The following is a 57,671-nucleotide window of genomic DNA, read 5'->3' as shown; positions in this document are numbered from 1 at the left end:
CGCGACATCACGATCGCGTGACCGTCGATCGCGAACAACCCACCGGCGATGGTGGCGAGCAGGGTCGAGTTGAAAAGCGCACGCGCGATGATCACGAGCAGGAACACCGCGAGGATGCCCACTATCGCCGTGCTGATGCGCCACCCGATCGTGTCCTGTGCGCCGAATACGCGCAGGCCGAGCGCGATCATCCACTTGCCGAGAGGCGGATGCGCCACATACGAACCGTTTGTGGTGAAGATGTCGACATTGCCGGCGGTGAAGGGCTTGTCGGCGTTGTCGGGCCAGGACGCCTCGTAGCCAAGGTTCAGGAGGGTCCAGGCATCCTTCACGTAAAAGGTCTCGTCGAACACCAGCGAGCGGGGATCGCCGAGTCGCACGAGGCGGAGTACCGCGGCGAGCAGCGTCACCGCAATCGGGCCGCCCCAGTACCAGATTCGCTGAGCACCGGGCAGAGCGAGCAGCCGACCCCACCACAGGTCGAGTCGAGTGCCGGGCAGCTCGTCGCCGTCGGGCGAGGCCGACTTCGCTCCCGGCGCGCCGACCATGGCGTCGAAGTTGGCCTCGGGTCTGCTCACAGGTGCAATGGTAACGAGGGTTCGCTGCAAGGATGGGCAGGTGATCATCCTCGCAGCGACTCCGATCGGCAACCTCGGTGACGCCTCGCGGAGGCTGGTGGAGGCGCTCGGAAATGCCGAAGTGATCGCCTCGGAGGACACGCGAGTCACCATCCACCTCATGCGGGCGCTCGGTATCGAGAACCGTCCCCGGCTGATCGCGCTGCACGAACACAACGAGGTCGAGAAAGCGTCGGAGATCGCAGAACTCGCCAGAGAGACGGATGTACTGGTGCTCACAGATGCCGGAATGCCGGCGATCAGCGACCCGGGATTCTCGATTGTGACTGCCGCGATCGCCGCCGGGGTCACGGTGACGGCGCTTCCGGGCCCGTCCGCGGTGATCACCGCCCTTGCGCTGTCGGGGCTGCCCACCGATCGTTTCACCTTCGAGGGCTTCCTGCCGCGCAAGGGACGGCTCGCCTCGCTGCGCCAACTCGCCCGCGAACCGCGCACCATGGTGTTCTTTGAATCACCGAACCGGCTCGCGGATGCCCTCGGCGATATCGCGACGGCATTCGGGCCCGATCGTCGGGTGGCCGTCTGCCGCGAACTCACCAAGCTCTATGAAGAGGTGCGCCGGGGCACCGCCGCCGAGCTCGTCGAGTGGGCAACGGCGGGCGTGAAGGGCGAGATCTGCATCGTCGTCGAGGGTGGGGCCCTGCAGGAGATCGACCTCGAGGCGGGAATCGTGCAAGTGCAGAGGCTCGTTTCGGCCGGGTCGAAGCTCAAGGACGCGGCATCCGAAGTGGCGGATGCGACCGGCCTCGGCAAGCGGGATCTCTACGAGGGCGCGCTCAGGGCGCGCTGAGCCTTGCCTTCTGGTCGCCGCTGAGAACGAGCTCGGCGGCACCGGCGGAGTCGGTGACCGTCCCGGGTCTGGAGGCTCCGGGTATCGGGACAACGCAATGGCCGAGGGAGAGCTCCCAGGCGAGGGCGACCCGTTGCGGGCTCACGTCGAGCTCGAGCGCGACCTCGGTGAAGACACTGCCCGCCGCGAAGACCTCGTCACCCCGGCCGATCCCGCCGAGTGGACTCCAGGGCAGGAACGCGATCTCGTGGTCGACGCAATAATCGAGCTCGCCCTGGCTCGACCGGTAGGCGGGGGAGAACTGGTTTTGTACTGACACCAGCCGACCGCCAAGCACATGGTCGGCCAACGCGATCTGCGCGACGGTGACGTTGGAGATGCCCGCCATGCGAATCACCCCCTCGTCGACTAGCTCCCGAATGGCCCCGATCGAGTCCTCGTAGGGAACTCCGGGGTCGGGGCGATGAAACTGGTAGAGCCCGATCGCGTCGACACCGAGCCGTGCTCGGGACTCCCGCGCGGCCTTCTTGAGATGGGCGGGAGTACCGTTGCGGTCCCAGGGGCCGCCGTCTCGGTAGAGCAGACCTCCCTTCGTGGCGACGAGCACCTCCTCGGGGCGACCCCGCAGTGCTTCGGCGACCAGGATCTCGTTGTGTCCGGGGCCGTCGGCATCCGTCGTGTAGGCGTCCGCGGTGTCGATGAGGGTGATGCCGACATCCAGGGCGGCATGGATGGTCGCGATCGCCCTCTCGCGATCCGGTCGGCCTGGCAGGGAGAGTGGCATTGCACCCAGCCCGATGGCGCTGACTTCTACATCGCCGATCCTGCGGTATTTCATGCGCTCAGCCTAGATCCCGCGCCTGAATCGGAGCGCACGCGCAGTTTTTTTGCGTTGTTTGTAAAATCCATGTGAACCCCCTTTGTGGGGGTAATCGAGCGGGGCTATTGTCACGATTGCGCCTTTTGCTTGCGCGGTCATTCTTCATTGGGGAAGGTTTCAGAACTTGGACAATCGCGCGCGCCGGAGGATGTTCTCTCGTAGGACACTCGGCATCGTGGCCACGGCCACCACCGTCATCGCACTCTCGCTCACCGGCGTGTCGACAGCCTCGGCTACTGATCGCGATTCCTTCGCCGGATCGGTGCCCAAGTGGGCCACCGCCGCGAACGACGCGGGAGTCACGGCCCCCGACCAGACCGTCGAGGGTGAGATCTACCTGCCGCTGCGCGACCAGGCGGGTGCCGAGGCTCTCGCCACGGCCGCCTCGACGCCCGGCGCCCGCGGGTACCGGAAGTTCCTGCAGCCGCAGGCCTGGATCCAGCATTTCTCGCCGACGAAAGCGGACTCGGATGCCGTTGTCGCCTCGCTCACCGCGCGGGGACTCACCATCAGCGCGGTGCCAGCGAGTCGCCAATACGTGGTCTTCCGTGGCACGGCCGCCCAGCTTGGCGCCCTGTTCGCCACGACCCTCCACGACTACAACTACTCAGGACGGGTGCTTTCGGCGCCGTCGAGTGCCCCCTCGGTGCCCGCGGCACTCACGGGCAAGGTCTCGGGGATGAGCCTCGACCAGGCCAGATTCCTCACCCACCCGGACTCGATCAAGCAGGGCGACCTGCCGGCCAGTGGCGCCGAAGCGCTCAGCCGCCAGGCTCCGACGCCCTCGGCGATCACCGCCAAGTGCTCCAACTACACCGGGGAGCACACGGTGACCGCTCCGGTCGCCTACGGCCAGACCACCTTCGACACATTCAACTGCGGCTATGTGCCGTCGCAGCTGCGCTCCGCCTACGGGGTGGATTCGCTCGCGAAGTCCGGCGTGAACGGTGCAGGCCAAACGGTCGCGATCATCGACGCGTACGCCTCGCCGTCCATCGTGAACGACGTGAACACCTATTCGGCCGCGCTCGGTGAACCCGGCCTGACCGCAGCGAACTACTCGCAGATCGTGCCGACTCCGGCCCAGTTCGTCGACCAGGCGGCCTGCGGCTACCCGAGTGGATGGCAGGGTGAGCAGACCCTCGACGTGGAAGCAGTGCACGGTATCGCAACCGGGGCGAAGATCCTCTACGTCGGTGGCACCAACTGCGGTGGCGGACTGGATGTTGCGATGTCGAAGATTCTCGACAACAAGCTCGCGAACATCGTGAGTAACAGCTACGGCAACCTCGGCGAGGCCGTCCCGAATGACGTGCTGAAGGGCGCCCAGAACCTGCACATCCAGGCGGCGGGCGAGGGCATCGGGCTCTACTTCTCCAGTGGAGACAGCGGGGACGAGGTCGCCAACCTCGGCTACGCGTCGCCGGACTTCCCGGCATCTTCCCCGTACGTGACGTCGGTGGGAGGCACGAGCCTTGGTATCACCCAAGCCGGCAAGATCGCCTACGAGACCGGATGGGGATCCGCGGGTGACAAGATCAACCCGGCCGGTACCGCCTACCTCTCGCCGCTTCCCGGAAACTTCTTCGGGGGAGCGGGTGGCGGCGCCAGCGCCGTGTTCGCGGCTCCGGCGTACCAGCAGGGCGTCGTTCCGACGTCGCTCTCGCATGGATTCCGGGTCTCTCCGGACATCGCGGCCCTCGCGGATCCGTACACCGGATTCTCGGTCGGTATTCGTCCGATCATCGACGATGTCACTCTCGCCGTCGGTGACTTCACGCGCGAAACCTATGGCGGCACCTCGCTCGCTTCGCCGTTGACCGCCGCGCAGATCGCGATCGTGCAGCAGGCCACCCGAACCTCGATCGGATTTGCGAACCCGACGCTCTACGGGCTCGACCGCATCCTGCCGTCCTCGTTCCGCGATGTGCAGCCGCAGAACCCCACCAAGGCTCTCGTCTACACGAGTGCCCGGAGTGGCAACAGCTACCTGATCAGCCTCGACCAGGACACGACATTGAAGACAACGCGCCAGTACGACGCCGTGACCGGCATCGGCGGTGTGAGCTTCGAGTTGCTCTCGCTGTTGGCGGCGGGGCGGCACTAGAACGCAATTCGCTCACCAAGCGGCCCCGCTTCGGCGGGGCCTCTTGGCGTGCGGGCAAGACGGACTTCGGCGGACTCTGCCCGGTGCGTAACGCGGACCCCGCACCATCCGCCGCCAATTAGGATTATCGAATGCCCGCCGGAGACCCTTTTTACATCGCGACACCCATCTTTTATGTGAATGATGTGCCCCACATCGGTCACGCCTACACCGAGGTCGCTGCCGACGTGCTTGCCCGCTGGCACCGCCAGGGTGGCGACGACACCTGGTTGCTCACCGGCACCGACGAACACGGCCAGAAGATCCTGCGCACGGCGGTGGCGAACGACACGACCCCGAAGGAATGGGCCGACCGGCTCGTTACGGATGCCTGGTTGCCGCTGCTCGCAACCATCAACATCGCCAACGACGATTTCATCCGCACCACCGACGAGCGCCACGAGCGTGCCGTCACGATCTTCCTGCAGAAGCTCTACGACGATGGCTTCATCTACTCGGGCGAGTACGAGGGGTATTACTGCGTTGGCTGTGAGGAGTACAAGCAGCTCGACGATCTGGTGGAGATGGCGGACGGCGACTTCGCCGGACAGCTGGTGTGCAAGATCCACGGGCGCCCGGTGGAGATCCTCAAGGAGAAGAACTACTTCTTCCGCATGAGCGAATTCCAACAGAAACTCCTCGACCTGTACGAGTCGCAGCCCGACTTCATCCAGCCGGAGAGCGTGCGAAACGAGATCATCTCTTTCGTGAAGCAGGGTCTCGACGATCTCTCTATTTCGCGGTCGAGCTTCGACTGGGGCATCCAGATCCCCTGGGACCACAGCCACGTGGTGTACGTCTGGTTCGATGCGCTGCTCAACTACATCTCCGCGATCGGCTACGGAACCGACACCGAGAATTTCGAACGGCGCTGGCCAGCCGTGCAGCTCGTGGGTAAGGACATCGCCCGTTTCCACGCCGTGATCTGGCCGGCGATGCTGATGGCCGCTGGTCTGCCGGTACCGCGTCGCGTGTTCGGCCACGGCTGGCTTCTCGTCGGCGGCGAGAAGATGTCGAAGTCCAAACTCACCGGCATTGCGCCCTCGGAGATCACCGACACCTTTGGAGTCGACGCCTTTCGGTATTACTTCATGCGCGCCATCAGCTTCGGGCAGGACGGCTCCTTCAGCTGGGAGGATCTTTCCGCGCGCTACCAGGCGGAGCTCGCCAACGGTTTTGGCAACCTCGCCTCGCGCGTAATCGCGATGGTCACGCGCTACCGTGGGGGAGTCATCCCGACCGGTATCGAGCTCACCGAGACGGACCAGGCCATCTTCGCCACCGGCCTGCGCGTCACAGCGGAAGCGGATGCCGCGATCGAGCGCCTCGCCATCCACGAGGCGCTCGCCTCGATCTGGACCCTCGTCGACGAGTTGAACGGCTACATCACCATCCAGGAGCCGTGGGGGTTGTCAAAGGATCCGGCCAACGCAGAGCGGCTCGACGCCGTGCTGTTCACGATCGTGCGTGGCCTCGGCACCCTCGCGGTGTTGCTCTCCCCGGTGATGCCGGATGCCGCGGCCAAGCTCTGGACGGCTCTCGGCGGCACCGGAGAGGTGGCCGACCAGAACGTTCGCGCCGCTTCGGACTGGACCGGCGGCCCCTCGGTCTCGCCGCTGGCCACCTCACTTTTCCCCCGCATCGAACAGCCGGACACTGCAGTCTCGGCCTAACCAGTAAGGACGCCATGCCCCAGGCAGTGAAATTCAACCGGTACGGTGGAAGCGAAGTGCTCGAGCTGGTGGAAGTGGATGCCAGGGCCCCCGAGCGGCGCGAAGTGCAAGTCTCCGTCGTGGCCGCCGCGATCAACCCGGGGGAGATCTCAATCCGGGAGGGCGCGATGCATGAGGCCTTTCCCGCCCACTTTCCGGAGGGGCAGGGCAGCGACTTCGCCGGGATCGTCACGGCGGTCGGTGAGGGTGTCGACTTCCCGCGGGTGGGTGACGAGGTCATCGGGTTCTCGGACGGGCGGAATGCGCAGGCGGAGTTCGTGACGATCGATGCCAGCCGAGTCATCCCGAAGCCGCACGCGGTCGAATGGAACGAGGCCGCCAGTCTCTTCGTCGCCGGTACCACTGCGCGCGCGTGCCTCATTGCGGTCGACGTGCGACCCGGCAATACCGTGGTTGTGGCCGGGGCGGCGGGCGGGGTCGGCATCATCGCAACCCAGCTCGCCGTACTCGCGGGGGCGGCCGTGGTGGCGACCGCGAGCGAGGAGAACCATGCCTTCCTTCGCAGTCTCGGAGCCATCCCGGTGGCTTACGGAAAGGGTTTGGCCGACCGCATTCGTCGGATCGTTCCGGATGGCGTTGACGCTTTCATCGATGCGCACGGTGACGGCAACGTGCAGGTGGCGGTCGATCTCGGGGTGCCGAAGGACCGCATCAACACGATCGCCGACTTTGCGGCGAAAAAAAAGTTCCGGGTGAAGGCGGACGGCATGTCGACGGTGGAGCCACGGGAGGTGCTGACCGAGCTAGCGCGGCTGGTCGCGAACGGCGAGCTGAAGATCCCGGTGTACGCGACCTACCCGCTCGACCGGGTGCGGGCCGCCTATGAGCGCCTCGGAGCCCGCCACGGGCTCGGGAAGATCGTGCTCGAAGTGCGGCCAGCCGACTCGGTGTGATCGGTCGGAAGTGACACGGCGGGTAGAATTCAGGCATGCCAGCGACGGAGGACTCTCAGGCCCCGATCCGGCAGCGTGACGCCTCGTCGGAACAGGGTAAAACGCGCGACCTGAGCTATCCGCCGCTTCCTTCGGCGCTCACGGTGGGTGTCTACGACAATCACACTCACCTCGAGATCGCCGACGGGGACCAGCTTCTCGACTACCGCGAGCACCTCGACCGTGCCTCGAGCGTTGGCGTGCGCGGTGTCGTCCAGGTGGGCGGGGACCTGGAGACCTCGCGCTGGTCGGCGGAGATGGCGGCTCGGGAACCGCGGATGCTCGCTGCCGTCGCCATCCACCCCAACGAGGCTCCGCGCTACGAGGCCGCGGGTGAGCTGGATGCCGCGCTGGCCGAGATCGACGAGTTGGCTGGCCGGCCGCGCGTGCGTGCCGTCGGCGAGACCGGACTCGATTTCTTCCGCACCGACGAGAGCGGCCGCGGCGCGCAGTATCGATCGTTCGAGGCGCATATTGCCATCGCCAAGAAGCACGATCTTGCGATGCAGATCCACGACCGGGACGCGCACGCCGAAGTGATCTCGACCCTGCGACGCACTGGTGCCCCGGACAAGACGGTATTCCACTGTTTCTCCGGGGATGCGGACATGGCCCGCCTCTGCGCCGACAACGGATGGTACCTGTCCTTCGCCGGCACCGTCACGTTCAAGAACGCCGGCAACCTGCGTGATGCGCTCGCCGCCATCCCGCGCAGCCAGATCCTGATCGAAACGGACGCTCCGTTCCTCACGCCCGTGCCCTACCGAGGTCGCCCGAACGCGCCGTACCTCATCCCCACGACGCTGCGATTCATGGCGGATCACCTCGGAACAGACGTCGCGTTGCTCGCCGCCCAGATCACCTCGAATACTGAGCTGGTCTACGGCACCTGGGATGCGGAACCGGTCACCCAGGATCTCGGGTCGCCGTATGACGAGGCCATCGACTCGTCCGAGCTCGCGTGAGCCTGCTGGGGCCGGCGGAGATCCGGGACCTCGCCGATCAGCTCGGCATCCAGCCAACCAAGAAGCTCGGCCAGAACTTCGTGATCGATGCCAATACGGTGCGGCGTATTGTCAAGGCAGCGGGAATCGTCGCCGGCCAGAGCGTGGTGGAGGTTGGACCGGGGCTTGGCTCCCTCACCCTCGGATTGCTCGAGACCGGAGCATCCGTCGTCGCCGTGGAGATCGACAGTCGCCTCGCGACGCAGCTGCCGGTCACCGTCGAACTGTTCCAGCCGGGCGCCCTGCTCACCGTGATCACGCAGGATGCGATGACTATCACCGAACTCCCCGGCTCCCCGACGAGCCTCGTAGCGAACCTGCCCTACAACATCTCGGTCCCGGTGCTGCTGCACTTCCTCGAGCACTTTGCGAGCCTGCAGGCTGGCCTCGTGATGGTGCAGGCCGAGGTGGGGCAGCGCATCGCCGCCGACCCCGGTTCGAAGATCTATGGAAGCCCGAGCATCAAGTCGGCCTGGTACGGAAAGTGGCGCACGGCCGGCCAGGTGAGCCGGCAGGTGTTCTGGCCGGTACCGAACGTCGACTCGATCCTCGTGCGCTTCGATCGCGGCGAACTCCCGGGCACCGAGGCCGAGCGCGTCGCGACCTTCGCGCTGGTGGATGCCGCTTTCCAGCAGCGACGCAAGATGCTGCGGCAGTCGCTCTCGGTGGTTCTCGGGGGCAGCACCGCGGCATCCGCTCGTCTCGAAGCGGCCGGCGTGGCTCCGACCGCCCGCGGCGAAGAGCTGACCGTAGCCGACTTCCTCGCGATCGCTCGAGCCGGGGCGTAAAGCAGCCTGCGAGGGTTCGGCTAGGTTGGTCTAATGACCTCCGCGGCCGCTCCGAAGGTGGTGCACGCACGGGCACCGGGCAAGATCAACGTGTTCCTCAAGGTCGGCGCCCTTCTCGATGATGGCTACCACGACCTGGCCACCGCGTTCCAGGCAGTCTCGCTCTATGAGGACATCAGGGCGACAGCCGCCGCCGATTTCTCCGTGACATTCTCCGGATCAATCGACACGTCGTCTCTCGCGACCGATGGCAGCAATCTCGCCATCAAGGCGGCGACCCTGCTCGCGCACCGCGCTGGCTACCGCAAGGGCGTGCATCTCGAGATCGAGAAGCACGTGCCGATCGCGGGCGGCATGGGAGGCGGATCGGCGGATGCCGCAGCCACCCTGCTCGCCTGTGACAGTCTCTGGGGCACCGATCTCAGTCGCGAGGACCTGCTCGAGCTTGCGACCCAGCTCGGCTCCGACGTGCCGTTCGCCTTCACCGGCGGCACGGCGATCGGCACCGGGCGCGGCGACCAGCTGAGTCCAGCGCTTGCCAAGGGGAGCTTCCAGTGGGTGCTCGCGCTCGCCGACTTCGGCATGAGCACGCCCCGTGTCTACAGCGAACTCGATCGCCACCGCGACCGGCACGCGCAGGACATCTTCCCTGCCACGACCCAGCCGCAGGTGGACGCCAATGTGTTGCAGGCGCTGCGGGCGGGGGATCCGCACATGCTGGCTGAGGTGTTGCACAACGACCTTCAGGCGCCTGCCCTGCACCTCGAGCCGCAACTCGGTTCGGTGATCGAGCTTGGCGAGGAGAACGGCGCTCTCGCCGGCATGATTTCCGGGTCCGGCCCGACGATCGCTTTCCTCGCGGTCGACCTGGATGCCGCGCTCGAACTGCAGATTGCGCTCAGCGCCGCCCGGCTGACGGTGGTGCGGGCGACCGGCCCCGTGCACGGGGCACGACTCGTCGGATCCTGAGCTCGGTCACGCCCGGGCCGGGTTGCCCGTGCGTTTGACATCAGCCGGGGCCCGAGACATGGGAATTTCTGATGTTGAGCACGCGTCCCGGCCAGAACCGAGTGTTGGACGTGCGGCCGCTGTGTCGCGGGCGTCTTGCGCGCGACATCCAGCGAGATCGGCGAGGGAAGCGGGATAGCGTGCGCCGACGGTGCGAACAACGCCGAAAGGCCCGCTGCGCGATGCGCAGCGGGCCTTTCGTTGAGCGGGAGAAACTACTTGGCGATCACCGTGATGGTGGCGATGCCGACGAGCAGCTGCGACTTGACGGCGTCCGTCTTGAAGGTCTTGTTCAGCAGACCGGCGGCGTCAGCGGAGATGTGTACCGTGGTGCCGGTGAGGATGGCATTGTTGCCGTCCATCTTGAGGGGCTTGAGGGTTCCGCCGTAGAGGTTGAACAGGTCGACCTGGGTCGCGGCGGAGGTGCCGTTGACCGAGACGTCGCCAAGCAGGACGGACTTACCCGGGTCGATGGTGAAGTTGGTCAGCTCGACCTTGGTCGCGCCAGCGGTCAGCGAGAAGCCGGATCCCTCGTGCTTGATCGTGCCCTGAACGTAGGGGCGGGTCTTTCCGGCCGGGTCGTAGTAGTCCACGTTTCCGCCGGTGATCGGGAAGTGCAGGCTGCCAGCGGTGAGCGTGGCGGTTCCGACCGTTCCGGGGGTGAGGCCGAGGGTGGTGAGAGCGGAAGCGAAGCCCGCGTCGAGAAGCACTGCGGTGTCAACTCCCGTGAGGCTGGGGATGGAGGCGAGCGGCTTCTGCATGGCGGGAGCTGAAGAGGCCTTGGCTGCGGGTGCGGTGCCACTGCTGGCGGGGCTCGAGCAGGCGGCGAGGCCGGCGACGAGGAGTCCGGCGGTGATGATGCCGACGGTTACTTTCTGAAACTTGCGCATGATGTGATCCTTAGGTTTTCGCCTGCCCTTGGTGACAAGCGGTTCTGGGTATTGGTTCGGCTCCCCCCGCCAAAGGGTTTGGAATTGGCCTGTGGTGTTACCGTTCCGTTATAGTTCCCAGCAAACGTCCAGCGAAAAACCCCGGAATCCCGGGGTATTCAGGCCACGGGGACCACGGGATCCGGCGCCTCGCTGCTTCCTCGGTGGATACCACGGCCGACCTGCCGAGTGCCGAAGGCATCGGTTACGTGCTCGAGGACCGCCGCAGCAGGGCGAGCGGATGCCGCAGTCGCGTGCGTCCGACGGGACCGGTGCGGTGCAGCGCCAGAGCAACGATCACGACGATCGCGATCGCGATGGCCACCTGGGAGACCCCGTCGTTCGGGATGAGCAGCCGCACGGTCAGGGCGAGGGGAACGGCGAACCACTCCCATCGTCCGCTCAGCGCGATGAACGGCACGAGTAGCAGGGCATACCAGGGGTATCGGGGCGAGACGATGAGCAGCGTGGTGCCGATCATGACGAGTTGCCCGAGCCACGGCGCATCCGGGTTCGTCTTCCACCACACGAGAACCGCGGTGATGAGCAGCAGCACTGCGGCGACTGCGAGCGATGCCGTCGTTGGCACGAACAGGGTGAGCAGGGTGAATCGACTGCCGTTGTTATAACCCTCTTCCGACAGGTATCCCGGCAGGTATCCAATAACGGCGATGCCGGTCGTGGCCAGGTAAGGGATGTAGAGCACACCGAAGGTGACGATCGAGGCTGCTATCACTTTCCACGGTTGCCGCCGCAGCAGGGCGGGCGCAGCGATCACCGGGATGAGTTTGACGGCGATCGCCGCACCGAGCGCGATTCCCCCTCGAAAGCGCAGGCCTCGGGAGACCAGCAGCGTCGCCACGAGTACAAGAAGCGTGCCGAGGATGTCGATATGCGAGTTGGTAATCGCCTCGGTGGCGACAATCGGGCTCCATCCCCACAGGGCCGCCCAACGCGGGTCGAGGTTGCGACGACGCAGCGCCACGATGAGCATGGCGGTGATAGCGAGGCTCATCAGCAGCCCGGTGAGCTGCAGCGGCCAGTATTCTGCCGTCGGCCCGGTGATGAATCGCACCCCCGCGAAGAACATCTCGGCGGCGGCCGGGTAGATAGTCGGCACCTTCGGGCGGTTGAGGGCCGAACACAGGGGCACACCGCTCGGCAGGGAGGAGGTCGGGTCCGCGCGCGGGTCGAGGCACCGGTGGGTGCCGTCGGCATTCTCGAGCGGGGTGGGGAATAACCAGTCAGGGCGCAGGGTGGCGAGCGCGTCATCCACCGGCACATACCGGTAGGGCGAGATACCGGCATTCTGCACAATGCCGTCCCAGGCGTATCGCGCGGAGTCGCTGCTCGTATTCGGCGGTCCGGCCATCGCCGCGCCGCCGATCAACGCCGAGCCGATGAGGATGATCGCGATCGCCGGCCGCGTCGGTACCGAGCGGACGGCCAGGATCGCCAGCGCGAAGAGCGCCCAGAGGGCAATGGTGCACGCGATAAGCGCGGTGGGGTTGGCCCGGTCGAAATAGCCGAGAACAGCCACGGAGTATGCCGTGAGACCCGCCATTGCCGCGGCGGCCACGCTGGCCAGCACGGTGGAGAGCAGAGGTGGCAGTGCGATCTTCATCGACCCCATACTGTCGGACGGAAGCCCCGGATCCGTGCGGCTCGGCCAGCGCCGTTCCAGAACCGTAAGGTTTGGTGGATGTGGCGGAACGCATCCGGATGCTGGAATAGAAGCATGCACCGCGTACTGCTCGACCTCCGACGGGTGCTCTCGACGCCCTCGAGGAACCCGCGCATGGCTGTCGTGCTCGGCCGACTGCTGGGGATCGCCTTCCTCGTCTGCTTTGGCACGGGCCTCTACAGTCACTTCCTGCAGAATCCTCTGCCGTGGATGGTCTTCCCCACCCGCCCGCAGTCGCTCTACCAGCTGAGCCAGGGCATCCATATCACCGCCGGAATTGCCTGCTTCCCCCTCATTCTCGGCAAGCTCTACGTCGTGTTCCCCGATCTCTTCCAAACGCCGCCGATCAAGAGCTTCGGGAACTTTCTCGAGCGAGCCTCCATCACGATCTTCATTTCGGCATCGCTGGTGCAGATCACGACGGGTTTGCTGAATACCTACCAGTGGTACGTGTTCCCGTTCTCCTTCCGGCAGGTGCACTTCGCCCTCTCCTTTGTGATCATCGGCTCGCTCGCCATCCACATCGCCACAAAACTCCCGCTGATCTCGCGCTACTGGACGCGCTCACGCAGCTTCGACGCCGAGGGCAACCTGCTGCTCGATGATGCCGACCAGCCACTCACGAAAGCGGATGTCGCTGCCGAGCTCGCCGAGACGACGCGGGAGCCTGTTGGCGCGATCTCCCGACGCGTCGATGGGCTCACCGGCCGGGTCTTCGACTGGATCGACAGCGCTCCTCCCCGCGTCGACGCCCCGACGCAGGCGCGGGTCTCTCGGCGTGGATTCGTTGCGACCATCGCGGTGGCCACCGCTGCGGTCGTCGCGCTCACGGCGGGCCAGTCCTTCCGGGTCCTCGACGCGATCAATGTCTTCGCTCCCCGCAAAAATTTCGTCGGCCCGAACGGACTGCCGGTTAATCGCACCGCTCGGGCAGCCCAGGTGACGGATGCCGATACCGGCGCCGACTGGGCACTGTCGGTGTCTCGCGGCGCGACCGTCAAAATTTACACCAGGGCCGACCTCGAGGCGATGACACAGCACCAGGTTGATTTGCCGATCGCCTGTGTCGAGGGCTGGAGCCAGATGGCATCCTGGCGCGGAGTGCGCCTTCGCGACCTGTTGGATGCGGTCGGCGCACATCCCGATGAGGACCTGCGGCTCACCAGCCTGGAGAAAAAGGGCGGCTTTCGGGTGACCGAGATGGGCCACGAATTCGTGCAGGACGACCTGACCCTTGTCGCACTCGAGCTCAACGGTGGCTCGCTCGACCTCGACCACGGCTTCCCGGCCCGCATGATCGCTCCCGGGCGTCCCGGGGTGCTCCAAACCAAATGGCTGTCGAAACTCGAGGTGATCTGATGTCCGCGACCTCTGTGAAGAACTGGCGGGTGACTCTCGTTGTGCTGGGGCTTCTGTTGCTCGCACTCGGGGCTTACGTGATGGTCGACACCGTCACGCCGGTCAAGATCGCCGGGGTCGCGCTGTGGCTGCTTCTCGCCCTCATCGTGCACGACGGTATCATCGCTCTGGTGACCTTCGGCGTCGCCTTCCTCCTGCGAAAAGCAGGACGCACCATCCCGATCGCGGTGCTTGCAATTGTGCAAGCTGGCCTCGTGCTGTGCTCGATCTTCGCGATCATCGTGCTTCCCGCGGCGTACAAGAAATCCATCGGCGCAAATAACTCGACAGTGCTACCACTCGACTATGCCCCGTCACTGGTGATCTTCTGGGCCGTCGTGGTGGTACTCACCGGCCTCGCCGTCGTCGGCTACACCGCGTTGGCAAGACGGCAGAAGGACCGGCCGTCGGTATCCCAAGACTGATCGAGTCGAAGCCCGATCCGCTCGGCGCGACGCGCGAGAGCGATCTCCCCGATCTCCGCCCAGGGAAACGCATCACTCTGGTGACCACGAATGTCGACGATGGTCCCGTCATACATGTGGTCGCGCAGCGGATCGTCATGAACTTCGACGACGATAACGCCAGTGGGGGCGATGAGCTCGGCGCAGCGCTCGAGCAGAGAGGACGGGTCCCCTCCGATGCCGATGTTGCCGTCGACAAGCAGGGCAGCACCCCACAGTCCCTCGCGGGGAAGGCGCTCGAAGACCGAGCGGTTGAGTACCATCAGCCCAGACTCGCGAGCAATTTCCACCGCGGTCTCAGACACGTCGATTCCGAGCGCGGTCAGTCCCCGGTGCATAGCGGCACGCACCATACGTCCCGGCCCGCAGCCGATGTCGAGCACGGCACCGTTGATGCCGTCGAGGAGGCCGAGGTCCGCCGCATCCGCCGCGTCATTCCAGCGCGAAACATCCATGGCCCGCGACGGGGTGAGCGAGTCGGATTCGATGTCTCGCAGGTACAGCACCTGGTCGTCGCGACGCAGGGCGCGGGCGTAGGGTTCAGCGCCTCCGGACCCGAAGGTGGCGAAGACCGCATCGCTCATCGGTTCGCTCCTGGCTGGAACGAGGCGAGCGTCTGGGCGAATTCGGTTTGCGGGGCTAAGCCGGCCACCAGCCGGGCGTCATCGATCGTGTCGACGTCGACCAATTCGGGCAGCATTCTTACCCGAAGACCCGCCGCGACGAGCCGGTCACGCTGGAGCTGCCCGGTGGTGTCCTGCGACATCGGAACGCCACGGATCAGCGAGCCGTCAGGCTCCGCCATCGCGATCGTCCAATAGCCGCCATCGACCGCGAAGCCGAGGAAGGCATCGACGTCGGCGGGCCACTCTCCGAAAAGCGGCGCGAGCATCGCGGCATCCAACTGGGGCGTATCCATGCCGATGAGTACCGTCGGGCCATCACATTCGTCGAATATCGCTCCGAGGCGCATATCCAGATCCCCGCTCACTTGATGTATCACGTCATAGGGTTCGGAGCCGAGCGGAAATAGGTTGCCATCGAAGAGCAGAATCCGTCGGGACGCGTCAAGCGCGCTCACCGCTCGGAAGGTGTCAGCCAGGCTCGCGGAGGCCAGGATGGCCGCCTGTTCGAAGCTCAGTGGTGGGTGCAATCTCGTTTTCACCCGCCCCGGAATGCACTCCTTGGCGATGATGATGAGCGTGGTCACTGGTTATTCGTCCTCAGCATTATTCGACCTCAGCAGTCGCGACATGTCGGTGATGGCCACGACCGTGCCGCGGATGGTACCTGTCACCTTAGAGCGACCTATGCGCGGGGAATAGGGGGTTGCTTTCTCGACAATCGTCCAGCCGGCGCGGGATGCCTTCAGCACCATCTCGAGTGGATAGCCACTTCGGCGGTCGGTGAGTTCGAGGCCAAGCAGGGCCTCGCGGTTCGCCGCTCGCATCGGCCCAAGGTCGTGCAAGGGTGCTCCGGTGGCCCGGCGCATGAGCCGGGCGAGAGCGAAGTTTGCCACGCGGGCGTGGAGCGGCCACGCTCCGCGAGTGGTCGGCTGTCGCCGCCCGAGGGCGAGGTCGGCGGCGCCACTACTGACGAGCGCGACGAGTGGTTCGAGATCCCGCGGGTCCATCGACGCGTCGGCATCGCAGAAGGTGACGATCGGTGCCGTCGCGGCGAGCAGTCCGGCATGGGCCGCCGATCCGAATCCCCGGCGCGCTTCGTGCACGACCAGGGCGCCGGCAGCTTCGGCAATCAGGGCCGACCGGTCGGTGGACCCGTTGTCGACGACGATCGCCCGATACCCTTCCGGCAGGTGGGAGAGCACCCAGGGCAGGGCGCCCTCTTCGTTCAGGCAGGGAAAAACAACGTCGACGCGCGCAGAGGTCACACTCGTTAGCGTAAGAGGCGTGCGCCACCGGATTTGCTGCTCAGCATTACGAAATACTGACCGATGGCCGTTGTCGCTGCATCCACGCCGATTTCCCGGGTTGCCGACCTATCCTGAGCGGGTGAGTACGTCATCCGCATCAGGGCTCTCGGCTACCGTGGCAACCGACTTGCTTGCGCTCTCCGACCCGCTGCGCGGTCGCCGCATCCTGGTGGTGGATGATGACGCCACGGTCTCCGAGGTGGTGTGCAGCTACCTTCGCTCCGCCGGCTTCATCGTCGAGAGCGTTGCCGATGGGGTGAGCGCCGTCGAGACTGCCGCACGAATCCGCCCCGACCTCGTGGTACTCGACCGCATGCTTCCCGGAATCGACGGGGTCGAGGTGTGCCGCCGCATCCGCGCCGACCGGCCAGTTCCGGTGATCATGCTCACTGCGCTGCGCGAGGAGGAGGATCGAATCGACGGCCTCGAAGCGGGAGCTGACGACTACCTTGCCAAGCCATTTTCGCCGCGCGAGCTCGTGCTGCGGGTGAAATCCATCCTGCGCCGGAGCCTTCCCGAATTCTCGCCAGAGTCGACCATAGACGCCGGAGAGTTCCATCTCGACGTGTCGTCGCGACGGGTCACCCTGCGCGGGAACCCGATCGCCCTCACTATTCGCGAATTCGACCTGATCGCCTTCCTGTTGAAGCATCCTCGACAGGTATTCAGCCGCGAAGAACTGCTGCGAGCCGTGTGGGGCTGGGAATTCGGTGACCTCTCGACGGTCACCGTGCACGTGCGTCGCCTCAGGGAGAAGATTGAACGGGATGCCGCGCATCCCACCGTACTGAATACCGTGTGGGGCGTTGGCTATCGCTTCGACGTCGAATCGGCGGTCACATCATGACCATGACCGACCTGCTCATGGTCTCCCTTCTGGCTCTTGGTTGTGCCGTGGTCGTCGGTGCGGTGTCGCTGGTGGTGCTGCGATTCATGACCCGTACCTCGCTCGTGCTCCAGCTGTGCGTTGTCGTACTCGCCGCGGTGCTGTCGATCGCCGGGGGCATGTGGCTCGCCGCCTCGGTGATGCTCGTGACGCCGCACGACCTCACCGTGCTGCTCTCTGTGGCCGCGATCGCGGGGATCGTCTCCCTCTCGCTCGCAGCGCTGCTCGGTCGCTCCCTGGTGCGCAACAGTCGCCAGTTGATCGCCGCGACCCGGCGCATCGGCACCGAAGAGGCGATGACCGAACAGGTGCGTCACTCGAGCAACGAATTCGCGGCGCTCGCCCTCGAACTGACCGCGACCAACCGTCGCCTCGCCGAATCACGCGGTCGCGAGGCGCTCGCGGAGAATTCGCGCAGGGAACTCGTGGCGTGGATCTCGCACGATCTCCGCACTCCGCTCGCCGGCATCCGCGCCATGGCCGAAGCGCTCGAAGACGGCATGGTGGACGAGCCGGAGCGCTATTTCCGGGATGTGCGCAGCCAGGTTGACCGCATGAGCGGTATGGTCGACGACCTCAACGAGTTGTCTCGTATCCACTCGGGGTCCCTGCGCCTGTCCGTGCAGAAGGTGTCGCTCTACGACCTGATCAGCGATGTGGTGGCCGAGCTTGGGCCGTTCGCCGAATCCCGCTCGATCTCGCTGGTCGGCGATGGGGCGCGGGAGCTGACGATCCTCGCAGACCCGAGGGAGCTCTCCCGCGTCGTCGGCAACCTTGTGATGAATTCGATCCAGCATTCGCCGGCGGGCAGCCCGATCACGGTGAGCGCGCGTCAGAGCGATGACGGCCTGGCGGTGATCTCGGTGATCGACGCGGCGGGCGGCATCCCGGAAAAAGATCTCGGCCGGGTCTTTGAAGCCGGATGGCGCTCCAGCAACTCGCGCACTCCCGAGACGGCGACGGCCCGGTCCGGCGGTGCGGGGCTCGGACTCGCGATCGTGCAGGGCATCGTTCACGCCCATCGCGGCCGCGTCGTCGTGCAGAATGTGCCGGGTGGATGTCGATTCGACGTGTTCCTTCCGCCCAGCCTCGCAGACGGCTCGTCCTCGACTGTCGCGCCCGTGCCCGCATGAGCATCGACACTCGGCCGGTCACCGGTCTCAAAACCCGCGCGATCAGTGGGTGGGCGGCGTTCACCGGCGTGGTGTCTGCGGCGGTCGTGCTCGGGGTCGCCGAGGTACTCTCGCTCTTCGTCGGAGCGGCCGGGAGCCCGCTCTTCGCGGTCGGATCCCTCGTGATCGACCTCGCTCCGGCCGGTGTCAAGGAGTTCGTGATCGCGATCTTCGGCACCGGGGACAAGGCTGCCCTGCTTACCCTGATGGGCGTCCTTATTGTCGTCATTTCGGCGGCGGCCGGCGTGCTCGAATCGCGTCGCCCGCCGTTCGGCGTGATCGTGCTCGGCATCGGTGGACTCGTTGCGCTTATTGCGGTTGTCACGCGAGCCGGGTCGACCGGATTCGACGGGATCGCCACCGTCCTGGGCGCCGTAGCCGGTGTGGTGGTGCTTCGCCTCTCGATCGAACGGCTCGGTCGCTGGCAGCGTGCCGCCGAGGGCCGCGCTACCGGCACCCGGTCCGGTCCGGTTGCCGGGCCGTCACTCGAGCGGCGCGGCTTCCTCACCCTCGCGATCGTCGCCGGTGCAGCATCCATCGTCGCGGGCACCGGCGCACGGTTGATCAACGCGACGTCGGACAAGATTGCCGCGATCCGCACCAAGCTCACCCTGCCGAAGGCCGCTGTAGCCGCGGATCCGGTGCCGACCGGAGCCACGATCGACGTGCCCGGAATCTCGCCGTTCGTCACCCCGAACACCCAGTTCTATCGCATCGATACGGCGCTGCAGGTGCCGTCGATCGATCCGGACAAATGGGTGCTGAAGATCACCGGGATGGTGGAGAACGAGGTGTCACTCACCTTCGCCGCGCTTATGGCGAAGCCACTTGAGGAGCACCTCGCGACCCTCACCTGCGTGTCGAATGAGGTGGGCGGCGACCTCATCGGCACTGCCCTCTGGCTGGGCTACCCGATTCGCGACCTGCTTGCGAAGGCGATGCCGAAGGCAGGGGCCGACATGGTGCTCTCCACGAGCATCGACGGATTCACTGCGGGCACGCCGCTGTCGGTACTGCAGGATGCCGGCACGAACGCCCTGCTCGCGGTGGGGATGAATGGCGAAGCCTTGCCGCTCGAACATGGCTTCCCGGTGCGGATGGTCGTGCCCGGCCTCTACGGCTACGTCTCGGCAACCAAATGGGTGGTCGAGCTCAAAGTGACGAAGTTCTCCGAAGACCAGGGCTACTGGACCCCGCGGGGCTGGGACGCGAAGGGCCCGATCAAGCTCGCCTCCCGCATCGACACTCCGCTTTCCGGGGCATCGGTCGCCGCCGGTACCGTCGCGATCGCGGGGGTGGCCTGGGAACAGCACGTCGGCGTGAAGTCGGTGGAGGTGCGGGTGGACAACGGCCCCTGGGCCACAGCGACCCTCGCCGACTCGATCTCCGCCGACACCTGGCGCCAGTGGGTCTACCGCTGGCCGGCGACCACCGGCTCGCACAAGATTGAGGTGCGGGCGACGGATGCCTCGGGCCGAACCCAGCGCCAGGCCAACCAGCCGCCGGCGCCCAACGGCTCGGAGGGCTGGCACTCGATCACGGTGAGCGTGAGCTGAGGCTGGGCTTAGGCCACGGCCACGGCCGCTCTCAGCGGCGCACTCGCGAACTCGGCCATCCCCTCGTCGAAACTCATCGTCGGGCTCCAGCCGAGTTCGGACTTCAGGCGTTCGGATGACGCGGTGATGTGCCGCACGTCGCCGAGACGGTATTCGCCCGTCGTCACCGGCTCGGGACCGCCGGAATGGCGGCTGAGAGCGGAGGCGAGATCCCCGATGGTGTGCACGATTCCGCTGCCGACATTGAAGGCCCGAAACTGGTGGCCCGCCCCGACGATCGCCTCGATCGCGGCAAGGTTCGCGGCGGCCACATCCCGCACGTGCACGAAGTCGCGACGCTGTGCGCCGTCTTCGAAGACGCGGGGTGCCTCACCACGCTCGAGGGCTGACCGAAACAGCGAGGCGACGCCAGCGTAGGGCGTGTTTTGCGGCATACCCGGTCCATAGACGTTGTGGTATCGAAGCGCGATCGCCCGGCCGCCGGTCGAGCGAGCCCAGGCGGCGGCGAGGTGCTCCTGCGCGAGTTTGGACGCGGCATAGACATTGCGCGGGTCGAGGGGGGCATCCTCGGAAATGAGCTCGGGCAGAAGCGGGCTGCCGTGCTCGTCCAGCGGGTCGAAGTGGCCGGCATCGAGATCTTCGACGCGTCGAGCGGCTGGCCGGGTCGAATGCCCCGAGCTGTCGCGGTAATTGCCCTCGCCGTAGACGACCATGGAGGAGGCAAGGACGAGTCGCTCCACCCCGGAGTCCGCCATTGCGGCGAGCAGCACCGCCGTGCCGAGATCGTTGCTTCCGACGTAGTCGGGGGCATCCTCGATCGACACGCCGAGTCCGACCTTGGCAGCCTGGTGGCAGACGACATCGACGCCGAAGAGAGCGACGGCCAGGGCATCCGCGTTCCGCACGTCCGCCCTCACGAACTCGACGCGCGGATCGGGTCGGTAGTCGTCGCCGTGTACATCCGGCCGAAGGGAGTCGAGCACGCGAACGCGCCAGCCCCTCTCCAGGCCCGCTTCGACGATTGCGGAACCGATGAATCCGGCACCGCCGGTGATCAATACCGTGGTCATAGCGTCTCCCTGGCCAGAACGGCGTCGACCGCCGCCGGGTCGATGCTCTGCCGAGGACTGTACTCCTCGGGAAGCGCGCGGATGATGGACTCGATCGCCGCGACGATGCGCGGCTGGGCCTCGGCGAGGCGCTGCAGCACGAGACGATGGCTCACGGCATCCGGGTCAACCGTGCCGGGGACGGGTGCGAGACCGGCATCACTGTCGGTGACAAAAGACAGGTTCACCGTGTCGATGTTGAGTTCGGCAGCGAGCGGCACCTCGGGATACATCGTCATGTTGACGGTGTGCGCACCCGCGGCGGCGAACCATAGTGACTCGGCACGGGTGGAGAATCGCGGTCCCTGGATCACGACGACGGTGCCGGAGGTCTTGATGTTCTCGCCGGCCAGCGCCCGTGCCGCGATGTCGTGCAGTTCGGGTGCGAAGGGATCGGCGGCGGCGAGGTGCTGCACCGAACCCTGATCGAAGAAGGTGTCGGGGCGACCGCTGGTGCGATCGATGAACTGGTCGGTGAGCACGAGGGTGCCCGGTGGATAGTCCGCGGTCACGCCGCCCACCGCGGAAGAGGAGAGGATGACGCGCACGCCGAGACTGGCGAGAGCCCAGATGTTCGCGCGGTAGTTAATGAGGTGCGGGGCGACCGAATGGTGGATGCCGTGTCGAGTGAGGAAGGCAGCACGACGACCGCCGAGCTCGCCAAGAGTCACCTCGGTCGGTCCGTACGGTGTTTCGATGCGGAGCGTCTCGCTGTGCGTCGGGTCGAACAGAGAGTAGAGCCCGGAGCCCCCGATGACGGCGACGGTGACGGCTCTGCTCGGTGCGGGACTCATCCCCCCATTCTTCCAGCGTTCCCGCATCACATTTCCAATCGACTTGGTAGTTGTTGCGACTTTTGAGGACAAAAAGTCGCAACAACTACCAAGTCGATTGGGTGTGGACTATTCGAACGGGCGTTTCCGATCGTGCGGCACTATTCACGCATGACCCCACCGAGACCACTTCCTGATCCATTCGCGTCGGCACCATTCGCGACTACCGACGCGCGGGCCGCGGGGATTTCGGCGTCGCGGCTGCGAGCATCCGACCTCGGTGCGCCGATCCGCGGCGTGCGGGTGCCCCAACCGGCCGAAGTCTCCCTTTACGCCCGGCTGTCGTCGTATCGGGTGCATATGGTGCGGGGCGAATACTTCAGCCATGTCACCGCCGCTCGGCTGTACGAGATACCGCTTCCCCGGATGCAGGAAAATGCATCGGAACTCCATGTGAGTGTTCACGCGCCCGACTTTCCCCCGCGGGTTCGAGCGGTCATCGGTCATCGACTCTTCGTGCCGATTGCACCTCGGATCCGACGGGGGTTCCCCGTCGTCTCGCCCGCCCGCACCTGGACCCAGCTCGCTGCGATTCTCGGTCATGACGACCTCGTTGCGGCTGGCGACCACCTGGTGCGGCGCAAGAAACCGTTCTGCACGATGGCTGAGCTTGCCTCTGCTGTCGCCTCGATGGGTCCAGCGCGTGGGGCGCGGGCTGCGCGCCGTGCCATTGTCGACATCCGCCCGGGAACCGATTCGCCGATGGAGACGCGATTGCGGCTGCTGCTGATTGCGGCCGGACTGCCAGAGCCGGTCATCGGGAACACCATCAGAAATAGAGACGGGGACTTCGTCGCGACGCCGGATCTTTGTTATCTCACAGAGCGAATCGCGATCGAATACGAGGGCTCCATCCATCAGACGGACGCCCACGTCTTCGCCGAAGACATCGAGCGACGCGAGCTTCTCGAAGATGCCGGTTGGCTGGTCATTCGGGTGATCAAGGGGCATATCTTCGACCATCCGCATTGGCTCGCCGAGAGAGTGCGTCGCGCGCTCCGCGAGCGCGCTCACCTCGCGCCACCGCGCTGACAGCCCTGACCCGCCCAGTTCCGCAATCGACTTGGTAGTTGTTGCGGGATGCGGCGCGGCAAAGTCGCAACAACTACCAAGTCGATCAAGCGAGTGGCATGCGGATTGCGCCGAGAGCGAGACCGAACGGCAGGGCTCTCCGCAGCAGCTACAGTCGTTCAGTGGCACATCTCCTGGGCGCCGAGTCCCTTCACCTCGAATATCCCACCCGTGTCATCTTCGACCGGGTCACGATCGGCCTCGATGAGGGCAACCGCATCGGCGTCGTCGGGCGCAACGGCGACGGCAAATCGACCCTGCTTCGCCTGCTGAGCGGGCGCATCGAACCCGACGCCGGCCGCGTGACCCGCCGCAACGGCGTCACGCTGGGGATGCTCGACCAGGCCGACCTGCTTCCGGAAGACCTCGTCGTCAAGGACGCCATCGTCGGCGACAAGGACGAGTACGAATGGGCGGGGGACGCCCGCATCCGCGATGTCATCGACGGACTGCTACTCGATGTGCCGTGGGAGGCCACCATCGGCGAACTCTCCGGAGGCCAGCGCCGCCGCGTCGCTCTCGCCAAACTCCTCGTGGGGGACTGGGACGTCATCTTCCTCGACGAGCCAACCAACCACCTCGACGTCGAGGGCATCGCCTGGCTCGCCGGGCACCTCAACAAGCGCTGGTCGCCGAACCAGGGCGGACTCGTCGTCGTCACTCACGATCGGTGGTTCCTCGACGAGGTGTCCACCGACACCTGGGAGGTGCACGACCAGCTGATCGAGCCGTTCGAGGGTGGCTATGCCGCATACATCCTGCAGCGGGTCGAGCGTGATGAGATGGCCGCGACCATGGAGTCGAAGCGCCAGAACCTCGCCCGCAAAGAGCTCGCCTGGCTGCGCCGCGGCGCCCCGGCCCGCAGTACCAAACCCAAGTTCCGGATGGATGCCGCCTACGACCTGATCGCGAACGAGCCGCCTCCCCGCGACACCGTTGCCCTAAGCCAGCTCGCCACCGCTCGCCTCGGCAAGGACGTCGTCGACCTGCTCGATGTCGGAGTGACCTACGGCGGCACCACGAACGCGGATGGCCACACGACCGGTGGCGTCGAGATTCTGAAAGACATCGAATGGCGGGTTGCGCCGGGCGAACGCACCGGCATCCTCGGCGTGAACGGTGCCGGAAAGTCCACGTTGCTCAGCCTCATCGCCGGCACCCTGCTTCCGACCAGTGGCCGGGTAAAGCGCGGCAAGACAATCCGGGTCGCGATCCTCAGCCAGCAGCTCGGCGAGCTCGCGGACATCCTCGAAGACCGGGTGATGGATGTTATCGCCCGCCAAAAGAGCTCTTACGTCACCGGCGGCAAGGAGCTCACTCCCGGCCAGCTGCTCGAGCGCATGGGATTCATGTCTGCGCAGCTGAGCACCAAGGTAAAGGACCTCTCCGGCGGCCAGCGTCGCCGTCTCCAACTGCTGCTCATCCTGCTCGGGGAGCCCAACGTGCTCATCCTGGACGAGCCAACGAACGATCTTGACACCGACATCCTCGCCGCCATCGAAGACCTGCTCGACTCGTGGCCCGGCACCCTTCTTGTGGTGAGTCATGACCGGTACCTGATCGAGCGCGTCACCGACAACCAGTACGCGATCCTCGACAAGCGGATGCGGCACCTCCCGGGCGGCGTCGATCAGTACCTGCAGTTGCGGTCGCAGCAGACCACCAAGGGCCAGACCGTCACGGAGTCGCACCGGGTCTCGACCAGCGCGGCGCCCGCTGGCGTCAACTCGAAGGGACGAACCAAGCTTGCCGGCGCCGAACTGCGCAATGCGCAAAAGGAACTCGGATCGGTGAGTCGCAAGCTCGAGAAGGTCACCACCCAGATCTCCGTGGTGCACGATCGCTTCGCGAGCCATGACCAGGGCGATTTCACCGGGCTCGCCGCGCTGCAGGGCGAACTCAAGCCCCTCGAGGATTCGATGGCCGAACTCGAGCTTCGCTGGCTCGAGCTCAGCGAGGTTCTCGAGGCGTAGGTTCTCGAGGCGAGGTTCTCGAGGCGTAGCAGATCGAGGTCTAGGTTTTCGAAGCGGAGGCGCTCGAGGCGGAGACGCTCGCGGCGAAACACGCCGAGGCGCACAGCCGCACCGGGCGCCGCAGCTAGTGTCGTACCGTGCACACCTCCCGATCACGTGTTTCCGGACTCGGTGTCTACCTCCCGGAAACGACACGATCGACCTTCCAGACGGAAGCGGATCTGCGGCGCCACAATCCACAGCTGAAGCTGGCAACGGGCATGATCGGACGCCTCACCGGCGTCAAGAAAGTGCATCTGCGGCCTCACGGTTGGCAGACCTCCGATCTCGCAGCGGCCGCAGCGCGCGCGGCTCTCGCTGACTCGCCCGGACCGATCGATCTCCTCATCTTCGCGAGCGCAAGCCAGGACCTGATCGAGCCGGCGACCAGTCACATCGTCGCGTCGAAACTGGGCCTCGACTGCCCGGTCATGGACATCAAGAACGCCTGTAACAGTGTGCTGAACGCGATGCAGGTGGCGGATGCCCTCATCGTCAGCGGACAGTATCAGCGGGTGCTCATCGCGAGCGGGGAGCAGCCCTCGCATGCGGTTCGCTGGCGGCTCGAGAGCAAGGAGCAGTTCCTCCGGTCGTTCCCCGGCTACACGATGAGCGACGGGGGAGCGGCCGTCATCCTCGAGCGCAGCGGCGATACCTCCGGCATCCTCGGCTCCACCTTCGTGGCGGTTTCCAGCCACTGGGGGATCGGCACGCTCGGCACCGGCGGATCGATGGACCCGCACGCCGAGCACGGTAGTCACTTCGACATGGACGGTCCCGCGCTGCAGCAGGCTTTCCTCGACCTCGGACCGGATGCCGTGCTCGCCACCCTGCAGAAGCTCGACCTCGACTGGAGTGACTTCGATCTCGTGGCCATCCACCAGGTGGCGCTGCCGTATCTTCCGCCGATTTTTGATCGTCTCGGAGTGGCCGACGACAAGACGATCATCACGATCGAGGATCACGGCAATCTCGCCTCGGTCACCCTGCCCCTGCAGCTGCTGCTTGCACGGGATGCCGGGCGCATCCGCGAGGGAAGTCTCGTGGCCCTGATCGGGCTGGCCGGTGGCATCAGCCTCGGCGTGATGGTGCTTCGACTGTGATGGCGTCGATCTCGACCAGGCTTGCCATCGTGGTGCCGGTCTACAACGAGTCGGGATGGATCCGGCCGACGCTCGCCGCGCTCGCAGCCCAGCACGACCAGGACTTCGATGTCGTATTCGTCGACAACGGCTCCACCGACGATTCGGTGGCCATCATCGAGCGGTGTGTGGCGGATCACCCGCGCTGGCGCGTCATCCACGAGCCGCAAAAGGGCACCGGAGCTGCCGCGGACACCGGGATGCGCGCCGCCATACTGGCAGGGGCCGGTATCCTCGCTCGCACCGACTCCGACTGCCTCCCTCGCCCCGACTGGACGGCGAGCATGCGCCGGGCACTCACAGTCGATGGGCTGGAACTGGTGGGTGGCGAGCTTGTGCCGCGCACCGACGAGGGCCTTTCCTGGTTCACCCGCATGAGCCTGCGCGGCGCCGTGCATCTCGCGGAGGCATTCGGGCGGGTGCGACGGGAGAACAAATCACCCGAATACCTCGGCCCCTACATGATGGCCGCTGGCTGCAACGTTGGCATCACGGCGGAGCTGTACCTGGCAAGCGGCGGATTCCCCCGCAGTCGCATCGAGGACCTGCACGAGGATCGCGCGCTCGTCAACGCGGTGCGCCGGATCACGCCACGTTACGCCCGCCGCTCGGACATCGTGGTCTTCGGATCGAGTCGCCGGGTGAGCGCCTGGGGGCTGAAGAACACCCTGCTCTGGTACAAAGACCACCAGTATCGGCCCGAGCATGTGGACATCCGATGAGGCTGCCACCGGTCTCATCGGCACCGGGAACATCGGCACCGGGAACATCAGCACCGGGCAGCCCGGCTCCGCACAGGCTTGCCGCCAGGTGGGAGGAGCGGGTGATGCGCGCGGCGCATCCGATCGCCTATCCCGTGCTGCGTGCGGCGCGCGGGCCGGTGCTCCGGGTGCCCGGTCTCGGCATCCTGGTGCGGGATGCCGCGCTGCTGCGCTCCACTCTCTTGAACACCACGAGCTTCACCAAGACCGGTCCGGGTTCGCCGGCCGACCTCTGGACCGACGTGCTCGGACCGAGCGTCCTGCTCAACATGGAGGGTGCGGACCACCAGGCCCTTCGGCGTAAACTCGCTCCGATCTTCGCTCCGTCCTTCGTCGAGCCGATGGTTACCGAGAGTCTCGGTGAGCCGGTCGCGCAGCTCAGAGAGCGGCTGTCGAAGGGGGAGCAGGTTGACCTGGTCGAGGAGGTGAGGCGTTATTCGAGCATCGCGATCAGCCGGTTGGTCGGTCTCGATTGCGCCGAGCTGACCACAGTCTTGTTCCGCAAGGTCTCGTCGATCACGTCGATGGTGCGCCTCACCCGGACGAAACTCACACCGATGCAGGTCGCGCGCGCCCGGGTGGTGATGGCCGAGCTCACTTCGCATGCTCAGCGCGCCTACCGGGCTGGAGATGATCGCACGGTTCCGGGGCGGATGCGTGCGCTCGGCCTCACCGAATCCGAGGCGATGGGGGCGGTGGGCGCCTTCGTGCTCACCGGTACCGAGACCCTCGTCTCGTATATTCCCCGATTGGTATGCCTGCTCATCGACAGCGGGTGGTTACCTCTCATTGCGGCGGATCGTAGTCTCGTCGAGCCAGCGATTGCCGAGGCGCTCCGCGTGACGACGCCGTCCCCGGTGATGCTCCGATCGGTAGTGGCGGCGGATGCCATCGGCCCGGTTGCCGTGCGCCCGGGGGACCGCGTGATTCTCGCCACCTTCGCGGCCAATCGTGCGTTGGGCCCCTTCGATCCGGAGGCCAACACCGCAGCGACTGTGCGCCAGCTGTGGTTCGGTGCCGGGTCGCACTTCTGCCTGGGGGCACCGCTCGCTATGGCGCAGATCCGGTTGGTCTGTAATGCCATGCTCGTGGCGGCTCCTCAGGGGGATCTTCGCGTCATTTCACGGCGGCCCGCCCGCGGTGTGCTGATTCCGAGCTATGCGACGGTGGTGATCGGTAGGTGAGCGTCGACCTGCTCGACCTGTTGCTTGACTCGTGCCGTGAGCATCCGGATGCCCCGGCTCTCAGCCAGGGCCGTCGCACTCTGGCCTACCGCGATCTCGACTCACGCATCGCCTCGGTCGCTGTCTCACTCGAGGCGGCAGGATTCCGCGCTGGGGATCGCGTGCTGTTCTCGGTGCGCCCCGGCGTCGATGGCATCTGTCTCGCCCTCGGCATCATTTCGGCGGGAGGCACCGTCGTCTTCGCCGACCCCGGGGCCGGGGAGTCGATGTTCCGGGCACGGGCCGCGCTCGCCGCACCACGCTGGGTTGCCGCAGAATCCCTGCTCTACTTCGCGTCGTCCCGGCCGCTGAGGTCGTTCGCGCGTCGGCGCGGACTCGAGCTTCCGCCGTATTCGGTCGTGGTTCCGGACGCCAGGCACATCGTGGCCGGACCCTGGCTGCCGGGTGTGCCGAGCGGGGCGCTGCGGCTGCGCAGGCTGCTGTCCGGTCGGCGAGCCGCTGGGCGTCTCACCTCTGCTGGTCGAGCCAGATCCGAAGCGCTCATCATCTTCACCAGCGGCACGACCGCCAAGCCGAAAGCCGTCGTGCACTCCCGCAGCTCGCTCGGCACCGGGCTCGCCGGGTTCGCCGCGCACGTGCGGTTCGCGCCGGGCGACCGGTTGCTCACCGACCAGTTGATGATCGGAATCCCTGCCCTCATCGCGGGGGCGCACTGGCGACTGCCAGCGGTCGGCACGGATGCGGGCGCGAAGCCGGCGCACTACCTTGACGTGCTGCCCGGCACCGACGCGCTCTTCATGGTGCCGGCCGCGCTCGACTCCCTGCTCGCGCTGCTCGACGAGCACCCGGAGAAGACGCCGCAGCTCGCAACCCTGCTGATCGGCGGCGCCCCCGTGCTGCGCCCGCTGCTCGAACGGGTCAAGCGGCGTTGGCCGGCGGTGCGGGTCTGCGCGATCTATGGCATGACCGAGATTCTGTCGGTGGCCATCGCCGACGGTGATGACAAGCTCGCCTTCGTGGGGGCAGGGGACTACGTGGGAACAGTGCTCCCCGCCATCCGGGCCCGCATCGAGACGAATGCGGCGGGCGACGGCGAGCTCGTTCTCGCCGGGGATGGGCTCGCGGTCGGGTACCTCGCCGACCTTCCGGGGCATCCGCTCGTCTGCCTCAATACGGGGGATCTCGCTGAGCTCAACGGCGACTCCCTTGTGCTGCACGGACGCAGCAAGGACATGTTCATCCGCGGGTCGACCAACGTATACCCGGGTCTCTATGAACCGGTGATCGCTGGCATCACCGGGGTCGCAGACGTGGCGATGGTCGGTGTGCCGAATGAAATCGGTGACGATCGCATCGTGCTGGTGATTGTGCCAGGCGCGCGGGGTGGTGGGGCGGATGTTGCGCGCGGCTTCGGTGCGCAGCATCCGGTGATCGAGACGGTGAGCGCCGCCCTTCCGGGGCTCGTGGATGCCGCGGTGCTGCCCGACCTCCTACTGGTCGCGGACGCACTGCCGCGGGCCGGGCGCAGCAGCAAGCTGGATCGCAGAGCGCTCTCCGAGGCGGTCTCGCGATATCTCAAGTCAGGGCACTGACATGAGAATCGCGGTTACGGGGGCGAGCGGCTTCATCGGCGGTGTCATCGCGTCAGCGCTCGCGATGCCGGAGTTCGAACACGAAGTGGTCGGCTACGGACGCACTCCCGGTGGCTGGTCCTATCGAAGTCACGTCGCCGATGCCAGCCACTATCGCATCTGGGACGTGGCCCGCGGCCGACTGCCCTCCGAGACCTCGGTCGATGCGGTCGTGCACTGTGCTGCCCTCGCCGACGACTGGGCGCCTCTCGACGCGGCCATGCGGGTAAACCGGGACGGCACCCGCAACGTCGTGCGCAGTTTCCCCGGGGCACGTATCGTTCATCTCTCCACGTCGAGCGTGTACGACGCTTATCTGCCGACCGTGAACGCTGACGAATCGACGGGGCTGGCCCAGCGATTCCTCAGTTCATATTCGCAATCGAAGGCGGCGGCAGAGGCGGAGTTGATTGGTGCCGACGCCGTAATCCTTCGTCCACATGCCGTCTATGGGCCCGGGGACACGACGCTGTTACCGCGGCTGATCGCGGGTATCCGTCGGGGGAGGCTCACCCTGCCGGAGGGTGCGGCGGTCGATCACACCCTCACCCACATCGACAATCTCGTTGCGGCCGTAATTCTGGCACTCGATCTCACAGCCCCGTCGGGTGTCTTCAACGTGGGCGATGACGCCCCGGTACTGTTGAGCGAGGTGCTCGCGGAACTTCTTGCCAAGAAGGGGCGGTCTGATGTCACGCTGCACCGCATCCCGTACGGCACTGCCTTCGCGCTCGCGTCCGCCGTCGAAGTCGCGCACCGGGTGAGCCGTCGCGGTCGCCCCCGGGTCACCCGGTATGCGGTGAGCCAGCTCGGGCTGGAGCGCACCCTCGACCTGTCCGCGGCGCGGCAGCAGCTCGGCTACCATCCCCGGCCCACGAGCCTGGTCGGCGCGGAGCGCTGGTAGATTCCGCGGTGAAACAGGCGTCACTCGAGCCACCGCCGGGGGAGGCCGTGGGTGACTCACCGTGGCGGCCTGAGGGTAATCACCCTCCCGCCGCTCACCCGGATGCGGGACGGTACCGGCCGCAAGTGGCACCGAAAAAACGCTTGCACTTTGAGAAGTTCACTTCGCTGAAGGTTCAGCGTTGTTTGTTCATCTGCACGCAGGTTGCCGGTAATGATAGTGAGGGTAGGCGTTCAAGCGCGAGCCGTTGACTCCTCTCATGCCCCCCCGAGGGTGCTTACCCGAGCACGGAGGATTTGAAGACGATGACGGTCGGTTCTCGCATAGTCTTTATGCGCTTTGCAACGGCGCGGAGTCCGAAACTCCAGCTCTGGATCGACCACTTCGATCGCGTCGTCGGCCATGGCCCGCTGGTGGTCAACTCCGTGGCCTCGGGCCAGGACGAGTGCATCGTGGTCTGGCACCTTGTCTCCGCTAACAACCGCATGCTTGCCCGTAGCGCCAACCTTTTCGAGCGTTTCGAAGACGCCCAGGCGGATGCTCTCGCCAGGAGCAGCTCCACCGCACCGCGCGAGATCGTGCTGACGAGTCATCAGCGCCGGGGGGAGTACGGCTGGTATTCCCTGCTCGATGGCGAGGTCGAAATGATCTGTGCGCGTTGGTACGGTACAGAGCGGGACCGCCGCAATGCAATCGAGCTCGCTGAGCTGTCGCTGGTCAGCTCCCACCTGGCTGCGGGTGCCCGCCCGATTGATCCAGGGGTTCGCCGAGGACAGCATGAGCACGTCGCCCTCTGACTTCGCGACGGAGCAGTACAGCGGCTGAGGGCGAATCAACGAAGTCTGTTTTTATATCGTTATGGACACGAACTGAGGCGCTCAGTCGGGCCCATTCCTCAGCCCGACAGATTGGTCGGACCAGGGGTCTGCCAGAGCTCGTCTCCTGGCGCCTAGTCAGAAATATTAGCGCTCCGTCGCACGATTCACGTTGCAGAGCGTCTCAGAACACCGATCCCTCAGCGGGGATCAAGTTGATGCATGCGGCGCCAGTCGGAATCCGAGATATCCCAGAACCACCCAGACGCTCGCCATTCTGGGTCACCTGGATCGAGCAGTCTGACAGAGTCACTCCGGTTCCGGCGGTGAAGCCGAAGGAATGCGATGCCCATCCGGTGAACTGCTTGCCATTGGTTTGCGCGTCGTGCGGGAGTCCAATACTGACCGCGCCCTTCCCCGCGCTGGCAAAGTACTTATCGAGCCGGCACTGCGCCGATCCATCAGCGCCACTGGCCTCGGAAAGAAAGCTCATGGAGGCAATAGGTACTTTCGTCGCTGAGGGCTGCAGATTGATCCGAGCATCGGCTGGCCATTCGCCCGAGGATGACACCGCAGAGACATTTACCCGAGTGAAACTCCATCTGTCGGTGGCGAATGTCGCCGGGGAGATCACTTGTCCGCACGCCGAGATGAGGGCGTCAGGGACGGTGCGAGAGCCGATGTCGTCGACCGGCACGGATTGGCGTACCCGCATTTCCACTGCCATCTTCGAACCGTTGGCTGCCAAGGCAACGGCCTTGATCACCATGGTTGCGTCGGGCGCGACCGGACCGAGCGAGAAATCCTGGCTTGACGGTGACGGTGACGGTGACGGTGACGCTGAAGTTGGAGACGGCGAGTGTGACGAAGCGACCATGCTCAGCACTGGTGAGCACCCTCCCAAAAACAATATGGCGAGGATCGAGGTAAGCGCGGGCAAAGATTTCATTTTTGGGAACCTAGGTCATGTGAATGAACACGAAAGTACACGCGTGTGAACAAGCGCTAAAGCACCACCACCCTTGACGTTCGGCTGCGATCGCATCAGATCATGAACGAGCATCAGCCGGGCCAAACTGCAGTGATGGATGCTGCCGAGACGATCTCTCTTTGGACCCGCTCTCGCTGGGCGCAAGCGCCTGGAATCTAGCCGTGAGTGGGGGGTGCCCACTTTCTCCTTCCTCTCGGTTCCTTTCGGTGACAGAACGGGTTTTTCGGTGCCAGCACGGCTGAAACCTCCGACACACACTGTTCACCTCTCGTCAGGTTGGCGTACGTGTGCGCGAGGTGCGTGGTTAGGGATTGGCACTTTTACTAAGCCTGCCCCTTTCGGGGGTGCTACCCGAGTAAGAAAGCAGCCATCCCGTGTCGGTTGACCCCCGCAGTTTTTTCCTGAAGCTTCCCGAGAGAGAAAGCCCGATGTTCGCGCCCCGGATGTCGCGGCGCTCACACCTACGGTTTTGTGGGGATCCCGTAAATCCGAGCGCATCACTGCCGTCGGGCGCCCCCCTGTCGGGCGTCCTAGTCGTGGCGGGTGCTCGTGTCCTCTAGCAAGAGCAACTCCACAGCGGTCGTGGCCGACGAATCGAACCTCGACACAAACGGCACTCGAACCGAGCTCATCGGGTCACCGGTGACGGCCTCTCCTGACACGCCACGACGCCTCATCTCTGCGAGCGACGGGCCGGATATCGCATTCCGATGGATTGCGCGAGGCAGCGGCACGATTGTGGTCACAGTCATGTCTCTCGTGGGCTTGTTCCTGCTTTACCAGGGCTTCCAGGCGCTCCAAGTGGCCGGTCCCTCGTTTCTCACCGAACAGTCGTGGGACCCGAACTCGGGCAAGTTCGGCATTGCCGCCGTGCTCGCTGGCACATTCTTCATTGCGCTCACCGCCATCGCGTTCGCACTCCCGCTCTCGCTTGGCACTGCGCTGTACATCAGTGAGTACGCACCAGCCAAAATTAAGAGTGCCCTCGTGACGGTGGTGGACCTCATGGCCGCTGTTCCCAGCGTGGTCTATGGACTGTGGGGCGTCTTCTTCCTCAGCGGCGCCATCCTCCCGGTCTCCCAGTGGATTTCCACCTACCTCGGGTGGATCCCGATCTTTGCAGTCAACGGGTTCGACGTGAGCGATCCACTCGCAAGCCCAACTGCATTCGCGGCATCCACCTTTATCGCAGGTATCGTCGTCGCGCTAATGGTGGCGCCCATCACGAGTTCGATCATGCGCGAGGTGTTCACCCAAGCGCCCATGGGTGAGCGCGAGGGGGCACTCGCCCTCGGTGCCACCAAGTGGGGCATGATCTCGAGCGTCGTGCTGCCCTTCGGCCGCGGAGGCATCATCGGTGGAACCATGCTGGGCCTCGGACGCGCGTTGGGGGAGACGATCGCTGTCTTCCTGATCATCTCGCCGGTGTTCGTGATCCAGCCACACATTCTCGAGAAGGGCGCCAACTCGATCTCGGCGCTGATCGCCCTGCGTTACAACGAGGCCTCCAAGTTCGAGATCTCGGCGCTGATGGCGGCCGGGCTCTCCCTGTTCGTGATAACGCTGATCGTCAATTTCATCGCCTCAACAATCATCGGTCGAAGCCGATCCGGAAACGAGACCAACTGATGACTACCGTGCTCGACAGGCCGTCGACGGGTGCAGCAGCACCGGCTCCAGGGGAAATGAAAGAGGGTCGGCGCACCTGGATCCCAGTGGGAACGCCACCCCCCGCATCCGAACCACGCCGGTCGACCGCCACCATTCGAACGGTCGATGTCATCCGCCTCTTCGGCTCAGCATTCGCGTCTATCGGCTTCACCGCGTGGCTGTTCTTTTACGCATTGCCGCTCCAGGGACAAATCGGCTTCGTTCTCGTGGCGTATGTCATTTTTCTATTGCTCTTCGGCATCCTCACCGCATTTGATGAGAACAGCCAGACGGTTCGAGACCGCATAGTCGCCGTTTTCGTCAATTCGCTCGCGTTCCTCTTGCTCCTCGCGCTGTTCTCCGTCGTCATCTACACCGTCGGTCGTGGGCTTGGGCCGCTGGGCCATCTCAACTTCTTCACGCAGGACATGAGTAATGCCGGGCCGCTTGATCCGCTGACTAGCGGCGGAGTCATCCACGCTGTTCTCGGCACGCTGATCATGATCACGATTGCGCTCGCCATCAGCATTCCGCTCGGCCTGCTTACGGCCGTTTTCCTCAGCGAGTTTCCCGGTCGCTACGCCCGTTTTGTTCGCACGGTAGTCGAAGCCATGACCGCCCTGCCCTCTATCGTCGCCGGCCTGTTCATCTACGCGACGATCATCGTATTCCTGGGCTTCAACCGGTCTGGCTTCGCGGCATCCCTTGCCATCACCGTGATGATGCTGCCGATCATCATCCGATCGGCGGATGTCGTATTGCGTCTCGTTCCCGGAAACCTCAAGGAGGCAGCGCGCGCGCTGGGCGCTTCCACCTGGCGCACGGTGTGGACGGTCACCCTGCCGACCGCGCGCTCCGGCTTGACCACCGCGATCATCCTCGGCACAGCCCGCGGAATCGGCGAGACCTCGCCCGTACTTCTTACTGCGGGGGCGACGACGTTTCTCAACGTCAACCCGTTCAGCGGACCGATGACCTCGTTACCCCTGACGACGTTCACATTTGTCAAGTCACCCGAGAACAACATGATCGCCCGGGGTTTCGGCACCGCCGCCGTGCTCATGGTGCTCGTGCTGCTGCTGTTCGCTTTGGCGCGGGCGATCGGCGGCCGCGGACCCGGCGTGCTGAGCGCCCGGCAGCAGCGAGCCAGAGTACGGCAGTCCCGCGACGATGGATACCGATACCGTGCCCGTGACCTGGGGGTGCCGGCCTCGGCAGTGCGTCGAGGCACTCCGCTCTTGTCCGGTCCGGTCGCGACAGTGCCCTCCGATTCCGCGGAGGCCATCGCGCCGCGGGCCCGGGCCGCGCGCGAGTGGCCGTGGCAGCAAATCAACCGCCGCCGTCTCGCGTCGCCGGCCGTCGCCGTGAAGCGGATTCACGGGGTCGCTCAACGCCCCACAGGAGGGCCGGCCGAATCGGGATCAATTCCACCGGCACCCGGTAGCTCAGAGCCAACCAGAAAGGACTCAGACGCGTGAGCAATTCGCAGTCCTGTGTCAGCAGGGGGATACTACGCGGCTTCCGCACCATCGTGATTGTTGCGCTCGTGGCCATGATCGGCAGCGCGCCTTCTCTCGTCGCTGCCTCGAGCGCGACCGCAGCGATCGGCACGACCTACTACCCGGTTGCGGGAGCCGGATCCACCTGGTCGGCCAACGCCCTGCAGCAGTGGATCCGCAACGTGTTCGACAACTACCGGTGGAAGGTCACCTTCGACGACAGCGGATCGTCGGCTGGTCGGCAGCTCTTCTCGCAGGGCACCGTTGACTTCGGCGTGTCCGAAATCCCGTACCAGCTGGCCGGCAGCGATAGCCCGGACCCGCGACCGACCCGTCAATTCGCCTATGTACCGATCGTGGCCGGTGGCACAGCTTTCATGTACAACCTCGTGATCGGCGGTCAGCGCGTGACGAACCTGCGGTTGTCCGGCGTGGTCCTGGCCAAAATCTTCACGGGCGTGATCACTAAGTGGAATGACCCGGCGATAGCCGCCGACAACCCCAAGCTCGCACTACCGGGGGTGGGAATCGTACCCGTGGTGCGATCGGATGGATCGGGCACGACGGCGCAATTAACCAGCTGGATGCGCGCGACGTATCCAGCCATCTGGAATGCGTATTGCGCGAAAGCGGGTCGCGCAAACTGCGGGATCACCTCGAATTATCCCATCGTCTCGGGCACGGCCTTCATCGGCCAGCAAGGTTCCAACGGCGTAGCCGGTTTCGTCGCGCAGTCCAAGTCCGTCGGCTCGATTACCTATGTCGAGGATTCATACGCCCTCAATGCGCGTTTCCCGGTAGCCAAGGTGCTCAACTCCGCAGGCTATTACACCGAGCCCACCGCATCGAATGTCGCTGTCTCGCTCCTCGCTGCGGTGATCAATAAAGACTCCAATTCGCCCGATTATCTGACAGCCAACCTGAGCGGCGTCTACGGCAATGCCGATCAGCGGACGTACCCGCTGTCGTCATACTCCTACATGATCGTGCCGACCGCCTTGGAGGGAAGTTTTACCGAGAATAAGGGCCTGACGTTGGCTGATTTCGCCTCCTACTTCCTCTGCGAGGGTCAGCAGCAGGCTGAGGTCCTCGGCTACTCGCCGCTGCCCATCAACCTCGCCCAGGCGGGTCTGGAGCAAATACAGAAGATTCCCGGCGGCAATCCGAAGAACAAGAACGTCAGCAGTTGCAACAACCCCACCTTCTCGCCCGATGGCACCAACAAAGTGGCCAATGATGCTCCGCAGCCTCAGGCCTGCGACAAGCAAGGCTCTGACCAGTGCCTCACCGGCACGGGCGGAGCGGCGGATGTGGTGACGGCCGGGTCCAGCGCAACTGGCGGCGTTGGGTCGACCGGAGCGAAGGCAGGAAGTACCGCAAGCGCAACAAGCGCGACCGAAGCCGCTCTCTCCACCGGAGCGGTCAGCACCAGCGGTGAAGCCGTGGGTTTGTCGAGCGCCAGTGGGGGTACGCCGGTGATCGCGGGCGTGCCGTTGAACATCCCCGGTCGAGGGATTCTTGTGCCCACAGTGCTTCTCATGACGCTAGCGGCAGTCGGCGTCCTCCTTGTGATGTTGCTGCCGCCGATACTGGCCCGTCGCCTGTCTACCGCGGCTCCTGCCGGACCACGCCGCGCGCGACGACCGTCTCGCATTCCGGAGATGTTTGGCGCGGCCGAGGTCAAAAATCCAAACGTTAAGGTTCGTGACTTCTTCAGGAAACGTGGTCGTGCAGTTCTCCAACGAAAGGACTCATAACGTCATGACCATGTCGACACCGCCCCGGGCCAAGCGCAAGCAGGGCTTCGGCATGCGCCCCTCTCGGGTCTCCGCGATCATGTGCCTGATGCTCCTGGCGGGACCGCTGCTCTCGCTCACTTCGCAGACGTTGCCTGCTGCCGCTGCTGCGGCCTCGGCCAGCCTGGACGTGAAATGGACCGCCGACACCTCGGCGGCCTCCACTTTCCAGCCGGCCCGGTCAATGACGAGCCCCCACTACCCCGAGTTCAAAAACCTCGCGATCAACGTCTCGCAGACGACCGGGTTGATCGATCAAGCCGTACGGGTCTCCGTCACAGGCTTTGCAGGCACCGTGTCATCGCCTGATTACGGTAACAACGTCAAAAACTATATTCAGGCGATGCAGTGCTGGGGCGATCCGGCCGCTGCTGACTTCCGCCAGACGTGCCAGTGGGGCGGTAGATCCGGTTCTGGAAACAACGGTCTCGGCAGCTCCGTCTATCCGGACAATGCGCTGCGTGTCGCGCAGATCGACAACAACCCCTACAACCCGACGACCTTCGACGTGCCGTTCGCGACTTTTGACGGCACCGTCTACACCGGAAAGAACCAATTCGTTACGGTCGACGGCAAGAGGGTCGTCAAGAACGCGCTGCTCGACGTTCTCGACCCGACCACGACGAACGAGATAACCAGCGCTCGCGTCGCGGCCGATGGAACAGGGACCTTCGACTTCGAGACCCAGAGCGCCGACCAAGCTCCCCAGTTGGGCTGCGGGCGTGAGGGTCACCTGCGATGCTGGCTCGTCGTCGTGCCGCGCGGCACCATCTTCGGCGGCGATGGAGCCCAGTGCAGCAGCTTGCTCGATCCGGACGCCGGATCTGTGCCCTACGCAAAGGGCCGTCCGAACTCCTACCAGGGAGGCAGTCCGATCAACCCGAAGTGCGACTACTGGGACAACCGGATCGTCGTCCCACTCGACTTCGTGAAGACCGGCACCGGTTGCGTCGTCGGCAGTTCCGAGGTCAAGGTCATCGGCTCGCAGCTGATGGTCGGGGCGATGAGCTCGTGGCAGCCTGACCTGTGCCGCTCGCTCAACACCACCTACAGCTTTTCGACGAACTCCGACGCGGTGGCGCGAGCGCAAATCCTGGACGGATTGGCTCCCGTTGGTTTCAGTGGACTCCCGCTGAGCGCGGGAGGTCTCGACAACGATCAGGATCGTCAGACACTGGCGAAGACAAAACTTGTCTACGCTCCGGCGGCGATCTCGGGTGTCGTGATCGCTTTCAATGCCGAGTTCGGAAACGGCAGGCAAGAACACATGGTGTTGTCGCCCCGTTTGATGGCCAAGCTTCTCACCCAGTCATATCCGTTCACCGTGCCGACCAGCAGTTCCGATCCGGCCAAGAACATCGCGCATCTGCCCGCGCAGAACCAGAAGACCACGTTTCTCTACCTGGACCCCGAGTTCGTGGCACTCAACCCGACGAACTACCTCCAGTTCATCCGCACGCCGTCTCTCGTACTCCCCGGCCCGTCGGGGGCGGACGCTCTTCGCCAAGTATGGCGATGGATTCAGGCCGACGCCGACGCGGTCAGCTTCCTCAACGGGGCGCCGGCTCCCGGGGGAATGACGGTCAACCCCTATTACCTCCCCTTGGGCAACGCCGCCGCCAAGGTGCCGACTTTCGACGAGAACGGCGAGTTCATCGTGGATGCCAACGGCAACCGTGTGATGCGGGATGTCGGTCAGACCAACATCGACGGAACTCCGCAGAGCCTGTCGACGGCCCCGCTGGACGTGCTCCCGAAAGACGACGAGAGCAAGGTTCCGTTGAAGCTCACCGGGGAGCGTTCGCGCTTCGACTCGCTGCAGTTCGCGCCCTACACCGACAGTCTGCTCAGCGGAGCCCGACAGGCCTTTCGCGCCAACACCAACTCACGAACCTCCTGGGACCCGTCGAAGATCAATTCGGCCGGTGAGATCGGGGACTGGGTGGGTAGCGGAGCCCAATCGCCGGGGCAGAAGTTCATCGTCACCATCACGGACAGCCCCTCGGCGATTCGCTACGGCCTGAGCACGGCGACCCTGCAGCTGCCCAACTCGACAGAGCGGGTCGACCCGTCGTCGGATCGATTTGCCGCGTCGTTGACGGCGCTCGAGCCCACTGCGCTCGATACGGTGAAGCAGGTCGACCCGAGCAAGGTCACCGGCGACGGATACCCGCTCACGATGGTGACTTACGCGATGGTGAACCTCACAAAGAGCACAGGGAGCAGCCGGACGAGCGTCGCTTCCATGCTCAGCAAGGTGACGACATCCGGCCAGGTCTCGGGTTCGGCGCTCGGACAGCTTCCCGCGGGATACCTTCCCCTGACGAGCACCCTTCTCGGGCAGGCGGAACAGACCATTACTTCGATCAAGAACTACGTCCCCACCGCAACGACATCATCCTCAAAACCCGCGGAATCAAGCGGCGGGATTGCGCAGGATACCTACGAAGCCAGTCTCCCGGCGGGCACCGTCGGCACAGCCACGGCAGCGCAAGCGGCAGGCACGCCTTCGGTGACGCCGGGCGTGGACAAAGCAAACGATTCCCTCACGGCAGCCTCGAGCGTTTCGACGATTCCCAGCAACGCCTTGGCGGTCGCGCTGGTGTTCGGACTGCTCGGACTCCTGATTGCACCTCTCTTCTTCCGGGGAAGGCGTGCGATCTGACACAGATTTCCTTCGGGATTTTCACCGCTCCGTCCCGAGAGAAAGTCCAGTTCCGAAAGCTGGGGTGGCAATCAGGTCCAATTGGGCCGTATACAGGGGCATCGTAAAAAAGGTTGGAAAATGCACAAGAACACCAAACTGCGCCTCGGCGCGGTTGCTTCGCTCGCAATTGCGGCGATCGCATTCGGCGCTTTGCCCGCCCAGGCAGACCCGACAACACCGCCCTTCCCGACCCTTGCGGGTGCCGGATCGGACACCACGCAGGACGTCGTCGGCGGTTTGACCACCCTCGCCCCGACTGTTGTTGGCTCGTGGAACGCCGTCGGCAGCGCGACCATTCAGACGAAGTCCGGGGGCCCTGCCTTCCAGCGTCCGAACGGTTCGGGAGACGGCGTCTATGCCCTGAGCATGTCCGCCGGAGCCGGAACCGGACTGTATAACTCTGTCAACATCGCCGGCCAACTGGACTACGCGCGCAGTTCCTCCGGCCCGTCGTCGTCCTACGTCGGCAGCGACCTCACGTATATCCCGTTCGCGATCGACGCCGTAACATACGCGTACAACGGTGCGAGCACGTTCCCGACCGACGTGCCGCTCGGCGACACGACCAACGATGGGACCGTCGCCTTCACGTTGCGCAATGTCTACAACTGCCGAGTCACGACCTTCCCCGATGCCGCCGGCAACGACGTCACGATCGTTCCGCTGCTTCCGCAGGCGGGATCAGGCACGCGTTCCTACTGGGAGGGCCAGGTCGGTCTCACCGACACAGCTCTTCCCACCTGCGTCACGAGCCGCAACAACACGGTGGAAGAGCACGACGGCCGCGCGCTGACTGGCGCCGGTGACATCATGCCCTACTCGATTGGGCAGTACATCGCCCAGGGTCGCTACTCGGCAATCACCACCTCCACGGTGGTCGAGCGTCGCGGAAACGCCGTCCTCGGCAAGGTCGGAACGAAAAGCCCGTTCTCGCTGACCGGCACGACCCTCACTCTCAACGCGACTTTCCCGATCAAGCGCACCGTCTACAACGTTGTCCAGACCTCGCGTCTTGCTGAGACGGCGATTGCGAACACCTTCGTGGGCGGCTCCTCGACCGTCTGCGGTACCGCGGGCCAGGCGGTCATCAAGTCGTACGGCTTCGCCGTTGCGAGCAACTGTGGTGTCACATCCATCGTCGGTGGCTACCGCACCGCCAAGTAACTCTCCCTCTCAATCGATTCAACCCACATCACAAGAAAAGGAAAGACAATGAATACCCCCAAAAGAATCGCAGCGGCCATGGTGGTCGGGGCGGTCATGCTCGGTAGCGTCGGTGTCGCCCAGGCTGCCGAGGCAGCCGTCGTCCCGGGCGGCACCATCACGTTGACGCCGTCCTCTGGAACCATTGCCAGCGACCCGTTCCTGACGGGGCTCGCCGTGAACCAGGCGTGCCCGGCCGGCTACCAGGTCGCCAGCTCCACCTCTGTCGTACAGGGCACCATCAACTTCAACATATCCAACCTTCGCACCTCCACTGCCACGAACGTGGGCAACATCTATGGAGACTGGGGCTTCGGTGCCAACCCGATCTCCATCGACCGGAGCGGTTCGCCTACTAACGACTACGTCAGCAATCTCCCGCTCTCCGCGGCTGGTCTGGCCGATGGCAATTTCGAACTGCGGGTGTACTGCTTCGCCAGTGCGACGATTACGAACTCGACGGCCAAGGCCAGCTCGCCGTACTTCTCGCTGACTCTCAACCAGCTCAACGGGAACTGGTCTGCACCGGTCCCTGTTATTCAAACCACCACCTCCCTCACGGCTAGCGCCTCGGGCACCTCGGTGACCCTCAGTGCAACCGTCAAGAAGTCGAGCGACCTCACGGCACCGGCAACCGCCGCCGCCGGAACCGTCTCGTTCTTCGAGGGTGCAACCCAGGTCGGCATGACCCAGACCGTGGCCTCCGGCCAAGCGTCCGTCTCGCTGACCGCTGTCGCCAACGGTGCGCACACCTACACCGCTGCATTCACCCCGTCCAACACGGTGTACTTGGCGTCGACCTCGGGCTCCTCTTCGGTCAGTATCGGCGCACTCATCGCGCCGACAGACACCGCTGCGGTTCCCGTGGGAGTGACCTTCAATATTGCTGCGGCCACGAATGGTGGCGTGTTGCAGTTGACGAGTCACGACTCGATCGTTGCGCTGAATACGGCGACGGTCAGCGGCACCACGTTCAACGCCTCGGGCACGCTGAACGCGGTTGTGGATGACTCGCGCCAGGCCGGTTCGCCGGACTGGAACCTCACCGGTGTGATGGCGGACTTCACGGCCCCGGCTGTGGGAACCGCTCCGGCCAGGACGCTCAGTGCCAAGTACCTCGGATGGAACCCCACGGTGACTGCCGGCAGTGTCGGTAGCGCGGGTGCGGTTGTTCTTCCGGCCCCCGGTTCGCCCAGTGGCCTGAAGACCTCTAGCCAGCTGTCTTACGGTTCGACGTCGGCTGCTGACCCGCAGGTCACCACCACCACGGTGGCGGCACTGCTGCAGTTGAAGGCTCCGAAGAACACCGCCGCGGGTAACTACGCCGGCGTGCTCACCCTGACGCTCATCTAGTCAGGTAGCTCAACCAGCTAGGTAGCTCAACTGGGCGGGTTGGGTCGGCTTCGGTCGGCTCAACCCGCCTCCTTCCCGTTTGTCGGTGCCCCCCTCACCGAGCACCACGCTCGACCAACCTCGGAGCGCAACCCTCATGAAGTCCCTTGGGATCGTCATCGGCATCGCCCTCGCCGCGACCCTCACTCTCGTGCCCGTCGCAGCCCGGGCCGACATCAACTTTGGCACTGGCAGTGTGGTCATCACGCCCACGAGTGGCAACGTCAACACCGACACGGTGTTTCTCACGAGCATCGCGACCAGAGGTGGCGATGCCACCGCCACTACCGGCGCCACCTATGTGTTCCAGAACGGCGTGAATATGGGTGTGATCTCCGCCACCCGCACCCCGAATACCCCGTCTCGCTATGGCACATTCGGATTCGACGGACTGAACGCCTTCGCCGACCGCTCGGTCGCGGCCGCCAACCCCTACGTGAGTGACAGGCTGCTCAACTCCACCGCTGTGAGTCTCACGTCCGGCGCGTTCGAGCTGCGGTACTACTGGTCCGGGTCAGTTGCGAACCTCGACCTCGATTCGTACGTCACTCTGCCCATGACCTACAACGCATCCTCGGGTGCCTGGGCTGTGCTGCCCGAGCCCAGCCCGACGACCCTGTCGCTCACAGCGAGTGCGTCCGGAACTGCGGTGAGCCTCACCGCAACCATCAGGCTGCTCGACACGGCAGCGGTTGCCTCCACGGCCAGCGGTTCGATCGTGTTCACCGAGGGTTCGGTCACTGTCGCTACCGTTCCGGTTTCCGGCGGCGGCGCCACCGCGGCGCTCGCGAACGTTGCGGCAGGCTCACACACCTATGCCGCCGAGTACGTGCCCGACTACTCGTTCACCTTCTCGGCGTCCACCTCGGCGGATGCCTCGGTGACAGTCAGCGCCGGTAGTGGCATCGGAGTGACCTTCAATATTGCTGCGGCCACGAACGGTGGCGTGTTGCAGTTGACGAGTCACGACTCGATCGTTGCGCTGAATACGGCGACGGTCAGCGGCACCACGTTCAACGCCTCGGGCACGCTGAACGCGGTTGTGGATGACTCGCGCCAGGCCGGTTCGCCGGACTGGAACCTCACCGGTGTGATGGCGGACTTCACGGCCCCGGCTGTGGGAACCGCTCCGGCCAGGACGCTCAGTGCCAAGTACCTCGGATGGAACCCCACGGTGACTGCCGGCAGTGTCGGTAGCGCGGGTGCGGTTGTTCTTCCGGCCCCCGGTTCGCCCAGTGGCCTGAAGACCTCTAGCCAGCTGTCTTACGGTTCGACGTCGGCTGCTGACCCGCAGGTCACCACCACCACGGTGGCGGCACTGCTGCAGTTGAAGGCTCCGAAGAACACCGCCGCGGGTAACTACGCCGGCGTGCTCACCCTGACGCTCATCTAGTTGTCCAGTTGTCGACTCGTTGCCGTATATCCCCCGTTAACCATCCGCTCGCTTTCACCTGATTGGCTCCCCCAATGCCCCGAACTCCCGCAGCCATTTCTGGCCTCGTCGCCCTGGCTCTCGCGCTGGCGCCCCTCGCATTAGCCGTTCCGAGCGCCTCGGCCAGCTCACCCGTCGCCGCAGCCGGAGCCGACATCACGTGGAGTATCGCACCGTCTCCGACCGCGAAGGGTGCCCGCAGCCTGTTTGACTATTCGGTCGGCCCCGGTACCCAAATCGTCGACAGCGTTGATGTGACCAACTCGAGCGCAGTCCCGGCGGAATTTCTCATCTACGCCACCGATGCCATCAACGAGCAGGCGACCGGCGCATTCAGCCTGCTCAAGCGCGACGTCAAGCCGACCGACCTGGGCTCGTGGGTCACCACGAAGAGTGACCGGGTAACGATTCAGCCCAAAACCAAGGCGACGATCCCGTTCAACCTGCTGATCCCTTCGGATGCCACCCCGGGCGACCACGCGGCCGGAATCGTGGCATCCGTGCTTTCCACCGGCACCAGTAAAGGATCGACCGTCACGCTCGAGCAGCGCGTCGGAACGCGCATGTACCTCGCTGTATCGGGGGAGCGGGTGCCCGGCGTGGCGGTGGCGGGCGTGACTTCCGGATTCGCCGCCTCCCTCAATCCGTTCGCGCCCGGTGACATGACCGTCGGCTACGACGTGCGCAACAGCGGCAACACCCGCCTCGATGTGACGAACACCGTGAGTATCGCCGGGCCGTTCGGAATCCCGCTCGGCACTTTTGCGCCCAAGCCCCTCACCAACCTTTTGCCACGCCAGACCGTGCACTACGAGGCGAAGGTGCCGGGCGTGGTCGCACTGCTGTTGGCGTGGTCGACCGTGACGGTGTCGCCGGGCGAGGTCGGTACAGCGGGCAAGAAACCGGGCAGCCAGATGCAAAATCCCAGCGCTACTCCTAGCGCATCGGCTACTGCCAAACCGTCAGCGGTGCCCTCGGCGGCATCCACACCGGCGGCTGCGAGTGGAGTTGCCAAGGCTGGCGGTTACACGCCGGTGTCATCCACAGTGATGGCCGCCGCGATCTCCTGGTCTTCCCTTGCTCTGTTCGTGTTGGTGCTCGCTGCCGCCTTCCTGGTTTGGCGTTATGTCACAGGAACACGCGAACGCTTCTACCAAGCGATCGATGAGGCTTTCGTCTCCGCACGTGAGGAGGCGCTGGGCGCTAGCGCAGCGCAGGTCGCCAAGTGACGTTCTCGCTCCGGGCGATCCGCGCTGGCCTCGGTGCCGCAATCGTCGTCAGCGCGATAGTCAGCCCTTTCGCCGGTGCAGCCCAGGCTGATCCGTGCCCCAGTTCGACTTCGACGACGACGGGGAATGAATCGAGCGTGACCCTCGTAATTCCAGAGGAGAATGCCACCCCAGCACCCAGCGCCTGCCCCACGGCGTCGACGCCTCCCGATTCGACCGGGGGTTCGGACGGGTCCGGAGGTTCCGGGGGCTCCGCAACGCCCGGGGGCTCAGGAGGTTCTCTGAGCGGTACCGGTACAAAGGGCGGTGTTTCCACAGCGACATCGGGCTCGGTGGCAGGCCCGCCCGCGACCACCACCGCGCCGCAGAGCACGAACAGTTCCTCCGACGGGTCCGTGCAGGAAGCTCCCCGTTTGACCCTCGACCGTACCTCGGTCGCCCCCAACCAGTGGATTCTCGCCACCGGTGACAGTTACACCGCCGCTGAGCGGGTGCATTTCGTACTCTTTCCTCGGGCGGTGGACCTTGGCACCTTCACCGCGGACGCGTCTGGTCACATCACGGCCCGGTTCCGCATCCCCGCGGACACCCGCCCCGGAGCCCACACCGTCGAGGCGACCGGAGTCAGCTCGCACTATGTGCGCAACGCACCGATCACCGTCGTCTCGGTCGGCTTCGCCGGGAATCTGCCCTATCGCTGGTGGATTGGAATCGTGGTCGGCGCGGTTCTCCTCGGACTTCTCGCGCTCGTCCTGTACTTCAGGCGCTCCATCGCGGGCTGGTTTGCCCCGTCCACGCCAGCGACGGGATTCGTGTCATGACTTCCACTATTGATCGCCAACCCCCGCCGCTAACCGGAGCTCCCGTGATCGCCCCCGGAAGGTCGGGTAGTGGGCGGCCCCCCTCCAAGGGCCTGCCAATCTGGCTGCGAACCCCTCCTCGCAATCCTCGGCCGCAGCGTCCGGCACCAACCACTCGCGAGATCCGCTGGTGGGTGGGCGTGGTCTGGCTGCTGGTCTCGACCCTGCTACTCGGATTCGTCGCGCACGTGACCGTCGTCGGCGGATTACAGCACGCACGAGCCCAATACGTGCTGTACCAGCAGCTTCGCACCGACCTGGCGCTCGCGACTGCGCCCCTCGGCCAGCTCGACGTGAACAGCAAGCTGGTGGCCAATGGCACTCCTATCGGCCTGATGACCGTCGCCCGTCTCGGTATCAACGAGGTCGTTGTGCAGGGCACCCGGCCGGGCGACCTCACGGCCGGACCGGGGCACCGTCGCGACACGGTATTGCCGGGACAGATGGGCACGAGCATCGTGATGGGCCGCCAGGCCACCTACGGCGGTCCATTCGGCGGTCTCAGCAGTGTCGTACCCGGCGACCGGATCATGTTCACGACGGGCCAGGGTACGAGCGAGTTCACGGTCTTCGGCATCCGTCGAGAGGGAGACCTGCAGCCCGAGGCGCTGAAGGCTGGCAAGGGTCGCCTCGAGCTGGTGACCGCGGACGGCATCCCGCTCGCACCATCCGGGGCCCTTCACATCGACGCGTCCCTGACCAGCAAGGTGTTCACCGCGCCCACCCCGTCGTTCACCAAAGAAGTGCTCGACCCCAGCGAGCTGGCAATGGCGTCGGACGAATCCGGTTGGTTCGTAACCCTGTTTTGGCTCACTTGGCTGACCATCGCCGTCGTTGCCTTGCGGTGGGTGCGCTCGCGATGGGGCATGTGGCAAACATGGATCATTTCCCTGCCAGTGTTGCTGGCCCTCGGTGGCGCCACCGCCGGTGCCGCAATAACGAATCTCCCGAACCTGCTTTAGCCCGACCCGAGGATGACATGAATGAATTGAAGAGGGCGTGCGCGAGCGACGCACGCCAGAAAAAGGACCTGTTGGCCGCCGAAGCCGCTGGGGATATCCGCATCAAGGAAGAGCCGATGACCCCGGCCCGCCTCGGAGCGCTGTGAGCACGATGGAGAATCAGATGTCCCCCACCACGAGCCACGATCCGGCGACCCTGTTACTTCCAGCGGGGTCCTTCATCGCTCCCGCCCCGATTGAGCCAGCTCCACTGTTAACCGGGCCGGAGTTCGTGTCGCCAAGCCACGACGAGACACTCGACACTCGACTCGACGCCGAAGCCAAGCGGATGCGCGCCGAGGCTGCCACGCCAGCTCCGGGCAACGAACTCACCATGCTCGAGGCCCGGTCCATCTCGGCGTGGTTCGGCGACCACAAGGTGCTCGATCGGGTCTCGCTCACCATGGAGGCGGGCAAAATCACCGCACTCATCGGGCCATCCGGCTGCGGCAAGTCCACCTTCCTCCGCATCCTCAACCGCATGCACGAGATGATCCCATCCGCATCGCTCGCGGGGGAGGTGCTGCTCGACGGCGAAGATATCTACGCGGCAACACGTCGTCTGACCGACGCTCGCCGAGACATCGGCATGGTGTTCCAGAAGCCGAACCCCTTCCCGGCGATGTCGATCTACGACAATGTAGTGGCTGGCCTCAAGCTCACCGGCATCCGTGCCGGACGAGACTCGAAGGACGTCCTTGTGGAGGAGTGCCTCATCAAGGCCGGCCTGTGGAAAGAGGTGCGCGACCGACTGCGCCAGCCCGGCGGCGGCCTCTCCGGAGGCCAGCAGCAGAGACTCTGCATCGCGCGATCGCTCGCCGTGCGTCCGAAGGTGCTTCTGATGGATGAACCCTGCTCGGCCCTCGACCCCACTTCCACCCGGGTGATTGAAGAGACCATGCTCGAACTCGCTCGCGAGGTGACCATCGTCATTGTTACGCACAACATGCAGCAGGCGCAGCGGGTCTCAGACAACTGCGCCTTCTTCCTCGCCTCCCAGGGGACGCCGGGCGGGATCGTCGAGCACGGCGACACCGAGGTGATGTTCGGCAGCCCAACCGACTCCCGCACCTTCGACTACGTCAACGGCCGGTTTGGATAGCGAGGGTGGCACACTGGCGAGCAGCCCTCGTGGTTCTGCAGTGCGTTGCTCTGCTGGCGCTTGTGGGCTGGGGTGCCGCAGTGTGGGCGTCCTTCGCCAACACGCGACCGGAGGCAACGAACTATGCCCGGGTGGAAGTCATTCCGGAGCCGGCGGCGCTTCCCGAGCCGACAGTGCAGGCCCCCGTCATCGCTCGACCCGTTTCGATCAGCGCTCGAATCGACCCGGCCTGGCTTGACACCGTGTCGTCGCGCGCCGGTATCCCGCGCACGGCACTCGCAGCGTACGCGGGTGCGGCATCCGCGCTTGCGGAGCAATCGCCCGGCTGCCACCTCGGTTGGAATACCCTCGCGGCCATCGGCCACATCGAGTCCGACGACGGGCGGCACGGCGGGGCGGTCCTGAGCGAAAATGGGTACTCGAGCGTGCCGATCATCGGACCGAAACTCGACGGCGGCGCGTTTGCGGGCATCCATGATTCGGATGGGGGCGTGTGGGACGGCGACACGGTCTGGGATCACGCCGTGGGTCCGTTCCAGTTCATTCCGCAGACCTGGCGCATCTGGGGCGCGGACGGCAATGGTGATGGCCAGGCCGATCCGAACCAGATGGATGACGCAGCCCTGGCCGCGGCTCGGTACCTCTGCCACGCGGGAGACCTGTCGACGGTTGACGGCTGGCGGCGGGCTGTGCTTTCCTACAATCACTCGGAGAGTTACGTGGATGACGTGGCGAAAGTGGCCAACTCGTATCACTCCTAGTGCGCGCCCTAGTCGAAGTCGAGGCTGAGCTTGCGAAGCAGCGCGGCCAACCGCTCCTGGTCGCCGACAGAGAGCCCGTCGAGGAGTTCATTCTCGGAAACCAGCAGGGTGCTGATCGCGGTGTCAACATGCTGACGGCCATCAACTGTCATAGTCACGAGGATGCCTCGCCCATCGCGTGGGTCGGTTCGGCGCTCCACGAGTGCGCGTGTCACCAGCCGGTCGATGCGGTTGGTCATCGTGCCGCTTGAGACGAGGGTCTGCTGAAGCAGTGCCTTCGGACTCAGCTGGTAAGGCGAACCCGCCCGGCGCAGGGCGGAGAGCACGTCGAACTCCCAGGACTCGAGACCCGATGCGGTGAAGGCGGTGCGACGGGCCCGGTCGAGGTGCCTGGCGAGCCGGCCGACCCGCGAGAGAACCTGCAGCGGCGCGAAGTCGAGGTCGGGACGCTCGCGCACCCATGCGCCGACGATACGGTCGACTTCGTCGTGTGCAGGCATCCGTCCATTATCGCGGTCGTCGTTCGAAATGCAGGATGCGGCGTTACTCCTGAGGCGGATGATGCCTCCGAGTCGACTCCTGTCACAGGGTTTCCTGCATTTGCGACAGCGCCACCGTCAGGTGAGGCGCGTCTCGCGGATGCTTCGCGCTGTCGGCCCCTCCCCAAAACGCAGGAGATTCGCCACGAAACGCCGTCATTCGCCGCGAAACGCCCCTCCTCGTGGTGCATCTCCTGCGTTTCGGGCCGCCGGCAGGGGGAGCGCAGGCAGGGGGAGCGCAGGCAGGGGGAGCGCAGGCAGGCCGCCGGCGACCCCAGGAGGTCCCGCCCACGCGTGCGGCTCCAGCGGCGGAGCGCATCTGGCAGAATTGTCGCGGTCGACCGTTTTACGGGTCGGCCGAGAATTCCGCCTTAGTGTAACGGCAGCACGACAGCCTTTGGAGCTGTTCGGTCCAGGTTCGAATCCTGGAGGCGGAGCGGTCGGGGTGTGCGCGAGAGTGCGCTGCATGACCACCGGCGATTCGCACGCGAGAGCGCGCCACTCGGCGACCAGAGCAAAGGAGCCACCATGTCCGACATCGCGATCATCATCCTCGCCGCGGGTGAGGGCACTCGCATGAAGTCAGCGAAGCCAAAGGTGCTCCACTCGATCGCGGGGATCCCGATGGTTTCGCACGTGCTCGCCACGGCCGAGAAACTGGGTGCGGCCCACATCGTGGCTGTAGTGCGGCATGAGCGAGACGCCGTCGCTGCAGTAATCGCCGAGCACGTTCCGCAGGCGATCATCGTCGACCAGGATGAGGCGCCGGGCACCGGCCGTGCGGTAGAACTCGGCCTCGCCGGGCTGCCCTCCGACTTCACCGGCTCGGTCGTCGTGCTGAGCGCAGACGTGCCGTTACTCGACGCGGCCACCGTGCACGCGCTCATCCAGACCCACGCACTCGCCGGTAACGCCCTCACTCTGCTGAGCGCCTACTTCGTCGACCCGACCGGCGCTGGCCGAATCCTGCGTGCCCCTGACGGGTCCTTCCAGGCGATCGTGGAGCAGAAAGACGCCACCGAAGAGCAGCGCGAGATCAACGAGGTCAATGCGGGCGTCTACGTCTTCGATGCCGCCTCGTTGAGGGAGGCTCTCGTGAAGATCGGCACAGACAACGCGCAGAACGAGAAGTACCTGACGGATGCCGCGGCTGGCATCCGCGCCATTGGAGGTCGAATTGAGGCGGTTCCGGTCACGGATCACTGGCTCGTCGCCGGCATCAACGACCGTGCCCAACTCGCCGCTGCCGCCGCCGAACTCAATGCCCGTATTGTGCGGGGGTGGCAGTTGAGCGGTGTGACAATCCAGGATCCGGCGACCACCTGGATCGACCTGGCGACGAGCATCGGCGAAGACGTGGAGATTTTGCCTGGCACGCAGCTGAAGGGGGCGACCGCGATCGAACGCGGCGCAATCATCGGCCCGGACACGACACTTCTCGACTGCGAGGTCGGCGAGAACGCGATCGTGAAACGGGCGGATGCCACCCTCGCCGTTATCGGCGCGAACGCCACCGTCGGTCCCTTCGCCTATCTTCGCCCCGGCACCTACCTGGGGGAAAACGGCAAGATCGGCACCTTCGTCGAGACGAAGAACTCGACGATCGGCCGCGGATCGAAGGTGCCGCACCTGAGTTACATCGGTGACACCACTATCGGCGAGGGCACGAACCTCGGTGCGGGTGCGATCACGGCCAACTACGACGACATTGTTAAACACCGCACCGAGATCGGGTCGCAGGTGCATTCCGGCTCGCATAACGTCTTCGTCGCCCCGGTTAGAATCGGGGACGGAGCCAAGACGGGAGCGGGAACGATCGTGCGCAAGGATGTACCAGCCGGAGCCCTCGCGATGACCGTGGCACCGCAGCGCAATGTGATGGGTTGGGTGGAGAAGAATCGGGTCGGAACCGCCGCAGCGGAAGCGGCCGCGAAAGCCGATGAATCGTCCGATCAGGTCGCGTCCGACTAGGTTTCGACACGTTCGATCACCGAACCACGATCACCCAACCGAGAGAGAGCAGGACACGTGGCCGAGATCACCGCAACCGGAAAAAAGCGACTGGTCATTGTCACCGGACGTGCTCATCCCCAGCTGGCGATCGACGTCGCCGAGGAGCTCGGTTCTGACCTCGTGCACACCGATGCCCGCACTTTCGCCAACGGCGAAATTTACGCCCGGTACGACGAGAGCGTCCGAGGCTGTGACGCGTTCGTCATCCAGTCGCACACCTATCCGATCAACGAGTGGCTCATGGAGCAGCTCATCATGGTGGACGCGCTCAAGCGGGCCTCTGCGAAGCGGATCACCGTGGTCGCTCCGTTCTATCCCTATGCGCGGCAAGACAAGAAGGGGCGTGGTCGCGAACCGATCTCGGCTCGCCTCGTCGCCGATCTGTTCAAGGCCGCCGGCGCCGACCGCATCATGAGTGTCGACCTGCACGCCGCGCAGATCCAGGGCTTCTTCGATGGCCCGGTTGATCACCTCTTCGCCATGCCGGTTCTGCTCAAATACTTCAAGGAACGCCTCGACCCGTCCACGCTCACCGTTGTGTCGCCCGACATGGGGCGAGTGCGGGTCGCCGATATCTGGAGCGACAAGCTCGGGGCCCCGCTTGCCATCATCCACAAGCGTCGCGATCCGCTGGTGCCCAACAAGGTGACAGTGCACGAGATTGTCGGCGAGGTTCACGGTCGCACCTGCCTGATCGTGGACGACATGATCGACACCGGTGGCACGATCGTGAAGGCCGCCGAAGCGCTCAAGGCGGCAGGTGCCACCAACGTGGTGGTCGCGGCAACCCACGCCGTGTTCTCCCACCCGGCGAGCGAGATTCTGCAGAGCGATTTCATCGACTCGGTCGTCGTTACCGATACCCTGCCGATCCCCGCAGAGAAGCGCTTTCCGACTCTCACCGTTCTGCCGATCGCCCCGCTCATCGCCAGCGCGATCCACGAGGTGTTCAACGATGGATCGGTCACCTCGATGTTCGACGGTGCGGCCTGAGGACTGACCGACCGAACCGTGTCGCTCTGCTCTCGTAGAGTGGAGGCATGACGATCACGACACCGCGGCCGTGGCTTTCCAGTTACGCCGAGGGCGTGCCGACCGAGATTGAATTACCGACCGGGTCGTTGTTCGATCTCCTCGAGGCATCCGTGAGCGAATATGGCGACAACATCGCGCTCGAGTTCTTCGGGGCGACCACCACCTACGCCGAGCTGGGGGAACAGGTACTGCGCGCCGCCGAGGGCTTGCGACTACTCGGTGTGCAGAAGGGCGATACCGTCGCCCTGGTGCTACCGAATTGCCCACAGCATGTCGTCGCGTTCTATGCAGTTCTGCGCCTCGGGGCGATCGTCGTCGAACACAATCCGCTGTATACACCGCGTGAACTCCGGCACCAGTTTGAAGATCACGGGGCGAAGGTCGCAATTGTCTGGAACAACGTCGTCGAGACGGTGCAGCGCTTTCCGGCGGATGTCGCGGTCCAATCGATCGTGTCCATCGACATCACCCGGGCGATGCCGTTCGGCACTCGCGCTTTGCTGCGGCTGCCGATCGCGAAGGCGCGAGAGTCTCGCGCCGCGCTGACGACAGCGGTGCGAGGCACGGTTCCCTGGCGCACGCTCCTCGATCACCCGACGGTCGATGGGCACATCTTCCGGCCGACGCCGGCGGATGTCGCACTCATCCAGTACACCAGCGGCACGACCGGCTCGCCAAGGGGCGCCACCCTCACCCACCTCAACCTCGCCACCAATGCCGCCCAGGCCAGGTCCTGGGTACCCTCGGTGGCTCGCGGAACCTCGGTGGTCTACGCCGTGCTGCCGATGTTCCACGCCTACGGGCTCACCCTCTGTCTGACCTTCGCGATGAGCATGGGATCGCGGCTGGTGCTCTTTCCCAAATTCGACCCCGACCTGGTGCTCAAGGTCGTGAGGAAGCATCCGGCCACTTTCCTTCCAGCGGTGCCGCCGATTTATGAGCGACTCACCGCTGCCGCCGATGAGGCGGGAGTGTCTCTGAGGGGCATCGAGATCGCGATTTCGGGGGCCATGCCGCTGTCGGCATCCATCGTCGAACCGTGGGAGAAACGCTCCGGTGGCTATCTGGTGGAGGGCTACGGGCTCTCCGAGACGAGTCCCGTTCTGATGGCCAATCCGGTGGGCCCGAGCCGCCGGGCTGGCACCGTCGGATTACCCCTGCCCAACACCGAGGCGCGGGTCGTCGACCCCGAGAATCCGACGGTCGATCGCGCCACCGGAGACGAGGGCGAGCTGATCGTGCGCGGCCCGCAGGTGTTCTCCGGCTATTGGAAGAAGGCCGAGGAGACGGCGGAGGTCTTCGTGCCGGCGGCCGACGGCGACGACGGCGGTCCCTGGTTTCGCACCGGCGACATCGTTACCATCGACGCGGACGGTTTCGTGAGAATCGTCGACCGCATCAAGGAGCTCATCATCACCGGTGGTTTCAACGTGGCACCGAGTGAGGTCGAAGACGCCCTTCGGTCGCATCCGTCCGTGGCGGATGTCGCGGTCGTCGGCCTGCCGAGCGACCACAGTGGCGAAGAGGTGGTGGCCGCGGTCGTTCTCGCGCCCGGTGCGGTGCTCGACGAGCAGGGTTTGCGCGATTATCTGCGCCCGAGCCTCGCCGCCTATAAGGTTCCCAAGCACGTGGTGGCCGTCGATGAATTGCCGAAGTCACTCATCGGCAAAGTCATCCGACGGCAAGTGCGTGACCAGCTGCTTGCACAGTAGCTGTCACCGGTCTGAGCCGGGTCGTGGTCCCGCGCGCCATCGTGGCGGGTTAGCCTCTTTCCATGGCTGGTTCACACAGGGCGTCGTCGTGGGGCACCACCCATGTTCCCACCATCCTCCGTTCCCTTGAGCCCCGACTCCACGCGGGCGAGTTCGTGTTCGTTTCGGTCGCGCCGGATCGGGCGGCGCAATTGAACGGATTGGCGACGATAGTCGAGCTGGAGGGCACGACGGTAGTGCTGCGTCGCCAGGACGCAGATTCCGAGTTCCTTCCCTATGATTTCGTCTCCCGCTGGATCACGCTCACGGCGCATTCATCACTGGCGACGGTTGGCCTGACGGCGACGATCGCGACCGCCCTGGCCGAAGCGGGGATCAGCAGCAATGTACTCGCGGGATTCCACCACGACCACCTGCTGGTTCCTGGCCATCAGGCCGAACTGTCGATGAGTGTGCTTCGGGAGCTCACGCGAGCGGGAGATACCGAGGATTAGGCGTTTTTTCCTGACTTTGGCACCGGGGACAGCGTCGGGGAAATAGGGATGAGGCCGAGCGAGGCGACGTGCCTGTCGCCTCCAAAAGCTCCCACCGTGTAGCACTCCCAGCCCGGGCCGGCGGCGGCGAAGAGCTCGAATCGCGCCGATGCCGCAGTCGCCTCCGGGGCTTCATAGGCGACCCAGGCGTTACAGGCTTCCTGCGCGGTCGCCGCCGCGACCGACATCGTTGTCAGCACCCCCGGCAGCACAAGGCACGCGATGCCGACGATTACCACAAGGCGCAGAACCACCCGCATACGGCGACGGCGTGGAGCTCCCTCGGTCGGCACGTAGCCGGCCAGTTCGGGCTCGTCGTTGTAGGTCATGGCGCTTCGATCTTGTCACGGTCCCGGCTGATTGCGGGCCGGGGATGGTGCGCAGTTATGGTTCCGGTTGCCTAGTGGCCAGAGCCCTCGGTCTCTATCTCGGTGCGGTCGCCGCTCCACAGGGTGTGGAAGACGCCTTCCTTGTCGATGCGCTTGTAGGTATGCGCGCCGAAGAAGTCGCGTTGGCCCTGCGTGAGGGCGGCCGGAAGACGGTCGGCACGGAGGCTGTCGTAGTAGGCGAGCGATGACGCGAACACCGGCGCGGGGATGCCCGCGTGCGCGGCGTCCGCTACCACGTTGCGCCACGAGTCCTGCGCCTTCGCAACCACATCGGTGAAGAATGGCGCGGTCACGAGGGAAACCAGCGAAGGGTCCTCGGCGTAGGCCTCGGTGATGCGGTTGAGGAAACGGGCGCGGATGATGCAGCCGCCACGCCAGATCTTGGCGATCTCACCCTTTTTGATGTCCCAGTCGTACTGCTCGGCTCCCGCCACGATCGCGTCGAAGCCCTGGCTGTACGCGATCACCTTCGACGCGTAGAGCGCCTGGCGCACGCCCTCGATGAAGCCGTCGACGTCTTCGACCGGGGATGCGGTCGGTCCGGGAAGCGCCGCGGCCGCCGCGCGCTGGGCGGGCTTCGACGACACGGAACGCGCGAACACGGCCTCCGCGATGCCCGAGACGGGGATGCCGAGGTCGAGCGCGGTCTGCACGGTCCAGACTCCGGTGCCCTTCGATCCGGCCTGGTCGAGGATCATGTCGACGAGGGGCTTGCCCGTCGAAGTATCAACCTGGCGAAGGACCTCGGCGGTGATCTCGATCAGGTAGCTCTCGAGTTCTCCCGTGTTCCACTCGGCGAAGATATCCGCGATTTCTGTTGGGCTCTTGCCGGTGCCACGACGGATCAGGTCGTAGGCCTCGCCGATGAGCTGCATGTCGGCGTATTCGATGCCATTGTGAATCATTTTCACAAAGTGTCCAGCGCCGTCGTGGCCGACGTGGGTGACGCAGGGTTCGCCGTCCACGACCGCGGCGATCGACTCGAGGATCGGGCCGAGGGTCACCCATGACTCGTCGGATCCGCCGGGCATGATCGACGGGCCGCGAAGAGCGCCCTCTTCGCCGCCGGAGATGCCGGCCCCCACGAAGTTGATGCCGGTCTCGCGTACGGCCTTCTCGCGACGGATGGTGTCGGTGAAGAGTGAGTTGCCGCCGTCGACGATGATGTCGCCGGGTTCGAAGACCTTCACGAGCTCGTCGATCACGGCATCCGTTCCCGCACCCGCTTGCACCATGATGAGGGCGGCTCGCGGCTTCGTGAGCGAAGCGGCGAATTCGGCGTAGGTCGTGGTGCCGACGAAGTGGGCTTCGGGGTGCTCCGAGAGCAGAGTGTCGGTCTTCTCGTGGCTGCGGTTGAATACGGCGACGGTGTTGCCCGCGCGGCTCGCGAGGTTTCGGGCGAGGTTCGACCCCATCACAGCGAGCCCGACGACCCCGATGTTTGCCTGTGCTTCAGTTGCCCGTGCCTCGACCATGTTTACTCCCTGCCGCGTTTCTTTCTAAAAGTACCGTTCTCAAGGCTAGTGCGTGTGGCTGAGCTACCCGAGTCGGAAGGTCTCGATCGGAATGTCCGCCGCGAGACGGTGGGCAGCACGCGGCGATCCCGCTTGCAATCGGCGAAATCTTCAACACGATCTGGGACTGCCTCCTAATAATCCGCTTGCTGATGGCTCGGTTCACGACTGGTAACTTTGCAGCCATGAAGCCCCGCCTCGTGGACGTCTCCGGCTCGGGCAAGACGACGGTCGGGGTCGCGCTCGCGGCGGCACTTGACGTGCCGTTCCGGGATACCGATGACCTGCATCCGGCCGCGAATGTGGCGAAGATGGCCGCGGGGATCGCTCTGACCGACGACGATCGGATGCCCCGGCTGGCGCTGGTCGTGGCGCCGTTGGTGGTCGCGCCGCTGGTGGTCGCGCCGCTGGTCGTCGCGCCGCGGGTGGGGCATCCCCCGGCGACTTCCCCGGACACTTCCTCACTCCTCCGCGCTCCCGAGTGACACGTGCGCCCGAATGTTCGGGCGCGGGTGTCACTCGGCACGGCGACAATGCTCGAACCGGGGCGGATGCGCGAGCAGATACACCAACGGTAATTCTCCGAATTCAGTTCGAGATACCGAACAAGGTTATTGCGTTCATCATGCGGAACATGGTTAAGTCAGATGAACAGTCAGTGTGGTCTGGGCCGAGAGCGAAAAATGAGCGCAATGCAGGGCATCGAGCATCTGCTCGCCGACGGTGCGGTTCTTCGGCGGGTCGCCTCCGGGGCCTCATGGTCGGAGGGACCGATCTGGATTCCTTCGCTAGGCGCTGTGCGCTGGAGCGATATTCCAAACAACCGCATCCTGCAATTGGATGCCGACACCGAGAAGCTTGTCGTGTACCGAACCGATGTGGAATTCACCAATGGGCGGTCGCTCGACAA

Annotated in this window: 53 protein-coding genes and 1 tRNA gene (2 of these 54 running past the window's edge); 41 read left to right on the top strand and 13 right to left on the bottom strand. The window is 65.1% G+C overall.

Translation table 11 applies throughout. The features are described from left to right. On the bottom strand, nt 1-578 hold the 5' portion of the coding sequence (locus RCH11_RS05970) for a dolichyl-phosphate-mannose--protein mannosyltransferase (RefSeq protein ID WP_327056078.1). The gene continues 1,063 nt to the left of window position 1, outside the view; 578 of the gene's 1,641 nt are visible here — the first part of the coding sequence; its start codon is at nt 576-578; its stop codon lies beyond the left edge, outside the window. 40 nt (nt 579-618) lie between these two features. Between RCH11_RS05970 and rsmI the strand changes: the two genes are divergently transcribed. Continuing rightward, on the top strand, nt 619-1,428 hold the full coding sequence (rsmI, locus tag RCH11_RS05965; protein WP_327056077.1) for a 16S rRNA (cytidine(1402)-2'-O)-methyltransferase: 810 nt from the start codon (nt 619-621) through the stop codon (nt 1,426-1,428). Here the strand turns inward: rsmI and RCH11_RS05960 are convergent. Beyond that, nucleotides 1,415-2,266 carry an aldo/keto reductase gene (locus tag RCH11_RS05960; protein WP_327056076.1) on the bottom strand — a complete coding sequence of 284 codons (852 nt, stop codon included), beginning with the start codon at nt 2,264-2,266 and terminating at the stop codon, nt 1,415-1,417. The genes rsmI and RCH11_RS05960 overlap by 14 nt on opposite strands. A 217-nt stretch (nt 2,267-2,483) precedes the next feature. Here RCH11_RS05960 and RCH11_RS05955 point away from each other — a divergent pair, with 217 nt between their 5' ends. The 6 genes from RCH11_RS05955 (at nt 2,484) to RCH11_RS05930 (ending at nt 9,880) form a co-directional block, all read left to right on the top strand. Beyond that, nucleotides 2,484-4,415 (top strand): S53 family peptidase, encoded by a 1,932-nt coding sequence (locus RCH11_RS05955; protein WP_327056075.1) that lies wholly within the window; start codon nt 2,484-2,486, stop codon nt 4,413-4,415. A 131-nt stretch (nt 4,416-4,546) separates the two neighbouring features. Continuing rightward, nucleotides 4,547-6,127, top strand: a complete 1,581-nt coding sequence (gene metG, locus RCH11_RS05950; RefSeq protein WP_327056074.1) for a methionine--tRNA ligase — start codon at nt 4,547-4,549, stop codon at nt 6,125-6,127. Between the two features lie 14 nt (nt 6,128-6,141). Further along, nucleotides 6,142-7,080, top strand: coding sequence for an NADP-dependent oxidoreductase (locus tag RCH11_RS05945; protein ID WP_327056073.1), 939 nt, complete (start codon nt 6,142-6,144; stop codon nt 7,078-7,080). 35 nt (nt 7,081-7,115) lie between these two features. Continuing rightward, nucleotides 7,116-8,084: a TatD family hydrolase gene (locus tag RCH11_RS05940; protein WP_327056072.1), complete on the top strand. Its 969-nt coding sequence runs from the start codon at nt 7,116-7,118 to the stop codon at nt 8,082-8,084. Beyond that, a complete protein-coding gene (rsmA, locus tag RCH11_RS05935; protein WP_327056071.1) occupies nt 8,081-8,911 on the top strand; it encodes a 16S rRNA (adenine(1518)-N(6)/adenine(1519)-N(6))-dimethyltransferase RsmA in 831 nt (276 codons plus the stop codon). The genes RCH11_RS05940 and rsmA overlap by 4 nt, the downstream gene beginning before the upstream one ends. 33 nt (nt 8,912-8,944) lie before the next feature. Continuing rightward, nucleotides 8,945-9,880 (top strand): 4-(cytidine 5'-diphospho)-2-C-methyl-D-erythritol kinase, encoded by a 936-nt coding sequence (locus RCH11_RS05930; protein WP_327056070.1) that lies wholly within the window; start codon nt 8,945-8,947, stop codon nt 9,878-9,880. A 254-nt stretch (nt 9,881-10,134) separates the two neighbouring features. On the opposite strand, the gene RCH11_RS05925 is transcribed toward RCH11_RS05930, so the two are convergent. Further along, entirely contained in the window at nt 10,135-10,809 is a 675-nt protein-coding gene (locus RCH11_RS05925; RefSeq protein WP_327056069.1) for a hypothetical protein, read from the bottom strand. Nucleotides 10,810-11,053: 244 nt separating this feature from the next. Beyond that, complete coding sequence (locus tag RCH11_RS05920; RefSeq protein WP_327056068.1) at nt 11,054-12,472, bottom strand: glycosyltransferase 87 family protein; 1,419 nt, start codon at nt 12,470-12,472, stop codon at nt 11,054-11,056. 114 nt (nt 12,473-12,586) lie between these two features. On the opposite strand from RCH11_RS05920, the gene RCH11_RS05915 reads away from it, so the two are divergent. Then, nucleotides 12,587-13,891, top strand: a complete 1,305-nt coding sequence (locus tag RCH11_RS05915) for a molybdopterin-dependent oxidoreductase (RefSeq protein ID WP_327056067.1) — start codon at nt 12,587-12,589, stop codon at nt 13,889-13,891. After that, the gene (locus RCH11_RS05910; RefSeq protein WP_327056066.1) at nt 13,891-14,355 is read left to right on the top strand and encodes a hypothetical protein; all 465 of its coding nucleotides are present in this window, start codon (nt 13,891-13,893) and stop codon (nt 14,353-14,355) included. The genes RCH11_RS05915 and RCH11_RS05910 overlap by 1 nt, the downstream gene beginning before the upstream one ends. On the opposite strand, the gene RCH11_RS05905 is transcribed toward RCH11_RS05910, so the two are convergent. The 3 genes from RCH11_RS05905 to RCH11_RS05895 are packed head-to-tail and all read right to left on the bottom strand — an operon-like array spanning nt 14,301 to nt 16,285. Continuing rightward, nucleotides 14,301-14,978 carry a class I SAM-dependent methyltransferase gene (locus RCH11_RS05905; protein ID WP_327056065.1) on the bottom strand — a complete coding sequence of 226 codons (678 nt, stop codon included), beginning with the start codon at nt 14,976-14,978 and terminating at the stop codon, nt 14,301-14,303. The two genes, RCH11_RS05910 and RCH11_RS05905, sit on opposite strands and share 55 nt — an antisense overlap. Continuing rightward, nucleotides 14,975-15,604 (bottom strand): TIGR04282 family arsenosugar biosynthesis glycosyltransferase, encoded by a 630-nt coding sequence (locus RCH11_RS05900; protein WP_327056064.1) that lies wholly within the window; start codon nt 15,602-15,604, stop codon nt 14,975-14,977. The genes RCH11_RS05905 and RCH11_RS05900 overlap by 4 nt, the downstream gene beginning before the upstream one ends. Nucleotides 15,605-15,607: 3 nt before the next feature. Beyond that, nucleotides 15,608-16,285, bottom strand: coding sequence for a glycosyltransferase family 2 protein (locus RCH11_RS05895; RefSeq protein WP_327056063.1), 678 nt, complete (start codon nt 16,283-16,285; stop codon nt 15,608-15,610). A 157-nt stretch (nt 16,286-16,442) separates the two neighbouring features. Between RCH11_RS05895 and RCH11_RS05890 the strand changes: the two genes are divergently transcribed. The 3 genes from RCH11_RS05890 to RCH11_RS05880 are packed head-to-tail and all read left to right on the top strand — an operon-like array spanning nt 16,443 to nt 19,941. Continuing rightward, nucleotides 16,443-17,174, top strand: a complete 732-nt coding sequence (locus RCH11_RS05890; protein ID WP_327056200.1) for a response regulator transcription factor — start codon at nt 16,443-16,445, stop codon at nt 17,172-17,174. After that, nucleotides 17,171-18,346, top strand: a complete 1,176-nt coding sequence (locus RCH11_RS05885; RefSeq protein ID WP_327056062.1) for a sensor histidine kinase — start codon at nt 17,171-17,173, stop codon at nt 18,344-18,346. The genes RCH11_RS05890 and RCH11_RS05885 overlap by 4 nt, the downstream gene beginning before the upstream one ends. Continuing rightward, nucleotides 18,343-19,941 (top strand): molybdopterin-dependent oxidoreductase, encoded by a 1,599-nt coding sequence (locus RCH11_RS05880; protein ID WP_327056061.1) that lies wholly within the window; start codon nt 18,343-18,345, stop codon nt 19,939-19,941. Before RCH11_RS05885 ends, RCH11_RS05880 begins: the two co-directional genes overlap by 4 nt. 8 nt (nt 19,942-19,949) lie before the next feature. Here RCH11_RS05880 and RCH11_RS05875 read toward each other — a convergent pair whose 3' ends face one another. Both RCH11_RS05875 and RCH11_RS05870 read right to left on the bottom strand, forming a co-directional pair. Then, on the bottom strand, nt 19,950-21,011 hold the full coding sequence (locus RCH11_RS05875) for an NAD-dependent epimerase/dehydratase family protein (RefSeq protein ID WP_327056060.1): 1,062 nt from the start codon (nt 21,009-21,011) through the stop codon (nt 19,950-19,952). Next, the gene (locus tag RCH11_RS05870) at nt 21,008-21,844 is read right to left on the bottom strand and encodes an MTAP family purine nucleoside phosphorylase (RefSeq protein WP_327056059.1); all 837 of its coding nucleotides are present in this window, start codon (nt 21,842-21,844) and stop codon (nt 21,008-21,010) included. Before RCH11_RS05870 ends, RCH11_RS05875 begins: the two co-directional genes overlap by 4 nt. Nucleotides 21,845-21,994: 150 nt before the next feature. On the opposite strand from RCH11_RS05870, the gene RCH11_RS05865 reads away from it, so the two are divergent. From RCH11_RS05865 to RCH11_RS05830, 8 genes are all read left to right on the top strand, one after another. After that, nucleotides 21,995-22,915, top strand: coding sequence for an endonuclease domain-containing protein (locus RCH11_RS05865; RefSeq protein ID WP_327056058.1), 921 nt, complete (start codon nt 21,995-21,997; stop codon nt 22,913-22,915). 161 nt (nt 22,916-23,076) lie between these two features. After that, nucleotides 23,077-24,927 carry an ABC-F family ATP-binding cassette domain-containing protein gene (locus RCH11_RS05860; protein WP_327056057.1) on the top strand — a complete coding sequence of 617 codons (1,851 nt, stop codon included), beginning with the start codon at nt 23,077-23,079 and terminating at the stop codon, nt 24,925-24,927. Between the two features lie 137 nt (nt 24,928-25,064). Then, on the top strand, nt 25,065-26,069 hold the full coding sequence (locus RCH11_RS05855; protein ID WP_327056056.1) for a 3-oxoacyl-ACP synthase III family protein: 1,005 nt from the start codon (nt 25,065-25,067) through the stop codon (nt 26,067-26,069). Continuing rightward, entirely contained in the window at nt 26,069-26,830 is a 762-nt protein-coding gene (locus tag RCH11_RS05850; RefSeq protein WP_327056055.1) for a glycosyltransferase family 2 protein, read from the top strand. Before RCH11_RS05855 ends, RCH11_RS05850 begins: the two co-directional genes overlap by 1 nt. A gap of 104 nt (nt 26,831-26,934) precedes the next feature. Then, entirely contained in the window at nt 26,935-28,053 is a 1,119-nt protein-coding gene (locus tag RCH11_RS05845; protein WP_327056054.1) for a cytochrome P450, read from the top strand. Beyond that, nucleotides 28,050-29,645, top strand: a complete 1,596-nt coding sequence (locus RCH11_RS05840) for a class I adenylate-forming enzyme family protein (protein ID WP_327056053.1) — start codon at nt 28,050-28,052, stop codon at nt 29,643-29,645. The genes RCH11_RS05845 and RCH11_RS05840 overlap by 4 nt, the downstream gene beginning before the upstream one ends. A gap of 1 nt (nt 29,646) precedes the next feature. Beyond that, a complete protein-coding gene (locus RCH11_RS05835) occupies nt 29,647-30,588 on the top strand; it encodes an NAD-dependent epimerase/dehydratase family protein (protein WP_327056052.1) in 942 nt (313 codons plus the stop codon). Nucleotides 30,589-30,893: 305 nt separating this feature from the next. Next, on the top strand, nt 30,894-31,385 hold the full coding sequence (locus tag RCH11_RS05830) for a hypothetical protein (protein ID WP_327056051.1): 492 nt from the start codon (nt 30,894-30,896) through the stop codon (nt 31,383-31,385). Nucleotides 31,386-31,587: 202 nt separating this feature from the next. Here RCH11_RS05830 and RCH11_RS05825 read toward each other — a convergent pair whose 3' ends face one another. Beyond that, a complete protein-coding gene (locus tag RCH11_RS05825) occupies nt 31,588-31,896 on the bottom strand; it encodes a hypothetical protein (protein WP_327056050.1) in 309 nt (102 codons plus the stop codon). A gap of 97 nt (nt 31,897-31,993) precedes the next feature. On the opposite strand from RCH11_RS05825, the gene RCH11_RS05820 reads away from it, so the two are divergent. From RCH11_RS05820 to RCH11_RS05755, 14 genes are all read left to right on the top strand, one after another. Beyond that, nucleotides 31,994-32,401: a hypothetical protein gene (locus RCH11_RS05820; protein ID WP_327056049.1), complete on the top strand. Its 408-nt coding sequence runs from the start codon at nt 31,994-31,996 to the stop codon at nt 32,399-32,401. Between the two features lie 536 nt (nt 32,402-32,937). Further along, nucleotides 32,938-34,023 (top strand): phosphate ABC transporter permease subunit PstC, encoded by a 1,086-nt coding sequence (gene pstC / locus RCH11_RS05815; protein ID WP_327056048.1) that lies wholly within the window; start codon nt 32,938-32,940, stop codon nt 34,021-34,023. Then, on the top strand, nt 34,023-35,522 hold the full coding sequence (pstA, locus tag RCH11_RS05810) for a phosphate ABC transporter permease PstA (protein WP_327056047.1): 1,500 nt from the start codon (nt 34,023-34,025) through the stop codon (nt 35,520-35,522). Before pstC ends, pstA begins: the two co-directional genes overlap by 1 nt. Beyond that, nucleotides 35,519-37,300, top strand: a complete 1,782-nt coding sequence (locus tag RCH11_RS05805) for a phosphate ABC transporter substrate-binding protein PstS (RefSeq protein WP_327056046.1) — start codon at nt 35,519-35,521, stop codon at nt 37,298-37,300. Before pstA ends, RCH11_RS05805 begins: the two co-directional genes overlap by 4 nt. A 10-nt stretch (nt 37,301-37,310) precedes the next feature. After that, nucleotides 37,311-40,004, top strand: a complete 2,694-nt coding sequence (locus RCH11_RS05800) for a hypothetical protein (RefSeq protein ID WP_327056045.1) — start codon at nt 37,311-37,313, stop codon at nt 40,002-40,004. Nucleotides 40,005-40,124: 120 nt separating this feature from the next. Continuing rightward, nucleotides 40,125-41,210: a hypothetical protein gene (locus tag RCH11_RS05795; protein WP_327056044.1), complete on the top strand. Its 1,086-nt coding sequence runs from the start codon at nt 40,125-40,127 to the stop codon at nt 41,208-41,210. Nucleotides 41,211-41,258: 48 nt separating this feature from the next. Further along, on the top strand, nt 41,259-42,602 hold the full coding sequence (locus tag RCH11_RS05790; protein ID WP_327056043.1) for an Ig-like domain repeat protein: 1,344 nt from the start codon (nt 41,259-41,261) through the stop codon (nt 42,600-42,602). 85 nt (nt 42,603-42,687) lie between these two features. Continuing rightward, the gene (locus RCH11_RS05785; RefSeq protein ID WP_327056042.1) at nt 42,688-44,034 is read left to right on the top strand and encodes an Ig-like domain repeat protein; all 1,347 of its coding nucleotides are present in this window, start codon (nt 42,688-42,690) and stop codon (nt 44,032-44,034) included. Nucleotides 44,035-44,108: 74 nt separating this feature from the next. Next, a complete protein-coding gene (locus tag RCH11_RS05780; RefSeq protein WP_327056041.1) occupies nt 44,109-45,302 on the top strand; it encodes a WxL protein peptidoglycan domain-containing protein in 1,194 nt (397 codons plus the stop codon). 137 nt (nt 45,303-45,439) lie between these two features. Next, entirely contained in the window at nt 45,440-46,123 is a 684-nt protein-coding gene (locus RCH11_RS05775) for a hypothetical protein (protein WP_327056040.1), read from the top strand. Continuing rightward, nucleotides 46,120-47,124 carry a sortase gene (locus tag RCH11_RS05770; RefSeq protein WP_327056039.1) on the top strand — a complete coding sequence of 335 codons (1,005 nt, stop codon included), beginning with the start codon at nt 46,120-46,122 and terminating at the stop codon, nt 47,122-47,124. Before RCH11_RS05775 ends, RCH11_RS05770 begins: the two co-directional genes overlap by 4 nt. 17 nt (nt 47,125-47,141) lie before the next feature. Beyond that, the gene (locus RCH11_RS05765) at nt 47,142-47,270 is read left to right on the top strand and encodes a hypothetical protein (RefSeq protein ID WP_327056038.1); all 129 of its coding nucleotides are present in this window, start codon (nt 47,142-47,144) and stop codon (nt 47,268-47,270) included. A gap of 227 nt (nt 47,271-47,497) precedes the next feature. Then, on the top strand, nt 47,498-48,265 hold the full coding sequence (locus RCH11_RS05760; protein WP_327056199.1) for a phosphate ABC transporter ATP-binding protein: 768 nt from the start codon (nt 47,498-47,500) through the stop codon (nt 48,263-48,265). 5 nt (nt 48,266-48,270) lie between these two features. After that, nucleotides 48,271-49,026, top strand: a complete 756-nt coding sequence (locus RCH11_RS05755; RefSeq protein ID WP_327056037.1) for a lytic transglycosylase domain-containing protein — start codon at nt 48,271-48,273, stop codon at nt 49,024-49,026. A gap of 8 nt (nt 49,027-49,034) precedes the next feature. Here RCH11_RS05755 and RCH11_RS05750 read toward each other — a convergent pair whose 3' ends face one another. Further along, a complete protein-coding gene (locus RCH11_RS05750) occupies nt 49,035-49,526 on the bottom strand; it encodes a MarR family winged helix-turn-helix transcriptional regulator (protein ID WP_327056036.1) in 492 nt (163 codons plus the stop codon). Nucleotides 49,527-49,930: 404 nt separating this feature from the next. Between RCH11_RS05750 and RCH11_RS05745 the strand changes: the two genes are divergently transcribed. From RCH11_RS05745 to RCH11_RS05725, 5 genes are all read left to right on the top strand, one after another. Continuing rightward, nucleotides 49,931-50,002, top strand: a tRNA-Gln gene (locus RCH11_RS05745). A gap of 91 nt (nt 50,003-50,093) precedes the next feature. After that, on the top strand, nt 50,094-51,536 hold the full coding sequence (gene glmU, locus RCH11_RS05740) for a bifunctional UDP-N-acetylglucosamine diphosphorylase/glucosamine-1-phosphate N-acetyltransferase GlmU (protein ID WP_327056035.1): 1,443 nt from the start codon (nt 50,094-50,096) through the stop codon (nt 51,534-51,536). A gap of 57 nt (nt 51,537-51,593) precedes the next feature. Continuing rightward, nucleotides 51,594-52,571, top strand: coding sequence for a ribose-phosphate diphosphokinase (locus tag RCH11_RS05735; RefSeq protein WP_327056034.1), 978 nt, complete (start codon nt 51,594-51,596; stop codon nt 52,569-52,571). 47 nt (nt 52,572-52,618) lie between these two features. Beyond that, a complete protein-coding gene (locus tag RCH11_RS05730; protein WP_327056033.1) occupies nt 52,619-54,325 on the top strand; it encodes a long-chain-fatty-acid--CoA ligase in 1,707 nt (568 codons plus the stop codon). Nucleotides 54,326-54,387: 62 nt separating this feature from the next. Beyond that, the gene (locus RCH11_RS05725) at nt 54,388-54,819 is read left to right on the top strand and encodes an ACT domain-containing protein (protein WP_327056032.1); all 432 of its coding nucleotides are present in this window, start codon (nt 54,388-54,390) and stop codon (nt 54,817-54,819) included. Here RCH11_RS05725 and RCH11_RS05720 read toward each other — a convergent pair. Continuing rightward, nucleotides 54,816-55,187 carry a hypothetical protein gene (locus RCH11_RS05720; protein WP_327056031.1) on the bottom strand — a complete coding sequence of 124 codons (372 nt, stop codon included), beginning with the start codon at nt 55,185-55,187 and terminating at the stop codon, nt 54,816-54,818. The genes RCH11_RS05725 and RCH11_RS05720 overlap by 4 nt on opposite strands. Nucleotides 55,188-55,258: 71 nt before the next feature. Continuing rightward, complete coding sequence (gene gndA / locus RCH11_RS05715) at nt 55,259-56,722, bottom strand: NADP-dependent phosphogluconate dehydrogenase (protein WP_327056030.1); 1,464 nt, start codon at nt 56,720-56,722, stop codon at nt 55,259-55,261. A 224-nt stretch (nt 56,723-56,946) separates the two neighbouring features. On the opposite strand from gndA, the gene RCH11_RS05710 reads away from it, so the two are divergent. Then, nucleotides 56,947-57,246: a shikimate kinase gene (locus RCH11_RS05710; protein ID WP_327056029.1), complete on the top strand. Its 300-nt coding sequence runs from the start codon at nt 56,947-56,949 to the stop codon at nt 57,244-57,246. A gap of 198 nt (nt 57,247-57,444) precedes the next feature. Continuing rightward, nucleotides 57,445-57,671, top strand: partial view of an SMP-30/gluconolactonase/LRE family protein gene (locus RCH11_RS05705; RefSeq protein WP_327056028.1) — the beginning only. Its footprint extends 685 nt past the window's final position; only the first 227 of its 912 coding nucleotides appear in the window; its start codon is at nt 57,445-57,447; the stop codon falls past the right edge of the window.

The sequence above is a fragment of the Glaciihabitans sp. GrIS 2.15 genome, from assembly GCF_035984695.1.
Taxonomy (GTDB): Bacteria; Actinomycetota; Actinomycetes; order Actinomycetales; family Microbacteriaceae; genus Lacisediminihabitans.
This window is presented reverse-complemented; position numbering and strand designations above follow the sequence as displayed.

Bases quoted from the DNA above. Each gene is read 5' to 3' on its own strand.
- RCH11_RS05960 (WP_327056076.1), bottom strand. From the start codon at position 2,266: ATGAAATACCGCAGGATCGGCGATGTAGAAGTCAGCGCCATCGGGCTG.
- metG (WP_327056074.1), top strand. From the start codon at position 4,547: ATGCCCGCCGGAGACCCTTTTTACATCGCGACACCCATCTTTTATGTG.
- RCH11_RS05945 (WP_327056073.1), top strand. From the start codon at position 6,142: ATGCCCCAGGCAGTGAAATTCAACCGGTACGGTGGAAGCGAAGTGCTC.
- RCH11_RS05940 (WP_327056072.1), top strand. From the start codon at position 7,116: ATGCCAGCGACGGAGGACTCTCAGGCCCCGATCCGGCAGCGTGACGCC.
- RCH11_RS05930 (WP_327056070.1), top strand. From the start codon at position 8,945: ATGACCTCCGCGGCCGCTCCGAAGGTGGTGCACGCACGGGCACCGGGC.
- RCH11_RS05925 (WP_327056069.1), bottom strand. From the start codon at position 10,809: ATGCGCAAGTTTCAGAAAGTAACCGTCGGCATCATCACCGCCGGACTC.
- RCH11_RS05920 (WP_327056068.1), bottom strand. From the start codon at position 12,472: ATGAAGATCGCACTGCCACCTCTGCTCTCCACCGTGCTGGCCAGCGTG.
- RCH11_RS05915 (WP_327056067.1), top strand. From the start codon at position 12,587: ATGCACCGCGTACTGCTCGACCTCCGACGGGTGCTCTCGACGCCCTCG.
- RCH11_RS05910 (WP_327056066.1), top strand. From the start codon at position 13,891: ATGTCCGCGACCTCTGTGAAGAACTGGCGGGTGACTCTCGTTGTGCTG.
- RCH11_RS05905 (WP_327056065.1), bottom strand. From the start codon at position 14,978: ATGAGCGATGCGGTCTTCGCCACCTTCGGGTCCGGAGGCGCTGAACCC.
- RCH11_RS05885 (WP_327056062.1), top strand. From the start codon at position 17,171: ATGACCATGACCGACCTGCTCATGGTCTCCCTTCTGGCTCTTGGTTGT.
- RCH11_RS05880 (WP_327056061.1), top strand. From the start codon at position 18,343: ATGAGCATCGACACTCGGCCGGTCACCGGTCTCAAAACCCGCGCGATC.
- RCH11_RS05875 (WP_327056060.1), bottom strand. From the start codon at position 21,011: ATGACCACGGTATTGATCACCGGCGGTGCCGGATTCATCGGTTCCGCA.
- RCH11_RS05870 (WP_327056059.1), bottom strand. From the start codon at position 21,844: ATGAGTCCCGCACCGAGCAGAGCCGTCACCGTCGCCGTCATCGGGGGC.
- RCH11_RS05865 (WP_327056058.1), top strand. From the start codon at position 21,995: ATGACCCCACCGAGACCACTTCCTGATCCATTCGCGTCGGCACCATTC.
- RCH11_RS05850 (WP_327056055.1), top strand. From the start codon at position 26,069: ATGGCGTCGATCTCGACCAGGCTTGCCATCGTGGTGCCGGTCTACAAC.
- RCH11_RS05845 (WP_327056054.1), top strand. From the start codon at position 26,935: ATGCGCGCGGCGCATCCGATCGCCTATCCCGTGCTGCGTGCGGCGCGC.
- RCH11_RS05835 (WP_327056052.1), top strand. From the start codon at position 29,647: ATGAGAATCGCGGTTACGGGGGCGAGCGGCTTCATCGGCGGTGTCATC.
- RCH11_RS05830 (WP_327056051.1), top strand. From the start codon at position 30,894: ATGACGGTCGGTTCTCGCATAGTCTTTATGCGCTTTGCAACGGCGCGG.
- RCH11_RS05825 (WP_327056050.1), bottom strand. From the start codon at position 31,896: ATGAGCTTTCTTTCCGAGGCCAGTGGCGCTGATGGATCGGCGCAGTGC.
- pstA (WP_327056047.1), top strand. From the start codon at position 34,023: ATGACTACCGTGCTCGACAGGCCGTCGACGGGTGCAGCAGCACCGGCT.
- RCH11_RS05800 (WP_327056045.1), top strand. From the start codon at position 37,311: ATGTCGACACCGCCCCGGGCCAAGCGCAAGCAGGGCTTCGGCATGCGC.
- RCH11_RS05795 (WP_327056044.1), top strand. From the start codon at position 40,125: ATGCACAAGAACACCAAACTGCGCCTCGGCGCGGTTGCTTCGCTCGCA.
- RCH11_RS05790 (WP_327056043.1), top strand. From the start codon at position 41,259: ATGAATACCCCCAAAAGAATCGCAGCGGCCATGGTGGTCGGGGCGGTC.
- RCH11_RS05780 (WP_327056041.1), top strand. From the start codon at position 44,109: ATGCCCCGAACTCCCGCAGCCATTTCTGGCCTCGTCGCCCTGGCTCTC.
- RCH11_RS05770 (WP_327056039.1), top strand. From the start codon at position 46,120: ATGACTTCCACTATTGATCGCCAACCCCCGCCGCTAACCGGAGCTCCC.
- RCH11_RS05765 (WP_327056038.1), top strand. From the start codon at position 47,142: ATGAATGAATTGAAGAGGGCGTGCGCGAGCGACGCACGCCAGAAAAAG.
- RCH11_RS05760 (WP_327056199.1), top strand. From the start codon at position 47,498: ATGCTCGAGGCCCGGTCCATCTCGGCGTGGTTCGGCGACCACAAGGTG.
- RCH11_RS05750 (WP_327056036.1), bottom strand. From the start codon at position 49,526: ATGCCTGCACACGACGAAGTCGACCGTATCGTCGGCGCATGGGTGCGC.
- glmU (WP_327056035.1), top strand. From the start codon at position 50,094: ATGTCCGACATCGCGATCATCATCCTCGCCGCGGGTGAGGGCACTCGC.
- RCH11_RS05730 (WP_327056033.1), top strand. From the start codon at position 52,619: ATGACGATCACGACACCGCGGCCGTGGCTTTCCAGTTACGCCGAGGGC.
- RCH11_RS05725 (WP_327056032.1), top strand. From the start codon at position 54,388: ATGGCTGGTTCACACAGGGCGTCGTCGTGGGGCACCACCCATGTTCCC.
- RCH11_RS05720 (WP_327056031.1), bottom strand. From the start codon at position 55,187: ATGACCTACAACGACGAGCCCGAACTGGCCGGCTACGTGCCGACCGAG.
- gndA (WP_327056030.1), bottom strand. From the start codon at position 56,722: ATGGTCGAGGCACGGGCAACTGAAGCACAGGCAAACATCGGGGTCGTC.
- RCH11_RS05710 (WP_327056029.1), top strand. From the start codon at position 56,947: ATGAAGCCCCGCCTCGTGGACGTCTCCGGCTCGGGCAAGACGACGGTC.